Source organism: Streptomyces pseudovenezuelae (genome assembly GCF_001513955.1).
Taxonomy (GTDB): domain Bacteria; phylum Actinomycetota; class Actinomycetes; order Streptomycetales; family Streptomycetaceae; genus Streptomyces; species Streptomyces pseudovenezuelae.
In genome coordinates, this window is sequence record NZ_KQ948152.1 from 480,041 (window position 1) to 528,450 (window position 48,410).

38 protein-coding genes are annotated in these 48,410 nt (G+C 72.6%); 18 read left to right on the forward strand and 20 right to left on the reverse strand.

All coding sequences use genetic code 11. From position 1 onward, the window contains the following. The 3 genes from AQI94_RS36535 to yczE all read right to left on the reverse strand — a co-directional run. Positions 1 to 1,136, reverse strand: a 1,136-nt coding sequence (locus AQI94_RS36535; protein WP_062230154.1) for an MFS transporter, incomplete at its 3' end; no start/stop codon positions are given. 64 nt (positions 1,137 to 1,200) lie between these two features. Continuing rightward, positions 1,201 to 1,968, reverse strand: coding sequence for a glycerophosphodiester phosphodiesterase (locus tag AQI94_RS36540; RefSeq protein ID WP_031057764.1), 768 nt, complete (start codon positions 1,966 to 1,968; stop codon positions 1,201 to 1,203). Continuing rightward, the gene (yczE, locus tag AQI94_RS36545) at positions 1,965 to 2,654 is read right to left on the reverse strand and encodes a membrane protein YczE (protein ID WP_225890382.1); all 690 of its coding nucleotides are present in this window, start codon (positions 2,652 to 2,654) and stop codon (positions 1,965 to 1,967) included. The genes AQI94_RS36540 and yczE overlap by 4 nt, the downstream gene beginning before the upstream one ends. Positions 2,655 to 2,718: 64 nt before the next feature. Here yczE and AQI94_RS36550 point away from each other — a divergent pair, with 64 nt between their 5' ends. After that, positions 2,719 to 4,218, forward strand: coding sequence for an SCO1417 family PLP biosynthesis transcription factor (locus AQI94_RS36550; RefSeq protein ID WP_031057760.1), 1,500 nt, complete (start codon positions 2,719 to 2,721; stop codon positions 4,216 to 4,218). A gap of 281 nt (positions 4,219 to 4,499) precedes the next feature. On the opposite strand, the gene AQI94_RS36555 is transcribed toward AQI94_RS36550, so the two are convergent. Further along, positions 4,500 to 6,092: an ATP-binding cassette domain-containing protein gene (locus AQI94_RS36555; protein ID WP_031057759.1), complete on the reverse strand. Its 1,593-nt coding sequence runs from the start codon at positions 6,090 to 6,092 to the stop codon at positions 4,500 to 4,502. 40 nt (positions 6,093 to 6,132) lie between these two features. Next, positions 6,133 to 6,327, reverse strand: coding sequence for a hypothetical protein (locus AQI94_RS36560; RefSeq protein ID WP_007380617.1), 195 nt, complete (start codon positions 6,325 to 6,327; stop codon positions 6,133 to 6,135). 230 nt (positions 6,328 to 6,557) lie between these two features. Between AQI94_RS36560 and AQI94_RS36565 the strand changes: the two genes are divergently transcribed. From AQI94_RS36565 to AQI94_RS36585, 5 genes are all read left to right on the forward strand, one after another. Then, complete coding sequence (locus AQI94_RS36565; protein WP_031057757.1) at positions 6,558 to 6,950, forward strand: ankyrin repeat domain-containing protein; 393 nt, start codon at positions 6,558 to 6,560, stop codon at positions 6,948 to 6,950. Positions 6,951 to 7,250: 300 nt separating this feature from the next. Beyond that, on the forward strand, positions 7,251 to 8,669 hold the full coding sequence (locus tag AQI94_RS36570; protein WP_031057756.1) for a HEAT repeat domain-containing protein: 1,419 nt from the start codon (positions 7,251 to 7,253) through the stop codon (positions 8,667 to 8,669). Positions 8,670 to 8,857: 188 nt separating this feature from the next. Then, the gene (locus tag AQI94_RS36575) at positions 8,858 to 9,991 is read left to right on the forward strand and encodes a glycosyltransferase family 4 protein (RefSeq protein ID WP_031057754.1); all 1,134 of its coding nucleotides are present in this window, start codon (positions 8,858 to 8,860) and stop codon (positions 9,989 to 9,991) included. After that, a complete protein-coding gene (locus tag AQI94_RS36580; protein ID WP_031057752.1) occupies positions 9,988 to 11,151 on the forward strand; it encodes a glycosyltransferase in 1,164 nt (387 codons plus the stop codon). The genes AQI94_RS36575 and AQI94_RS36580 overlap by 4 nt, the downstream gene beginning before the upstream one ends. A gap of 13 nt (positions 11,152 to 11,164) precedes the next feature. Beyond that, positions 11,165 to 12,013: an SGNH/GDSL hydrolase family protein gene (locus AQI94_RS36585; protein ID WP_031057749.1), complete on the forward strand. Its 849-nt coding sequence runs from the start codon at positions 11,165 to 11,167 to the stop codon at positions 12,011 to 12,013. 57 nt (positions 12,014 to 12,070) lie between these two features. On the opposite strand, the gene AQI94_RS36590 is transcribed toward AQI94_RS36585, so the two are convergent. From AQI94_RS36590 to AQI94_RS36610, 5 genes are read right to left on the reverse strand one after another with little or no spacing between them, the layout of a single operon-like run. Continuing rightward, positions 12,071 to 12,940: a 5-oxoprolinase subunit C family protein gene (locus AQI94_RS36590; protein ID WP_031057746.1), complete on the reverse strand. Its 870-nt coding sequence runs from the start codon at positions 12,938 to 12,940 to the stop codon at positions 12,071 to 12,073. After that, on the reverse strand, positions 12,937 to 13,548 hold the full coding sequence (locus tag AQI94_RS36595; RefSeq protein WP_031057743.1) for a 5-oxoprolinase subunit B family protein: 612 nt from the start codon (positions 13,546 to 13,548) through the stop codon (positions 12,937 to 12,939). Before AQI94_RS36595 ends, AQI94_RS36590 begins: the two co-directional genes overlap by 4 nt. Beyond that, entirely contained in the window at positions 13,545 to 14,303 is a 759-nt protein-coding gene (locus AQI94_RS36600; protein ID WP_031057741.1) for a LamB/YcsF family protein, read from the reverse strand. The genes AQI94_RS36595 and AQI94_RS36600 overlap by 4 nt, the downstream gene beginning before the upstream one ends. Before the next feature lie 48 nt (positions 14,304 to 14,351). Beyond that, on the reverse strand, positions 14,352 to 15,176 hold the full coding sequence (locus tag AQI94_RS36605; protein WP_031057738.1) for a putative hydro-lyase: 825 nt from the start codon (positions 15,174 to 15,176) through the stop codon (positions 14,352 to 14,354). A gap of 20 nt (positions 15,177 to 15,196) precedes the next feature. Further along, complete coding sequence (locus AQI94_RS36610; protein ID WP_031057735.1) at positions 15,197 to 16,492, reverse strand: MFS transporter; 1,296 nt, start codon at positions 16,490 to 16,492, stop codon at positions 15,197 to 15,199. Positions 16,493 to 16,622: 130 nt separating this feature from the next. On the opposite strand from AQI94_RS36610, the gene AQI94_RS36615 reads away from it, so the two are divergent. The 4 genes from AQI94_RS36615 to AQI94_RS36630 all read left to right on the forward strand — a co-directional run bounded on the left by AQI94_RS36615 (position 16,623) and on the right by AQI94_RS36630 (position 24,741). Then, complete coding sequence (locus tag AQI94_RS36615; protein WP_031057732.1) at positions 16,623 to 17,318, forward strand: GntR family transcriptional regulator; 696 nt, start codon at positions 16,623 to 16,625, stop codon at positions 17,316 to 17,318. 203 nt (positions 17,319 to 17,521) lie between these two features. Further along, positions 17,522 to 19,051 carry a hypothetical protein gene (locus AQI94_RS36620; RefSeq protein ID WP_031057728.1) on the forward strand — a complete coding sequence of 510 codons (1,530 nt, stop codon included), beginning with the start codon at positions 17,522 to 17,524 and terminating at the stop codon, positions 19,049 to 19,051. A 91-nt stretch (positions 19,052 to 19,142) separates the two neighbouring features. Beyond that, positions 19,143 to 20,030 (forward strand): hypothetical protein, encoded by an 888-nt coding sequence (locus AQI94_RS36625; RefSeq protein ID WP_031057727.1) that lies wholly within the window; start codon positions 19,143 to 19,145, stop codon positions 20,028 to 20,030. 37 nt (positions 20,031 to 20,067) lie between these two features. Beyond that, positions 20,068 to 24,741, forward strand: coding sequence for a hypothetical protein (locus tag AQI94_RS36630; protein ID WP_062230147.1), 4,674 nt, complete (start codon positions 20,068 to 20,070; stop codon positions 24,739 to 24,741). 135 nt (positions 24,742 to 24,876) lie between these two features. Here the strand turns inward: AQI94_RS36630 and AQI94_RS36635 are convergent, their stop codons facing one another. Then, positions 24,877 to 25,416: a hypothetical protein gene (locus AQI94_RS36635; RefSeq protein WP_031052119.1), complete on the reverse strand. Its 540-nt coding sequence runs from the start codon at positions 25,414 to 25,416 to the stop codon at positions 24,877 to 24,879. Positions 25,417 to 25,848: 432 nt separating this feature from the next. Between AQI94_RS36635 and AQI94_RS36640 the strand changes: the two genes are divergently transcribed. The 4 genes from AQI94_RS36640 (at position 25,849) to AQI94_RS36655 (ending at position 30,701) form a co-directional block, all read left to right on the forward strand. After that, a complete protein-coding gene (locus AQI94_RS36640; protein ID WP_062230155.1) occupies positions 25,849 to 28,872 on the forward strand; it encodes a sensor histidine kinase in 3,024 nt (1,007 codons plus the stop codon). Continuing rightward, on the forward strand, positions 28,869 to 29,291 hold the full coding sequence (locus AQI94_RS36645) for a roadblock/LC7 domain-containing protein (RefSeq protein ID WP_031059231.1): 423 nt from the start codon (positions 28,869 to 28,871) through the stop codon (positions 29,289 to 29,291). The genes AQI94_RS36640 and AQI94_RS36645 overlap by 4 nt, the downstream gene beginning before the upstream one ends. Before the next feature lie 9 nt (positions 29,292 to 29,300). Beyond that, on the forward strand, positions 29,301 to 29,696 hold the full coding sequence (locus AQI94_RS36650) for a DUF742 domain-containing protein (protein ID WP_031059234.1): 396 nt from the start codon (positions 29,301 to 29,303) through the stop codon (positions 29,694 to 29,696). Between the two features lie 399 nt (positions 29,697 to 30,095). Further along, positions 30,096 to 30,701: a GTP-binding protein gene (locus AQI94_RS36655; RefSeq protein ID WP_031059236.1), complete on the forward strand. Its 606-nt coding sequence runs from the start codon at positions 30,096 to 30,098 to the stop codon at positions 30,699 to 30,701. Between the two features lie 72 nt (positions 30,702 to 30,773). On the opposite strand, the gene glpK is transcribed toward AQI94_RS36655, so the two are convergent. From glpK to AQI94_RS36680, 5 genes are all read right to left on the reverse strand, one after another. After that, entirely contained in the window at positions 30,774 to 32,285 is a 1,512-nt protein-coding gene (gene glpK, locus AQI94_RS36660; protein ID WP_031059238.1) for a glycerol kinase GlpK, read from the reverse strand. A 144-nt stretch (positions 32,286 to 32,429) separates the two neighbouring features. Beyond that, the gene (locus tag AQI94_RS36665; RefSeq protein WP_031059239.1) at positions 32,430 to 33,155 is read right to left on the reverse strand and encodes an MIP/aquaporin family protein; all 726 of its coding nucleotides are present in this window, start codon (positions 33,153 to 33,155) and stop codon (positions 32,430 to 32,432) included. A gap of 369 nt (positions 33,156 to 33,524) precedes the next feature. Beyond that, positions 33,525 to 35,177, reverse strand: a complete 1,653-nt coding sequence (locus AQI94_RS36670) for a GGDEF domain-containing protein (protein WP_031059241.1) — start codon at positions 35,175 to 35,177, stop codon at positions 33,525 to 33,527. A 118-nt stretch (positions 35,178 to 35,295) separates the two neighbouring features. Further along, positions 35,296 to 36,486, reverse strand: coding sequence for a lipid-transfer protein (locus AQI94_RS36675; RefSeq protein WP_031059243.1), 1,191 nt, complete (start codon positions 36,484 to 36,486; stop codon positions 35,296 to 35,298). Further along, the gene (locus AQI94_RS36680) at positions 36,483 to 36,908 is read right to left on the reverse strand and encodes a Zn-ribbon domain-containing OB-fold protein (RefSeq protein ID WP_031059245.1); all 426 of its coding nucleotides are present in this window, start codon (positions 36,906 to 36,908) and stop codon (positions 36,483 to 36,485) included. Before AQI94_RS36680 ends, AQI94_RS36675 begins: the two co-directional genes overlap by 4 nt. A 135-nt stretch (positions 36,909 to 37,043) precedes the next feature. Here AQI94_RS36680 and AQI94_RS36685 point away from each other — a divergent pair, with 135 nt between their 5' ends. Then, positions 37,044 to 37,580: an NUDIX domain-containing protein gene (locus AQI94_RS36685; RefSeq protein WP_031059247.1), complete on the forward strand. Its 537-nt coding sequence runs from the start codon at positions 37,044 to 37,046 to the stop codon at positions 37,578 to 37,580. A 3-nt stretch (positions 37,581 to 37,583) separates the two neighbouring features. On the opposite strand, the gene AQI94_RS36690 is transcribed toward AQI94_RS36685, so the two are convergent. Beyond that, positions 37,584 to 39,950: a glycoside hydrolase family 31 protein gene (locus AQI94_RS36690; protein ID WP_031059249.1), complete on the reverse strand. Its 2,367-nt coding sequence runs from the start codon at positions 39,948 to 39,950 to the stop codon at positions 37,584 to 37,586. Between the two features lie 212 nt (positions 39,951 to 40,162). Between AQI94_RS36690 and AQI94_RS36695 the strand changes: the two genes are divergently transcribed. Continuing rightward, a complete protein-coding gene (locus AQI94_RS36695) occupies positions 40,163 to 42,130 on the forward strand; it encodes an acetoacetate--CoA ligase (RefSeq protein ID WP_031059252.1) in 1,968 nt (655 codons plus the stop codon). Between the two features lie 9 nt (positions 42,131 to 42,139). Here AQI94_RS36695 and AQI94_RS36700 read toward each other — a convergent pair whose 3' ends face one another. Continuing rightward, positions 42,140 to 43,459 (reverse strand): aminotransferase class I/II-fold pyridoxal phosphate-dependent enzyme, encoded by a 1,320-nt coding sequence (locus AQI94_RS36700; protein ID WP_037945308.1) that lies wholly within the window; start codon positions 43,457 to 43,459, stop codon positions 42,140 to 42,142. Between the two features lie 120 nt (positions 43,460 to 43,579). Here AQI94_RS36700 and AQI94_RS36705 point away from each other — a divergent pair, with 120 nt between their 5' ends. Further along, positions 43,580 to 44,788, forward strand: a complete 1,209-nt coding sequence (locus tag AQI94_RS36705; RefSeq protein ID WP_031059256.1) for an MFS transporter — start codon at positions 43,580 to 43,582, stop codon at positions 44,786 to 44,788. 23 nt (positions 44,789 to 44,811) lie between these two features. Further along, positions 44,812 to 45,705, forward strand: coding sequence for a hypothetical protein (locus AQI94_RS36710; RefSeq protein WP_031059258.1), 894 nt, complete (start codon positions 44,812 to 44,814; stop codon positions 45,703 to 45,705). 72 nt (positions 45,706 to 45,777) lie between these two features. Here AQI94_RS36710 and ptsP read toward each other — a convergent pair whose 3' ends face one another. Further along, complete coding sequence (gene ptsP, locus AQI94_RS36715) at positions 45,778 to 47,448, reverse strand: phosphoenolpyruvate--protein phosphotransferase (RefSeq protein ID WP_031059259.1); 1,671 nt, start codon at positions 47,446 to 47,448, stop codon at positions 45,778 to 45,780. Positions 47,449 to 47,530: 82 nt separating this feature from the next. Further along, the gene (locus AQI94_RS36720) at positions 47,531 to 47,980 is read right to left on the reverse strand and encodes a PTS sugar transporter subunit IIA (protein WP_031059261.1); all 450 of its coding nucleotides are present in this window, start codon (positions 47,978 to 47,980) and stop codon (positions 47,531 to 47,533) included. Positions 47,981 to 48,410 lie beyond the last annotated feature (430 nt).

A 48,410-nucleotide genomic window follows, 5' to 3' on the forward strand; every position in this document is an offset into this window, starting at 1 on the left:
CCGGGCGGGACGAGGTGGGAGAACAGGGAGCGGGACAGGGCCTGACTGCCGCCGAGGACGAGTCCGATGCCGGACGCGAGGACGAAGAACCACCCGGGCGCGCCGGCGGGCAGGAAGTACCCGGCGCCCAGGATCACCGCCCAGGCGACCAGCGAGCCGAGAATCGTCCGCTTGGCCCCGTAGGTCCGGGCGAGCCGGCCGAGCGCCAGCGCTCCCGCCACCGCGAGCACCTGGACCAGCAGGACGGCCGCGATGAGCGTCGACTGCCCGAGCCCCAGTTCCTCCGAGCCGTAGACCGACGCCTGGGAGATCACGGTCTGGATGCCGTCGTTGTAGATCAGGTACGCCAGCAGGAAGGCCAGCGTGAGCGGATGGCGGCGCATGTCGCGGACGGTCGCGGCGAGCTGCCGGAAGCCGGGGGCCGTGGACTCCTCGGCCGCGGGCGAGGAGGACCGGCGGTCGCGCAGCCGGCGCAGCGGGATCAGCGTGAAGGCGCCCCACCACAGCCCGGCCGAGGCCAGGCAGATGCGGACCGCGGCGCTCTCGGAGAGGCCGAAGGAATCGTGGCCCATGTAGAGAACCAGGTTCGCGACCAGCACCAGGGCGCCCGCCGCGTAGCCGAAGGCCCAGCCCCTGGAGGAGACGGCGTCGCGTTCCTGGGGCGGGGCGATCTGCGGGAGGTAGGAGTTGTACAGCATCGTCCCCACGGACTGCGCCGCGTTCGCGACGACCAGGAGGACGCCGCCGAGGAGATAGCGCTCGCCGCCGAGGAAGAACATGCCGGTCGTCGCGGCGGCCCCGGTGTAGGCGGCGGCCGCCAGGAGGGGCTTCTTGCGGCCGCTGCGGTCGGCGGCGGCGCCCACCAGGGGCATCACCAGCACGGCCACGATCACGGACAGGGACACGGAGTACGCGAAGAAGGAACCGGCGCGCACCGGGATGCCGAGCGGATGGACATAGCCGTCGGCGTCCGCCGCGTTCTTGGCGACCGACGTCAGATAGGGGCCGAGGAACACGGTGAGCACGCTCGTCGAGTAGACGGAGCACGCCCAGTCGTAGAAGTACCAGCCGCGTTGTTCGCGCCGCCGGTCGGCGGCCTCGTCCGCCGCGCCCACCCGCACGGTGTCGGTGCCCACCCGTGCCCTCGCTTCCCCGTGAAGGTGCCGTGCGCGTGCCGGGGGCGGGCGGGCCGGACATGGGTCAGACCCAGACGCCCCGGTCCTCCATGACCTTGCGCAGTGTGTCGATGTGATCGGTCATGATGCCATCGACTCCCAGGTCCAGGAGCCGGTGGATGCGATCGGGCTCGTTGACGGTCCACACGTGGACATGGAGCCCGTGCGCGTGGGCGGTGCGCACGAAGCGGCGGTCGACCACCTGGATGCCGGACTGGGCCTCGGGCACCTGGGCGGCGACGGCCGAGCGGCGCAGTGCCGCCGGCACCCCCCAGGAGCGCAGCCGGAGGTTGAGCACGCCCCGGGTGCCGTACGACGTCGCCAGGCGCGGCCCGGCCAGCCGCTGGGCGCGCATCACCCGCGCCTCGGAGAAGGAGCCGACGCAGACGCGGTCCCAGGCGCCGGTGCGCTCGACGAGGTCCAGGAGCGGCTGCAGGGCGGGCCCGGCCTTGACGTCGACGTTCCAGCGCGCCTCGGGGAAGGTCTCCAGGAGCTCCTCGAAGAGCGGCACCGGCTCCGTGCCCGCCACACGCGCGTGCCGTACGTCGGCCCAGGGCAGGTCCGCTATCCGGCCCGCGCCGTCGGTCACCCGGTCCAGGGTCGCGTCGTGGAAGGCGACCAGCTTGCCGTCCGCGGTGGCGTGGACGTCGGTCTCCAGGTACCGGTACCCCGCCTCGACGGCCCGCCGGAACTGGAACGCGGTGTTCTCCAGGCCGTCCGCCGCCCCGCCCCGGTGGGCGAAGGGTATGGGGCCGGGATGGTCGAGGTAGGGGTGGCGTATCCGCGGGGTCACGGACGCAGTATCGCTCCCCGCGGTTGCCCGCCGGCAACGACCGTGCTGCCGTCGGATGCCCGGGGAACGGCGAACACGCGCAGGAAAACCTGGGCGAGCGGGCCGATGGACACCGCGTAGAGGACGGTGCCGACGCCGATCGTGCCGCCGAGCGCGAATCCCGTGACCACGACGGCCACCTCGATCGCGGTCCGCATCAGCCGGATCGAGTGTCCCGTGCGCCGGTGCAGCCCGGTCATCAGACCGTCCCTGGGGCCCGGACCGAAGCGGGCGGCGATGTACAGGCCGGTGGCCGCCCCGTTGAGCACGACGCCGGCCAGCACGAGGGGGATCCGTACGGCGAGACCGTGGGCGTCGGGGACCGCGGCGAGGGTGGCGTCCATGGCGAGGCCGACCACGAAGACGTTGGAGACCGTGCCGAGGCCCGGCCGCTGGCGCAGCGGGATCCACAGGAGCAGCACCGCCGCGCCCACGACGATCGACACGACTCCGATCGACAGCCCCGTCAGCTCGGCGAGCCCCTGGTGCAGTACGCCCCAGGGCTCCAGACCCAGGCCCGCCTCGACGAGCAGCGCGGAGCTGGCTCCGTACAGCGCGAGTCCGGCGTACAGCTGGATCAACCGTCGTCCCAGACGGCTTTGCGTGGACAAGGTGGGTCCCCCTGTGGTGGTAGTGGCCTGATGCATGACACCCTGTGGCTTGGGATGACATGCCATCCATGGCCAATTCGGTGAAGGTGGACTGATTTCAGTGGCGCAGTGGACCTCGGCGATGGGGGCGGCGCAGCTCGCCCGGTTGCTCAACTCCCAGCAGGACCGTCCGGCGGGCCCCGGCACCCGGCGTCCGCCCGCCTACCGCGCGCTCGCCGACGGCATCCGCCTCCTGGTCCTGGAGGGGCGGGTGCCGGTGGCCGCCCGGCTGCCCGCGGAACGGGAGCTGGCCCTGTCCCTGTCGGTCAGCCGGACGACCGTCGCGGCGGCCTACGAGGCGCTGCGGGCCGAGGGATTCCTGGAGTCCCGGCGCGGCGCCGGAAGCTGGACTGCCGTACCGGCCGGGAACCCGCTGCCCGCCCGCGGACTGGAACCGCTCCCGCCCGAGGCCCTCGGCTCGATGATCGACCTGGGCTGCGCGGCACTGCCCGCACCGGAGCCGTGGCTGACGCGGGCGGTGCAGGGGGCCCTGGAGGAACTGCCGCCGTACGCGCACACGCACGGCGACTACCCGGCCGGTCTTCCCGCCCTGCGGACGATGATCGCCGAGCGGTACACCGCGCGCGGGATCCCGACGATGCCCGAGCAGATCATGGTCACGACCGGGGCGATGGGCGCGATCGACGCGATCTGCCATCTGTTCGGGGGACGCGGCGAGCGCATCGCGGTGGAGTCACCGTCCTACGCGAACATCCTGCAGCTGATGCGGGAGGCGGGTGCCCGGCTCGTGCCCGTCGCGATGGCGGAGGGGCTGACCGGCTGGGACATCGACCGCTGGCGTCAGGTGCTGCGGGACGCGGCGCCGCGGATCGCCTATGTCGTCGCCGACTTCCACAACCCCACGGGCGCGCTGGCCGACGAGGACCAGCGGCGGCAGCTGGTGGAGGCGGCGCGGTCCGCGGGGACCGTGCTGGTGGCGGACGAGACGATGAGCGAGCTGTGGCTGGACGAGGACGTCTCGATGCCGCGGCCGGTGTGCGCCTTCGACCCGGCCGGATCCACCGTGGTCACCGTCGGCTCCGCCAGCAAGGCGTTCTGGGCGGGGATGCGGATCGGCTGGGTCCGGGGGGCACCGGACGTGATCCGCAGCCTGGTCGCCGCGCGGGCCTACGCCGACCTGGGCACGCCCGTCCTGGAGCAACTGGCCGTGAACTGGCTGTTCAGTACCGGGGGCTGGGAGCAGGCGGTCGAGCTCCGGCGTGATCAGGCCCGGGAGAACCGGGACGCCCTCGTGACGGCGATGCGCAGGGAGCTGCCGTCCTGGGAGTTCGAGGTGCCGCAGGGCGGCCTGACGCTGTGGGTGCGGGCCGGGGGCCTGTCCGGGTCGCGGCTGGCCGAGGTCGGGGAGCGGGTGGGGGTGAGGGTGCCGTCCGGGCCGCGGTTCGGGGTGGACGGCGCTTTCGAGGGGTATGTGCGCCTGCCGTTCACCGTCGGGGGAGCGGTGGCCGACGAGGCGGCGGCACGCCTGGCCGCGGCGGCGCGGGTGGTGGAGAGCGGTGGGTCGGGGGGCGGGGAGTCCCCACGCACCTTCGTCGCCTGAGGCGCCCCCTTCAGGGGCGCGGGGAACTGCGCGAGAAGCCCCGCGCACCGGTAGCCGCCGGACGGCTCCCGGAGTCACGGCGCTTCCGCGACCACCGCTTCCGAGGGGAGTGTCTCTGCGTCGGCCGGAGTCGTCCGCCCCGGCAGCAGGCCAGCGGGAGAGCGGTCGGTCGGGGGGCGGGGAGTCCCCACGCACCTTCGTCGCCTGAGGCGCCCCGTTCAGGGACGCGGGGAACTGCGCGAGAAGCCCCGCGCACCGGTAGCCGCCCGACGGCCCCGGAGTCACGGCGCTTCCGCGACCACCGCTTCCGCGACCGCGGCTTCCGAGGGCGCCGCTTCCGAGGGGACCGTCTCCGCGTCGGCCGGAGTCGTCCGTTCCGGCAGCAGGGCCAGCACCGCCTGCCGGTCCGCCTCGCTCGTCGCGTCGTCGTACGGGTCCGGGGTCGCCGGCACCTGGAGGCGATGCACCGGGCCCGTCCCGAGGCGGGCGTACCCGCGGCCCGGCGGCACCTCGGCCACCGGGGTCGTGTGCGGGGGCGCTCCCAGGAACGCCTCCAGCTGGTCGGCCGTCGCCGGGCCCAGCACGACACGCGCGCGCGTGTGCTGGCGTACCGGATCGCTCAGCGCCTCCGCGCTGTCGAACTGATCGGCCACCACCACCGTGACATTCGCCGCACGCCCGTGCCGCAGGGGGACCTGGAGCAGGGACTGCGGATCCTTGCGGCCGTCCGCGGCGGCCAGGTGGGTGAAGGCACTCGGACGGTCCAGGAGGATCCACAGCGGACGCTTGGTGTCCTCGGGCGGCGGATGGCCCGCCTGCCGGGCGCGGTTCGTCGCGATCAGGCGGCGCTCGGTCTCGGTCGCCGCCCACTCCAGGCTCGCCACCGCCCCCGAGAGCCCGCACTCGACCGCGAGGACACCGTCCCGCCCGGTCAGGCACGCGTACTCACCGGTGCCGCCGCCCTCGACGATGACGACATCGCCGTACTGAAGGGCCTGGAGCGCGATCGAACGCAGCAGGGTCGAGGTGCCGCTGCCCGGCTGGCCCATGACCAGCAGGTGCGGCTCGGTGGAGCGGATGCCGGTGCGCCAGACGACCGGCGGGACGTCGCGCTGCCCGTCGCCGTAGCCGAGCGGAAGGGTGCGCTGGACCTGGGTGGGGTCGGTGAAACCGAGGACCGTCTCGCCCGGGGCGGTGACGAAGCGCTGCGCGGCGATGTCGGTGGGCAGCGGGGCGAGGACGGTGACGGTGAGTTCGTTGCCCTCCTCGTCCCAGGCGAAGTGGTACTCCCGGCCGCGGCCCGACTTGGCGTGCAGCAGCTGCTCGATGCGGGCCCGGGACTCGGCCTCGCCGTCGGTGAAGTACGCCGGGTAGCGGATCAGCAGGTGGGTGATGCGGCCGGTGGCGTCGAAGTCGTACGCGGGGAAGGCGTTCCCCCACTCGCCGCCGTGCGTGTACAGCGGGGCCGGGTCCTCGGCCGCCGAGAAGTACGGGACGAGTGCTTCGTACAGCGACTGCAGGCGCTGTGTCTGCGACTCGTCGGGTCCGTCCGGCTCGGTCGGCTTGCGGTCCCGGCCCTGCCAGGCTGCCGCCGCCATCAGGCTGATGACGGCGACCAGCGGGCCGTACGGAACGAGTGCCACGACCAGGACCACCGAGGCCACCAGGAACAGCAGCGGCCCGCGCCGGTCCTTGGGGGTGTCGGCCCACTTGCGCCGCCCGGCCGAGGCCAGCCGGCGCAGACCCCGGGTGACCGTGATCAGCGGGTGGAGGACGTCGGTGGCGCTGTCGGCCGCCGTCCGGGCCAGCTCCCGGCTCCGGGCGATCTGCGCGCTGCCTGTGCTCAGGATGCGGGGGAGGGGGCGGCGGGCCACTGCTGTCTCCTGGAGGTGCGTACGGACGGGACGGGCGGCGTCAGAACTTGATGCCGCCGAGGAGGCTCGCCAGGCTCTCGCCGCCGGCCTTGATGCTCGGTGCGATGGCCGTGCTGGCCAGGTAGAAGCCGAACAGCGCCGAGATCAGGGCGTGCGAGGCCTTGAGCCCGTCCTTGCGGAAGAAGATGAAGACGACGATGCCGAGCAGTACGACACCCGAGATGGAGAGGATCATTTTTGGTGCTCCTGGTTCGTGGGGACAGTCACCATGAGTACTTCCAGCATCACAGCATGTATCCATACGACAAAAGGTGCAAATGAATGAATTTCCTGCGATTTCACCTAGTCGGTGGAGCCGTGCTGGCAGCCGTGGCGATCCCCGCCCCCGGCACTTCGGGTCATCGGCCCGGTGAGCCAGTACCCTTGCGAATCACCTGAACGGTTGTATGAGAGGCGGTCCGGCCGATGACTGAAGCCCCCGACCCGGAGGTCGTGGAGCTGGCGACCAAGATCTTCGATCTGGCCCGGCAGGGGCAGACCGAGGCACTGGTGGCGTACGTCGACGCGGGTGTCCCGGCAGGCCTGACCAACGACCGCGGGGACTCGCTCGTGATGCTCGCCGCCTATCACGGCCATGCGGACGCCGTGCGCGAGCTCGTCGCCCGCGGGGCCGCGGCCGGCGGAGTCAACGACCGGGGGCAGACGCCCCTCGCGGGGGCTGTCTTCAAGGGCTTCGCCGACGTCATCGAGGCCCTGCTGCACGCTGGCGCCGATCCGGCCGAGGGCACCCCCTCGGCCCTCGACACGGCCCGGATGTTCGGCAGGACGGAACTGCTCGAACTGTTCGCCGCACACTGATCCGCACATTCTGACCAGCGAAAACACGGACAACGGGGGAGGCGGTACCAGGCCGCCGAAATTTCGGTCGCGGCAGATGTGAGTGCCGGGTCATCATGACGTCGTGGTTCACGGACGTGATGGCCGGGCAGGTGATGCCGCACCGCGCGGACCGTGACACGGTCCGCATGGGCCACCGACGAGAGGCAGAGGAAGATGGCTTACAGCAAGCAGGAAACGGCGGGCGCCCCGACGTGTTGTCACGCGGCCAGGTAATGCACGTCCCCGGTTGCGTCGACGCTTGATGTGAGGCTGTTTCCCATGTTCGATCCGGTCATAGCGCCCAGCGGCACGCTGCTCGGCCTGCTCCAGCGGGGCCGCGGCGACGGCACACTGCACGCGCTCACCGCGCCGCGAGCCGAGGCGCTCGCGGCCCTCAACCACTGTGTGCTGCGCGATCCCCGCCACGACTGGCAGGTGGAGAACCGCTCCCTGTACTACGCCCGCCTCTTCCTCGACCTCAACGGCGAGCTGGACGAGATCGAGGCACACCTGTTCGAGGTGGACGACGTCTTCGACACCGAGGAGTCACGCACGGGCCTCGCCCTGGCCGTCCTCGGCCACCTCGCCTCCTACGGCAGGCGCGACGCGCTCGAACTGCTGCGCAGGTACGCCGCGTCGGGCTCCAACTGGGCCTGGGCGCTGGACGAACTGGCGCTGCGCGACGACGACGCGGGGCTGCGTGCCCTCGCCGCGCCCGTGCTGGCCCGCTTCGCGACCGATCCCGAGGGTGAGGCCGAGCTGGCCGCCGCCGTCCGCGACGCCTTCGAACCGCGGCCGTGGCGGCTGTGGGCTGACGATCCGCGCGAATCCGTGTCCACCCGCGTGCGTGCCGCTCACGAGACCGGCTGTTTCGACCGCTGGCAACGCCAGATGCGACCCGCCGGGCCCCGCCCGGGATGGAGCGTGCAGGCCGTCTTCGAGTGGGCCCAGCAGGGCATCGAGCGGGGTGCCGCCCTCCATGTGCCCGCCGCCCGCTGTCTGACCGCCGTCGCGGGGCCCGAGGACCGGCCCGAGATCCTGGCGGCCGCCAAGGACGGCACCGACGGGGCGCGGTCCACCGCGCTGCGCTATCTCGCCGACAGCAATGATCCCGACGCCTTCGACCTGATCGAGCTGGCCGTCGCCACCGGCTCACCGCTCGTCGTGGAGGCCGCCCTCGACTCATTCGAACGCATGCGCAGTATCGCGGCCGTCGACCGCGCGCGTGGCTGGGCCCGCCGGCCCGATCCGCTGGGCGCCGCCGCCGGACGCATGCTCGCCTGCCTGGGCGGGACCAAGGACCGCGACCTCGTGCTCGCGGCCCTCCGGGAGGCCGTACGGGGCGAGGGCCCGGACGCGCCCACCCTGTGGACCCTTGTCGACGGCACCGGACGGCTCGGCATCGTCTGCGCCGCGCCCGTACTGCGCCACATCTACCGGGAGACGGCCTCCTCCCATCTGCGGGGCCGCGCCGCCCGTGCGCTCGCCGCCACCGACCCCTCCTTCGCCACCGGCTTCGCCGTCGAATGCCTCTGGGACTGCGAGGAGACCACCCGCGAGATCGCCGCCCGGCACGCCGAGACCGGTGACGCCCGGGTCGTGGAGCGCCTGCGCCGGCTGGCCGCCGACCCGGCCGAGGAGGCCGAGGTCCAGACGGCCGTCCGCAGCCGTATCGGACCGGACACCGCGGCCATGTGAGACCACCCTCGGGTGTGGACCTCCGGGGCCTGTCACACCCGCCGGGTGAACTCGGGACGACCCGCGGGTCAGGCGCGGATGGACGCGGCCTGACCTGCTCGGGTGTGCAGCGCAACGCTCATGGGACGTTCATCGTTCGCAAAGATCCACGTTGACGTGGCCACGTCCGGCGCGGCGAGAACACCCTTATGCGTGTCGTCATAGTGACCGAATCCTTTCCCCCCGATGTGAACGGCGTGGCCCACTGCGCGCTCCAGACCGCCCGGCACCTCGTAGATCGCGGTCACCTCCCGCTCGTCGTCGCGCCGGCCACCGCGTCCGGCCCCGGACCCGGCGTGGACGCCCTCGCGCCGTGCCCCGTCGTCCGTGTCCCCTCCCTCCCCCTCCCGGGCTACCCCCAGGTCCGCGTCGCCCTCCCCAGCAGGCGCGTGGCCGCGGCGATCGCCGCGCACCGGCCCGACATCGTCCACCTGGCCAGCCCCTTCGTCCTCGGCGTCCGCGGCATGGCCGGCGCCGCCCGGCTCGGCATCCCCGCCGTGGCCGTCTACCAGACCGACCTCGCCGGATACGCCCGCACCTACGTGCACGCGGGAGAGGCCGCCGCCTGGCGCCGCATCCGCTCCGTCCACGCCGCCGCCGACCTCACCCTCGCCCCGTCCAGCGCCTCCCTGCGCGATCTGGAGGCGCACGGCGTCCCCCGGGTCAAGCTGTGGCCGCGGGGCGTGGACACCGTCCGTTTCCGCCCCGATCTGCGCGACGAGGAGCTGCGCCGCCGGCTCGCCCCGAACGGCGAGATGATCGTCGGCTACGTCGGGCGCCTCGCAGCCGAGAAGCACATCGAACTGCTGGCCGACGTGTGCCGGCTGGACGGCGTCAAGGTCGTGGTGGTCGGGGACGGGCCGAGCCTGTCCCCGCTCGAACAGGCGCTGCCCGGCGCGGTCTTCCTGGGCCGCCGGATGGGCGACGAACTGGCCCGGATCTTCGCCTCCTTCGACGTCTTCGCGCACACCGGCCCCTTCGAGACCTTCTGCCAGACCGTGCAGGAGGCCATGGCGAGCGGCGTGCCCGTCGTCGCGCCCGCCGTCGGCGGTCCGCTCGACCTGGTCGCCCACGGGCGCACCGGGTTCCTCGTGCCGCCGCGCGACCCGGCCGCCCTGCGGGACGCGGTGCGGTCCCTGGCCGCCGACCCCGGGACGCGTGCCTCGTTCGGCGCCGCCGCGCGGGCCATGGTCGAGGGGCGCACCTGGGCGGCCGTCGGCGACCAGCTGATCGGCCACTACGCCGCCGTGCTCAGCGGCCGCAAGACGGCGGTGGCGGCATGAACGGCCAGTCGCTGCGGATCGTCCGGCTCGCCAACTTCGTCGCGCCCGCCTCCGGCGGCCTGCGCACCGCCCTGCGCGAGCTCGGCAAGGGCTACCGGGCGGCCGGACACGAGCCCGTCCTCATCGTGCCCGGCGACCGCGCGAGCGACCGCCGCACCGAGCAGGGACGGATCATCACCCTGCCCGGCCCGCTGCTGCCCGGCACCGGCGGTTACCGCGTCCTGGCCGACAAGCAGCGCGTGGCCCGGCTCCTGGAGGAGCTCGCCCCCGACCGCCTGGAGGTCTCCGACCGTACGACCCTCAGGTGGACCGGCAAATGGGCCCGGCGGGCCCGCGTCCCCGCCGTGATGGTCTCCCACGAGACCGCCGACGGCGTCCTGCGCACCTGGGGCCTGCCGGAGGGCGCGGCCCGGCGGACCGCCGACGCCCTCAACGTCCGTACGGCGCACACGTACGCGCGCGTGGTGTGCACCACCGAGTTCGCCGAGCGGGAGTTCGTCCGGATCGGCGCGCGCAACGTCGTACGGGCCCCGCTCGGCGTCGACCTCGTCGAACGGCGCCCGGCGCTGCGCGACACGGGGCTGCGGGCCCGCTACGCGCGCGAGGACGAGACCCTTCTCGTGACGTGCACCCGGCTGTCCGTGGAGAAACGGCCGAGCACGGCCCTGGACGCCGTGGAGTCCCTGGTGCGCCGGGGCCGGCGGGCGGTGCTCGTGGTCGCGGGGGACGGGCCGCTGCGGTCGCGCCTGGAACAGCGGGCCCGGGAACGGCGGCTGCCGGTCACCTTCCTCGGACACGTCTCCGACCGCGGACTGCTCGGCGCGCTCCAGGCCTCCGCCGACGTGTGCCTGGCCCCCGGGCCCGCCGAGACCTTCGGGCTCGCCGCGCTGGAGGCCATGGCGTGCGGCACGCCGGTGGTGGTGAGCGCCTCCTCCGCGCTGCCGGAGGTCGTCGGACCGGCCGGGGCCGTCGCCGCCGACCGCGGGGACGCCTTCGCGGACGCCGTCGACCTGTTGCTGGAACGCTCCGAGACCGAGCGTCGCGAGGTGGCACGCGCGCGTGCGGAGTGCTTCGGGTGGGACGCGGCGGTCCGGGCGTTCCTCGCCGCGCACGACGCGGAGGTCTTCGTACCGGGTTCCTTGCCGGGAGCCGTGGCATGAGCAGGGGTGCGTCATGAGAACCGTGCGCTTCGCCGCCCTCGGTGACTCCCTGTCCGAGGGCGTGGGCGATCCCGTCGGCGACGGATGGCGCGGCTGGGCCGCGCTGCTCGCCGGCGGGCTCGCGGAGTCCGTGGAGTTCACCAAGCTCGCGGTGAGCGGGGCGCAGACGCGGGACGTGCTGGAGCGGCAGCTGCCGGTGGGGCTGGCGGCGAGGCCGGACGTCGTCTCGGTCGTCGTCGGCGTCAACGACACCCTGCGCTGCACGTTCGACATCCGGGCCGTGGCCGCGCGGCTCGACGAGGTGTACGCGGCGTTCACCGGGCAGGGCGCCGTCCTGCTCACGGCGTGCCTGCCCGACCCGGGCACGATGCTCGGGCTGCCCGGCGCCCTGGCGCGCCCGCTGGCCCGGCGGCAGCGGGCGGTGAACGCGGTGGTCCACGCGCTGTCCGAGCGGTACGGGGCGGTGCATCTGCACGCGGCCGAGGGGGCTTGGACCACCGAGCCCGCGATGTGGAGCGCGGACCGGTTGCACCCCGGCGAGCGGGGGCACCGGCAGCTGGCCGCGCGGTTCCACGCGGTGCTGGCGGAGCGCGGTCTCGCGACCGGGGTCGCGCCCTCGGCCGAGCCGGAGTTTCCCGTGCCGACGAAGTCGGCGAGTCTGCGGTGGCTGGCCACGGCGGGCACCGGGTGGGTGATGCGGCGGTGCACCGATCTGCTGCCGCAGTTGATGACGCTGGCGGTGGACGAGATGCGGCACCGCGCGCGGGGGACCAGCGCGCGACTCGATCTGCGGGCCGCGCACGCGGTGTCCGTGGCGTTGGCCGCACTGTCCGTGCAGGAGCAGGGGGCCGAGGCGGCTTGAGTGCCGGTTGCGGGTGCCCGGGGGCCGGCCGCGCAGTTCCACGGCGCCCCTGGGTGGTCAGCGGCGCCGTACCTCCACGAAGCGCACCGGGGTTCCGGGCACCGCCTGAGCCGCTGGCGGGAGGTCCGTCTCGCGGACCACGCCGATCACCGGGTACCCGCCGGTCGTCGGGTGGTCCGCCAGGAAGACCACCGGCCTGCCGTCGGGGGGAACCTGGACGGCGCCCAGAACCATGCCTTCGCTGGGGAGTTCACCTTCGAACGCCCTCTCCAGGGTGGGTCCCTCCGTGCGCAGGCCGATGCGGTTGCTCGCCGAGGACACCTGGAAGGCGCGGGAGGTGAACACCCGTACCGCTTCCGGGGTGAACCAGTCGGCTCGTGGGCCCAGCGTGACGCGCAGGACGAGTTCGGCGGGGGGTGCCGGCTGCGGCGCGGTGTCCACGCGCGTGCGGAGCGGCGTCGGTGTGCCCAGGGGGAGTACCGCGCCGTCCGTGAGGGGGACCGGGCCCAGGCCCGACAGGAGGTCCGTGGAGCGGCTGCCGAGCACCGGCTCCACGGCGATCCCGCCGGAGACGGCCACATAACTGCGCAGCCCCGACACGGCCGTTCCGACGGTGAGCAGGGCTCCGGCCGGTACGCGCACCGGAGCGCCCCAGGCCGCCGCGCGGCCGTCGACCGTGATCCGGCAGGGGGCGCCCGTGACCGCCACGGTGACCGTCGAACGGGGGCGTACCGCACAGCCGTTGAGCGTGGTCTCCAGAACGGCCGCCTCGGGGCGGTTGCCGACCAGGCGGTTGGCGAGCTCGGCCGCCGGACGGTCCAGGGCGCCCGAGCGGGGGACGCCGAGGTGGGCGTGGCCCGGGCGGCCCCGGTCCTGGACGGTGGTCAGTGCTCCGGCCCGAACGACGGAGAGGGCGCGGTCGGTCACGGTGCCCCCACGAACCTCACGCGCGTACCCGGCGACAGCAGTGCGGCCGGTACGCGCGCGTGGTCCCACAGAACGGCGTCCGTGGTCCCGATGAGCTGCCAGCCGCCCGGCGACGAGCGCGGGTAGACGCCGGTGTAAGGGCCCGCGAGCGCCACCGAACCCGGCGGGACCGCCGTGCGCGGGGTGGCCCGGCGCGGCACGTCGTAGTGGGCGGGCAGGCCGGTGAGGTAGCCGAAGCCGGGCGCGAATCCGCAGAAGGCCACCGTGAACTCGGTGCCGGCGTGGACGCGGGCCACCTCCTCGGGGGAGACACCCCAGTGCGCGGCCACGTCGGCCAGGTCCGGTCCGTCGTAGCGCACCGGGAGTTCGACGACCTCACGCGGGCGCGGGGGAGCGGGCGGTACCTCGGAGGCGGTCAGCTGGGCGGCCAGGCGGACCGGGTCGGCGAGGCCGTCGAGGAGGACCGTGCGGGCCGCGGGGACGATCTCGCGGACCGACAGCGAGCCCTCCGTGCGGCGGCGCACCAGCTCGGCGTGCAGGGCCTGGGCCTCCTCGTCCGAGGACACCTCGACGAGGAGGGCGCCGTTCCCGACGGGCAGTGCTCTCATACGAAGGCCTCCACCCGGACGCCCGAGTCCACGAGGTGCCTTCTCACCCTCCGGGCCAGTTCGACCGCGCCCGGTGTGTCGCCGTGCAGGCACAGGGAGCGGGCCTCGACCTCGACGAGGACACCGGAGTGGGCGGTGACCGCGCGATGCCGGGCCAGGCTCAGCGAGCGTTCCATGACCGCCTCGGGATCGGTGACCACGGCACCGTCCAGGCCGCGTGGCACCAGGGTGCCCTCCTCCGTGTAGGCGCGGTCCGCGAAGGCCTCCGTGACGGCCTCCAGACCCGCCTTCACGGTGGCCTCCAGGAGGCGAGAGCCGGGCAGACCCAGCACGGGCAGCGTGGCGTCGGCGAGGAGCACGCCGTCGACCACCGCCGCGGCCTGCTCCTCGTCGTGGACGACCCGGTTGTACAGCGCGCCGTGCGGTTTGACGTACGACACGCGCGTGCCCGCCGCCCGGGCGAAGACCTCCAGGGCGCCGATCTGGTAGGCGACCTCGGCCGTCAGCTCGGCGGCGGGCACCTCCATCGCGCGTCGCCCGAACCCCGCGAGGTCCTGGTAGGAGACCTGGGCGCCGATGCGGACCCCGCGCGCGGCCGCGAGCTCGCAGACGCGTCGCATGGTGACCGCGTCCCCGGCGTGGAACCCACAGGCCACGTTGGCGCTGGTGACGACGGACAGCAGTTGTTCGTCGTCGGTGAGCTCCCAGCGGCCGAAGCCCTCACCCAGGTCGGCGTTGAGATCGATCGAGATCATGTCGGTCCTGTGTCCCCTTTCAGGATGCTCCATGCGGTTCGGCATGGCTCAGGCCATCCGGTACTGCTCGTCCCGGGCGTCCGTGAGGAACATCTGCCCCGGTGCGTGCGTGATGGCGAACGGTGGGCGCGAGGCCATCACCGCGGCCTGCGGGGTCACTCCGCAGGCCCAGAACACCGGGATGTCGTCCGGCTCGGCATCCACCGGCTCACCGAAGTCGGGGCGGCCGAGGTCCTCGATGCCAAGGCCGGAGGGATCGCCGCAGTGCACGGGGCTGCCGTGCACCGCCGGGAGCAGGCTGCTCTCACGCAGGGCCGCGGCCAGGTGCTGCGGCGGCACCGGGCGCATGGAGACCACCATGGGTCCGTGCAGCCGCCCCGCGGGACGACACTGTCGACTGGTCACATACATCGGAACGTTCCGGCCCTGCTCGATGTGCCGGATCGGGACGCCCGCCTCCGAAAGTGCCCACTCGAAGGTGAAACTGCACCCGATCAGGAACGAAACGAGGTCGTCACGCCAGTGTGCGCGCACGTCCGTCGGCTCGTCCACCAGCCGGCCGTCCTCCCACACCCGGTAGCGCGGGAGATCGGTGCGCAGATCCGCGCCCTCCGCGAGGACGGTGGTCGGGTCGCCGGCGTCCGTGACGTCGAGGACCGGGCAGGGCTTGGGGTTGCGCTGGCAGAACAGCAGCATGTCGTACGCCCAGTCGGCGGGCACCGAGATCAGGTTGACCTGGGTGTGGCCGGCCGAGACCCCGGCGGTGGGGCCGGTCAGGCCCGCCCGGAAGCGGGTGCGTGCCTGTGCCGGGCTCCACGCGTGCGCGTGCTCGTCGACGAGGGTCAGGGGGCGGTCTTCCGTGACGAGGGTCAGAGGACGGTCTTCCGCGCGGTTCACGCGAGTTCCTTCCCACGGGTCTCCGGGAGTCCGAGCAGGGCCAGTGCGGCGATTCCGTAGCCGATGGCGCCGAAGACGAGTGCCCCGCCCACGCCCCAGCTGTCGGCCAGGAAGCCCACGGTGGTCGGGAAGACCGCGCCGACCGCGCGGCCCGCGTTGTAGGTGAAGCCCTGTCCCGAGCCGCGCACCGCCGTCGGGTACAGCTCGCTCAGATAGGACCCGAAGCCGCTGAAGATCGCCGACATGCAGAACCCGAGGGGGAACCCGAGGACCAGGAGCCAGGTGTCGGCTCCGCTCGGGATGTTGCCGTAGGCCACGATGCAGACGGCCGACAGCAGGGCGAAGAGCCAGATGTTGCGCCGCCGGCCCAGCCGGTCGGTGAGGTAGCCGCCGGTCAGATAGCCGAGGAAGGCGCCGGAGATCAGGAAGGTCAGATAGCCGCCGGTGCCGACCACCGAGAGTCCGCGGTCGCTCTTGAGGTACGTCGGCACCCAGGTGGCGAGCGTGTAGTAGCCGCCCTGGACGCCGGTGGACAGCAGCCCCGCGAAGATCGTCGTACGCAGCAGGTCCGGTTTGAAGATCGCCGCGAAGGAGCCCTTCCCGGCGCTCTTCTCGCGCACCGCGATCGCCTCGGGGGCGTCCTGGACCTGGCGCCGCATCCAGACGACCAGCAGCGCCGGCAGCGCGCCGGTCCAGAACATCACGCGCCAGGCCATGTCGGCGTCGAACACCGAGAAGACCAGGGTGTACACGATCGCGGCCAGGGCCCAGCCCACGGCCCAGGAGCTCTGGATCGCGCCCAGGGTGCGGCCCCGGTGCCTGGCGCTCGCGTACTCGGCGACCAGGATCGCGCCGACCGCCCACTCGCCGCCGAAGCCGAGGCCCTGGAGGGCGCGGAAGACCAGCAGCGACTCGAAGTTCGGGGCGAAACCGCAGGCCACGGTGAAGATCGCGTACGTGACCACCGTGATCATCAGCGCCCGGACCCGGCCGGCCCGGTCGGCCAGGACCCCCGCCAGGGCTCCGCCGATGCCGGAGGCCAGCAGCGTGACCGTGGTGAAGAGACCGGTCTGGCCGCTGTCCAGGCCGAAGTAGGCGGCCAGCGCGACCATGCTCAGCGGGAGCGTGAAGTAGTCGTAGGAGTCGAGGGCGTAGCCGCCGAACGCGCCGGCGAAGGCGCGGCGGCCGCGCGGACCGAGGGCGCGGAACCAGCCCAACGCCCCGTCTTCGGCGGGCACTTCGGTGGCTGGTTGCTGATCGGTCAGGGCCTGAGGGGGCGGGGTCGTGCTCATGAGCACCTCGCAGTGGGAGGACGGAGGTCGCGGAGCTGAACCGTGCGGTGATGAGTAACGTAGAGGATCGTTCAACGATCCTTCAATACCCCTGTTGTTTCGTTCTCGTGTCTGCGGTTGAATTCCGGGCATGGCAGAGCAGTTGAGCGGACTGGCCGACGATCGCGCCCTCCTGGGCCGCACCAGCACGGCCGAGCGGGTCTCGGACATCCTCAGGAGCCGCATCGCCGAGGGCTACTTCCCGCCGGGGACACGCTTGTCGGAGGACAGCATCGGAGGGGCGCTGGGGGTCTCCCGCAACACCTTGCGCGAGGCGTTCCGGCTGCTCACTCATGAGCGACTGCTCGTCCACGAGCTGAACCGCGGTGTGTTCGTTCGGGTCCTGGCGGTCGAGGACGTGGAGGACATCTACCGCACCCGCGCGCTCGTGGAGTGCGCGGTCGTCCGCGGGCTGGGCGAGCCGCCGTACGCCCTGGACGCGCTCGCCGAGGCGGTCGAGGAGGGGCAGCGGGCGGTGCGCGAAGGTGACTGGAAAGCGCTGGGCACGGCCAATATCCACTTCCACCGCGAACTCGTCGCCCTCGCGGGCAGCGACCGCACCGACGAACTGATGCGCAGCGTTTTCGCCGAACTCCGCCTGGCCTTCCACGTCGCGGACGACCCCAAGGCCCTGCACGAGCCGTATCTGGCCCGCAACCAGCAGATCCTCGGCGCGCTCCAGGCGGGCGACAGGGAAGAGGCGGAACGCCTGCTCGCCGTCTACCTCGCCGACTCTCTGGGGCGAGTGGTCGAGGTGTACAGGCGAAGGGTGGGTGAGGACACCTAGTCAGGGGCGCGGGGCTGTCGAAGGGTGGGCGAGGACACCTAGTCAGGGGCGCGGGGCTGTTTCGATCTGCGGCTCCGCCGCGTGGGCGCGACCAGCCCCCACCGGCCCGCAGGCGACGAACAACAGGTGGTCGCCCGTCCCACCGCCGGAGGCGATCCGCGCCGTTTGGGGAGTTGTCAGACCTAGGACCTAGTCTGTGCACCGTGACTTCGCCTGCGACGACGGACAGCGTTCCGCCCCAGTTCAGCGCGGGGCCGCGCCCCGCACCGGGCCCGGCCGCCGACGAGGGACTGGCGCGCCGGCTGCGCGCGCTCGCCTGCACCGCGCCGCTGCACGACCTGGACACGCGCAAGGCCAATCTCGCGGGCGAGTACTCGGTGTACGGCATGGCCGAGGTGGCCCTCGCCGCCATCGACCTGGTCACCCTGAACATGGACTTCGACACCGGCGCCGACCACGACCAGGTCGTCGCCCGGCTCATCCCGCGCATCGCCGCCCAGGCCCCGCAGCGGCCCGTCGCCGAGCACGAGCGCGTGGCCCGCTGGGTCCTGGAGAACCTGATCAACGTCGGCAGCGTCGACCGCGGATTCCGCGCGGTCTACGGCACGTTCGCGCCGGACGGCACCTATGTCCGGCGTGACTACGACTTCAAGCTGATCGAGGAGGTGCCGGGCCCCGGCGGCTCGGTGTACCTCCGGACGACCGACGAGGCGGTCAACGTCCTTGTCGGCGCCCTCGACACCGACGTCACCAGCGCCCAGATCGCCGCCGAGGTCAAGCTGGAGGTGCTGATCAGCCGCGGCCGCCTCGCCGACGCCCAGCTCGCCGCCGAACAGGCCCGCTACCGGACCGTGCAGTACTCCGAGACCCTGCGCAGGGCCCTGGACGCCACCCGCCGCAATGTCCGGGCCGTGGACTGGCTCAACTCCGTGCCCGACATGATCGCCGAGGCGCTCGACCACGTCGCCGACCGGTACCGCCACGAGAACGCGATCCTGACCAACATCCGCAAGGCGCGGGACGAGTCCGAGGACCCCGAGCAGAAGCGGCGGGCCGCCGAGCTCGTGGACATCGTCAAGGACTGCATCCGGCGCCACACCCAGCTCCAGTCCCGCCTCCTGGAGGCGGGCCCGCTGTTCCGCGCCGAGCAGGACCGGCAGGCCTTCGCCACCCCCATGACGACATCGGGGACCGACCTGTACGGTCAGCTCTTCGCGCCGCTGCTGCCCTTGCCGCTGGAGCAGGCCACCCGGATCACCGACGCGTTCTTCGCGCGCGGGACCGGCCTGCGCACGCCGGTGTCGGTCCGGGTGGGCGATCTCGTCGACATACTGCTGACGCCCCCCATGGAGCGGGAACACCTGGGCGCGGAGATGCCGGAGCCGGACCTCATCGCCACGCCCGACGACAGCCGGTTCAGCGAGGAACAGCTGGCGGCCGCGAAGCGGTTGCTGGACCTGCCGGCGGACGCGCCGCGGCGGCTCTCGGGGCTGCTCGCGGAGGCCCGCGGGACCGGCGGATTCGATCTGGCCTATCTGGTGGCCCTGATGTCGATCCACGCGGCCAGCCCCTCCGTGGGCACCGCCTACCGCCAGGGCGAGGAGAAGCTGCTCTTCGCCGTGGACGACGGGACGGAACTGGACGATCCGGACTTCGGTGGCGCCGACCTCATCGTCGGCACAGCCCTGCTGGACGCCGCGGGGATGGCGGCGGACCGGACGGAAGCGGCATGAGTGAGGTCAGGCCGGGTGAAGGCGGCATCAGTGCCGTCGGGCCCGACGCAAGCAGCATGAGCCAGCGAGAGCGTGACAAGGAGCCCCAGCCGTGAGTGAGCAGGTCGAGTGGAGCGACCCGGAGGCCCCGACCCCGTCGGTGCCCGCCGCCGTCACCCCCGTCACCCCCGCCGACGCCGCCGACGCCGCTCGGCTCGTCGCCTTCGGGCTGCAGCCCAAACTGCAGCCCGCGCGGGACCAGGAGTACGCCGAGCTGCTGCGGCGCTACCGCGAGGACCCGCCCTTCGCGCGGCTCGCCGACGCCGTCGCCGCCGGGCTCGGACTGGTCGTGCTGGAAGTGTCCCCGCGCGCGGGGATGGCCGTGACCGCCGCCGAGGACTCCGTGTTCGCCGTCCGGATGGGGGACTACGCGCGTCGTACGTCCGCCGACGGCGGCGACCGGTTCCTGCACGGCCTCGCCCATCTCGCCGTCGCCGCCATGGCGTTCCCGCGGCCCGAGGACCTCGCCGACGACGGATACATCGGGCGGGTCTCGGTCAACGGCGTCGACGCCTTCGTACGCCAGGCCTGCCGGCGGCTGGAGGAGCGGGCCGAGGAGGTCGGCGAGAACACCGACCCGGCGACCGACGCTCCGGGCCTGGAGGCGGCCTGGCGGATCTGGGCGAGACGCAGCGCGGCCGGCGCGACCAAGGACGCCCGCCGGCTCGCGGGGTCCACGACCGGCATCGTCGGCAAGGCCGCCGCCTTCCTCACCGACTCCGGCTTCCTGCAGCGCACCGGGGACGACAACGGCGGTACCTACCGGACCACCGCTCGTTACCAGCTCCAGGTGCGCGACATGGCCGGAAGCGCCGCCATGGCCGAGCTCCTGGAACTGGGGGTCGTCCCGGTCACCGACGGCACGCCGACCCTGCTGCCCGCCGAGGCCGGCGACGACCTGGAGCTGGCGGCCGATGCCGGGCTGCCGTTCCACTCCTGAACCTCCCTGACCTGCCGAAGACTTACGAGAGTCCGCCATGTACGAGCTGTCCCGGGTCCGCCTCTACTCCATCGGTCCCGCCGGTGCGCGCTACGCCGACACCGTGCTTGACCTGCGCGGCGTCGGCGCGGAAGTACCCGACCCCGCGCCCACCCAGGCGGAGTTCTTCGAGGAGGAGCCCGTCGGCCCGCCGCGCCGGCCCGCGCCCGCCGGAGTGCTCTTCCTGGAGAACGGCGGCGGCAAGTCCGTCCTGCTCAAGCTGATCTTCTCGGTGATGCTGCCGGGCCACCGGAACACGCTCGGCGGCGCCAGCTCCGGTGTGCTGCGCAAGTTCCTGCTGGCGGACGACTGCGGGCACGTGGCCCTGGAGTGGCAGCACACCCTGACCGGCGAGTGCGTCGTCGTCGGCAAGGTCAGCGAGTGGCGGGGGCGCCAGGTCTCCAACGACCCGCGGAAGTTCGCCGAGGCCTGGTACTCCTTCCGGCCCGGACCCGGGCTCAGCCTCGACAACCTGCCCGTCGCCGAGTCCACCGCCGTACGGCCGCCCGCCGAGGGCCAGTCGGCCGCACAGGGCCGCCGCCGCACCATGAAGGGCTTCCGGGACGCCCTCACCGAGGCGGGCAAGGCGTATCCGCATCTGGAGGTGCACTGGGAGGAGATCCACGACCGCTGGATCGAGCACCTCGGCGACCTCGGTCTGGACCCCGAACTCTTCCGCTACCAGCGGGAGATGAACGCCGACGAGGGCGAGGCCGCCGGCCTGTTCGCGGTGAAGAAGGACTCCGACTTCACCGACCTGCTGCTGCGCGCCGTGACCGACACCCGCGACACCGACGGCCTCGCCGACTTGGTCAGCGGGTTCGGCAACAAGCTGGGGCGCCGCGCCGAACTCATCGCCGAACGGGACTTCACCGCGGGCTCCGTGGACCTGCTGGGCCGGATCGTCGAGGCCGCCGAGGCACGCTCACGCGCGCGTGACATCCACGCGGGCGCCGAGCGCCGTACCCGGACACTGGCCCGACGGCTGTCCGCGCGGGGCGTCCAGGAGCGGGTACGGGCGGCGGACCTGGCCCAGCGGGTCACCGCGGCCGCCTACGCCGTCACGCACGCCGAGGCGGGCCGCGAACGCAGTGCGCTGATCGCCGCCGAACTCGCCTACCGGCACGCCTCCCTGGCGCTCGCCGCCGCCGAGAAGTCGGCCGCGGCCCAGAAGCGCGAACTCGCCGAGGCGCGCACGCTGCACTCCGCGTGGCAGGCCGCCGAGGCCGTACTGCGCCACCGCGCCGCCGCCGACCGGGTCGCGCGCGTGGCCGTCGCCATCCAGGAGGCCGAACGGGACGCGGCCCCCGCGCTAGCCGCCCGTGCCAAGGCCGCCGTCGATCTCGTACGGGCCCTGCACACGGCAGCCGAGGGCGCCGAGACACTCGCCAACGAGGAGGAGGAGCGGTCCGCCGCGCTCCAGGACGTCAGCGAGTCGGCCCACCGGGACTCCACGTCGGCCGCCACCGAGGCGCAGCGCGCCCGCAGCGAGATCGGCCATCTGCGTCAGCGGCTGAGCGAGGTCGAGCAGGAGACCGCCGAGGCGGTGCGCGCGGGCTGGCTCGACGACAGTGCCCCCGACGCGGACCCGGCCCGCGCGGCCCTCGCCGCGAGCGATGCCGAGAAGACGGCGGTCGCCGCCTGGGACACCGCCCGCGAGGCCGCCAACCGGACCGCCGAGCACGCACGCGAGGCGGCCGCCGCCGAATCCCGGGCGGAGCTCACGGCCGCCCGCGCCGAGGACGCGGCCACGGCGGCCGCGCGGTCCTACGAGGCCGAGCGGCGGCTGGCCGAGGGACTGGCGGGGGAGGAGCGGCTGGCGGAGCTGCTGAGCCTGACCGGGACCTCCACGGCCCTACCGGGACCGCGCGCGGGGGCCGAGGGCGCGAGGAAGGGCGGCGCGGCCGGGCACGAGCATGCCGACCCGCACCCCGGCTCCACGGGTGCCACCGACGCCGGTCTCACCCCCGAGGACCTCGACCGGTTCGCCGACGAACTGCGCGAACTGCTCGACGACTCCGTCTCCGCGGCCGAGCGCCAGCTCTTCGAACTGCGTACGGCCGCCGCCGACGACTCCCGGATCCTCAGCGCCCTCGGTGACGGCGGGCTCCTGCCACCCGGGCCGGACGTGCTGGCCACGGTCGAGTTCCTCGGCGAGAACGGCATCCCCGCGCTGCCCGGCTGGCGCTACCTCGCCCAGGCAGTCGACCCCACCGACCACGCGCGCGTGCTGGCCGCCCGGCCGGAACTGGTCGACGGCGTGATCATCACCGACCCCGACACCCACGCGCGCGCCCGTGAGGCGCTGAACGACGCGGCACTCCTCCCGCGCTCCGCCGTCGCCGTCGGCACGGCCGCCGCGCTGCTCGCGCCGACCCCGGCGACCGATTCCCAGGGCGCCGACGTCTTCCTCGTGCCGCCGAACCCGGCCATGCACGACGAACACGCCGCCGACGAGGAGCGCCAGGCGCTGCGCGCGCGGGCCGGCGAGCGGGACGAGGAGATCCGGTCGCTCGCGGCCCGCCTCGGCAAGGACCGCGAACTGGCCGCCCGGCTCGCCTCCTGGCGCACCGGCTGCCCGGCCGGCCGGCTCGTCGAACTGGCGCAGGCCGCCCGGGACACGCGCGTGTTCGCCGAGGAGTCGGAGGCCGAGCTGGCCGAGGCACGCACGGTACGGGTCGAAGCCGACGAAGCCGCCGCCGAGGCCGCACAGACCCGTGACGAGCGGCAGGAAGCCGCCCAGAAGGCCAGGCGCGCCGCCGACGCCCTCGCCGGGCTGGCCTACCGCCTGCGCGAGCGGGCCGGCTGGCAGGCCAAGCTGCGCGAACTGGCCGACGAGGCCACCGAGTCGGAAGCCCGCGCCCAGACCTGTCTGGAGCGTGCCCGGGCCGCCGACGAGGACCGGCGCGGGGCCCAGCGGGCCGCCGACGACGCCCGCCGCACCGCGCGTGCGCTGCGCGCCGAGCGCGCCGAGATCGCCGGCGCCCCCGACGACGTACCGGACAGCGACCCGGACGCCTCCAAGTCGTCGCTGCCCGCGCTCCGCGAGGCCTACCGGGCCGCCTCCCAGCTGTACGAGAAGGTGGGGGTCGGGGCCGACCTGCGGGCCGAGCAGGCTCGGGCGGAGAGCGACGAGAGCGCGGCTCTCGCCGAACTGGACCGGCTGAGCAACAAGGTCCGCACCCGCGCGGGGCAGTTGCTCCAGTCGCCCGACGGCTCCGACGGGCCCTCCCGGCAGGCCGCCGCCGCCCGTGCGGAGGAACTGGTGCAGCTCCTGGAGACCCGGGTGTCGACCGCGAGCGAGCAGCTCGGGCGGTTGCGCGGTGAGGCCGAGCGGCACGCGCCCGAGGACGGCGAGGCGCACACCGGGTTGACGCCCGAGCTGGAGCCGCGCGACGCCGAGCACGCACAGGCCCTGCTGCGCACCGCCACCGGCGAACTGGCCTCCCGCACCGAGGCGTTGGCGCAGGCCAGGGAGGCGCACGCGGAACTGCTCGGCGCCCACCGGGCCGCCGAGGACGCGGCGGGCGGCTTCGACGAGATCGCCGCGATGCTGCGCGACCTGCTGCGCGAGCACGCCATGGACGACGAGCAGGACGAGCAGGAAGCGTACCCCGGCAGCCCCGAGGAGGCGCGACAGGCCGCCGCCGAGGCCCGCCGGTCGCTGCGCGGCTGTGCCGCCGACCTCTCCGCCGCCGAGTCCGCCGTGCGCGAGGCCAGTGACGTACTCGTGCGGCACGCCAACTCCACGCGCTACGAGCAGGTCCGCACCCCCGCGCGGCAGCAGATCCGTGAGCTGCCCGCTTCCGCCCTGCCCGAGCACGCCCAGAAGTGGGCGGACGCCTTCGCCCCCCGACTGCGGGTGCTGACCGACGAGTTGGCGCAGCTGGAGCGGAACCGGGACTCGATCGTGGACCGGCTGCGGGGGCTCGTGGAGTCCGCTCTCGCCACGCTCAGGTCCGCCCAGCGGCTGTCCCGGCTGCCGGAAGGGCTCGGCGAGTGGTCCGGGCAGGAGTTCCTGCGGATCCGCTTCGACGAGCCCGACCAGGCGACGCTGACCGAGCGGCTCGGCGAGGTGATCGACGAGGCGACCAGGGCCGCGGTGAAGAAGAACTCCGACCTGCGGCGGGACGGGATGTCCCTGCTGCTGAGGGGAGTCGGGGCGGCGCTCCAGCCCAGGGGAGTGGCCGTGGAGATCCTCAAGCCGGACGCCGTGCTGCGGGCCGAGCGGGTGCCCGTGGGACAGATGGGTGACGTGTTCTCCGGCGGTCAGCTGCTGACCGCGGCCATCGCGCTGTACTGCACGATGGCGGCCCTGCGGTCCAACGACCGGGGCCGGGACAAGCACCGGCACGCGGGGACGCTGTTCCTGGACAACCCCATCGGCCGCGCCAACGCCACGTATCTGCTGGAGCTCCAGCGGGCCGTGTCCGACGCGCTGGGTGTCCAGCTCCTCTACACCACAGGCCTGTTCGACACGACCGCACTCGCCGAGTTCCCCCTGGTCATCCGCCTGCGCAACGACGCGGACCTCAGGGCCGGTCTGAAGTACATCAGCGTGGAGGAGCACCTCCGCCCCGGTCTGCCGCAGCAGCCGCAGGCGGGGGAGGCGGGGCACAGCGAGATCACGGCCACCCGGATGTTCAAGCGTCCGGCGCCCGTGACTCCGTAAGGGGCGCGGGGCCGCGTCCGAGCCCCACCATCACGGAGCCTTCGGCCCGGTCGCGCTCGCCGGTGCCGAAGGCACGAGTGATCAGGCCGTCAGGGCCGGGCCCTCAAGGGGTCAGGCCTTCTCGGGGTCAGGCCTTCAGGGGTGGGACAGCTGCCCCGTGCCGCCGCCCTGACGCCGTATCCGCTCCTGGGCGCGCTCCGTGATCCGCGCCTGCCGCCGGGCCTTGCGCCGCTCACGCCGCAGCGCACGCGCGGTGCTGCTCGGGGTCGACACCACGCCGTGGCGCTGGTTCCACACCTGACGGGTCACCCAGACGTCCACGGCGGCCCAGGTGGCCACCACGGTGCTGACCACACTGCTCAGCACCATCGGGAACGCCAGCCAGGACCCGGCCAGGGTGCACAGGAAGGCCACCATCGCCTGCAGCAGGGTCACCGCGATGATGAGCACCGCCCGCACCGCGGAGGTCCGCACCGGATCCGGCAGCCGACGCCTGCGCGCGGGCTCCTCGACCCACAATGGCCGGTACGCCTCCTCCCGGGCCGCGGCGCGCCTGCGGGGCCCGTCGGGCTCCGCCGATATGCCGGGAACCCGAGGCCCGGTGCGCCGGGGCGCCGCCGGACTCGCTGTACCCGCGCCGATTCCCGGCGCCTCCTGCCGTTCCGCCGTGCCCATCACCGTGTCACTCCCCACCGCCGGCAGACCCTTCGTCCCGGTGTTCGTGAAACCGGGCCTCAAGGGTGGCTGCCCGGCTTGCGCTGCTTTACGCCGCCCAGTTGCAGATGCGGCTCCTGTGGCCGAATCCACCGCCATTTCCCGAAGAGAAGGACGAACAAAACCCCTTCAAGATTCCCCCGCGACGTCAAAGAAACGAAAAAATCCAGCCAACCCCCCACCCTGGCCGATCGGTTCCGGTCCGATACGCCCCACCTGGGAGCAGGAGGCAATCTCCCGCAATGGGAGGACAAGCACCCATCTCTCGATACCGCGGCAGAAGTTCGGGTTCCGGACGCAACTTCGAGTTACGCGTGCGTCGGTAGTAGGCTCGCGCCGTTTGTTGACGTACATGTGTACCCCCGGCCGGCGGGGGTCGAGCTGGGGGAGGCCATGCGCTTTCGCGGGAAGTCCATCCGCCGGAAGATCGTGGCGCTGCTTCTCGTGCCGCTGGTGTCCCTGGTCGCGGTGTGGGGCTTCGCCACGGTGCTGACGGGACGTGAGGTCGCCCGGCTCTTCCAGGTGTCCACGGTCACGGAGAAGCTCGGTTATCCCATCGAGGACACCGTGCGCGTGCTCCAGCAGGAACGCCGCCAGACGCTCGTCTACCTGGCCGATCCGCGCGCGTCGGACGCCCTGTCCGCGCTGCGCGGCACGAGGAGCGCCTCGGACGACGCCATCGCCAAGTTCCGCCGGAACGCGCACGATCCCGACGTTCGCGACGGTCTGGATCAGGACGACGACGACCGCCTCACCGCCGTCCTGGACGCGTTCGACGGCATCGACTCGCTGCGCCGCAGTGTCGAGGACGGCACCGTCACCAGGTTCCAGGCCCTCGACCAGTACAACCGCCTCGTCGACCCCGCCTACGCCCTCCTGGCCACCCTCGACGGCATCGACAACGTGGAACTGGACAAGCAGTCCCGCGCGCTGGTCAACATCACCCGTGCCCGCGAACTGCTCTCCCGCGAGGACGCCCTCCTCGGTTCCGGTCTCGTGGTGGGCAAGCTCACCCGCGACGAGATCCGCGACGTCTCCGACCTCGTCTCCCAGCGGACCCTGATGTACGACGTCAGCCTGGGCGTCCTGCCGGCCTCCGAGCGCGAGCGCTACGAGCGTTTCTGGAAGAACGCCGGCACCGCTCCGCTGCGCTCCGCCGAGCAGTCCGTCTCCACCGCCGAGCCCGGCACGACCGGCGGCGTCAGCGCCAAGAGCTGGGACGCCGCGGCGGGCAGCGTGCTCGACGAACTCGCCAAGCTCGACGACCAGGCGGGCGACCGCCTCCAGGACCGCGTCCGGCCCGACGCGATGGGCGTCATCATCAAGGCGGCCGCGGTCGGCGTCCTCGGTCTCATCGCCCTGCTCTTCTCGCTTGTGCTGTCCGTCCGCGTCGGCCGTGGCCTCATCCGCGACCTGCGGCAACTGCGTCTGGAGGCCCACGAGGCCTCCGGCGTGCGGCTGCCCAGCGTGATGCGCCGCCTGTCCGTGGGCGAACAGGTCGACATCGAGACCGAGGTCCCGCGCCTGGAGTACGACAAGAACGAGATGGGCGAGGTCGGCCAGGCCCTCAACACCCTCCAGCGCGCCGCCGTCGAAGCCGCCGTGAAGCAGGCCGAGTTGCGCGCCGGGGTCTCCGAGGTCTTCGTCAACCTCGCCCGGCGCAGCCAGGTCCTGCTGCACAAGCAGCTCACCCTGCTCGACACGATGGAGCGCCGCACCGAGGACACCGACGAACTCGCCGACCTGTTCCGGCTCGACCACCTGACGACCCGTATGCGCCGGCACGCCGAGGGGCTGGTGATCCTCTCCGGCGCGGCCCCCTCCCGGCAGTGGCGCAAACCCGTCCAGCTCATGGACGTCGTCCGCGCCGCCGTCGCCGAGGTCGAGGACTACGAGCGCATCGAGGTGCGCCGGCTGCCCAGGGTGGCCGTGACCGGCCCGGCCGTCGCGGACCTCACCCACCTCGTGGCCGAACTCCTGGAGAACGCCACGGTGTTCTCCCCGCCGCACACCGCCGTCCAGGTCCTGGGCGAGCGCGTCGCCAACGGCTTCACCCTGGAGATCCACGACCGCGGACTCGGCATGGCCGCCGACGCGCTGCTGGACGCCAACCTGCGGCTCGCCGAGACACCGGAGTTCGAGCTGTCCGACACCGACCGGCTGGGGCTGTTCGTGGTCAGCCGGCTCGCCCAGCGGCAGAACGTCAGGGTCTCGCTGCAGCCTTCGCCGTACGGCGGCACGACGGCGGTCGTCTTCATCCCCGACGCGCTGCTGACCGACGACGTCCCCGACACCAACGGCATCGGCTTCCGCCTCGACCGGCCCCGGCCGTCGAAGGAGGCCGAACTGGAGCAGGCCCAGCGCGTCTCGCTCACCCGGGGACCGGCCCAGCTGTCGGGCATGCCGCCCGCGATCCTGGACGGGCCGGTCGAACTGGAGGCTCCCGTCGACCTGGACACCCTGAGCGACCTGCCGGGCGTCCTGGAATCCGAGGACAGCGAGCGCGGCGGACTGTTCCGGCCGCGCCGCTCCCTGGCCCAGGTCGACGACGAACCCCCCGGAACCGACGGGGCGGACCTGGACGGAGGAGCGGACGCCCCGGTGTCCTTGTCCCGGCGCCGCGCTCCCAAGCTGGTCAGCTCCCACGGCCGCCCGGTCACCGACGAGCGGCCGGGGCGCGAGGAGACGGACCAGCGGCCGGCGATCGGCCCGGGCGTCTCCCGGTCCCAGCCCACCCCCGCGCCGGGGTCCGCGCGCTCCGAACCCCCGACGCTGCCGAGCCGGCGCCGTGCCGCGGCCCTGCGCCGGAGCACCGGCGTGGCCGACCGCCACGACGGACTGACGGACACACCGGGCCCCTCGGCATCCCCGAGCCGTGAACTCGGCGGAGGCCCCGCGGCCCCCGGCCTGCCCCGGCGCACCCGGCGTGCCGAGATCGCGTCGAGCGGCCCGGCCGCGGACGACCCGGCCGGCGGCGCCGACCATGGCCCGGACTCGGGTACGTCCGCTCTCGGCGCCGTGGGTCCCGTCTCGGAAGCCCTCGGCAGGGGTGGTGCGACCGACTCCGCGCCGGGCGGGGTCGTACGGCCCGGCTGGGGCGAGGGAGGTGCCTCCGGAGCGTCCGGCTCGGGCAGGCCGCCTCTCGGCGCCGCCCGCGGGCCCGTGGAGGCCGGCTCGGGCACCGCTCCGCTGCCCCGCCGGGTACGCCAGGCCAACCTGGCCCCGCAGCTCAAGCAGGCCCCGGAGCGCCGCCCCCAGAACCAGGCGGAGCCCGCGGAGCGCGACGCCGACGAGGTACGCAGCCGCATGGCCTCGCTCCAACGGGGCTGGCAGCGTGGCCGTGAGGAGAACGCCGAGGGCGACGACCCGTCCGGCGGCACAGCACCACAACGAACGACTAAGGGGGACGGTCGATGACCGCACCGAAGGCGACCGACAAGTCCGGCGAGCTCAACTGGCTCCTCGACGACCTGGTGGAGCGCGTCGCGAGCATCCGCAAGGCCCTCGTGCTCTCCAGCGACGGCCTCCCGACCGGCGTGTCCATGGACCTCACGCGCGAGGACAGCGAGCACCTCGCCGCCGTGGCGTCCGGGTTCCACAGCCTGGCCAAGGGCGTGGGCCGGCACTTCGAGGCGGGCAGCGTCCGGCAGACGGTGGTGGAACTGGACGACGCCTTCCTGTTCGTGACGGCCGCGGGTGACGGCAGCTGCCTCGCCGTCCTCTCGGACGCCGACTCGGACGTGGGTCTCGTCGCGTACGAGATGACGCTCCTGGTCAAGCGGGTCGGTGTGCATCTCAGTGCCGCCCCGCGCACCGATCTGCCTCAGGGCGGGTAGTGAGATGACATGAGCACAGACGGTCAGGGAAGAAGCCACTGGTTCGACGACGACGCCGGACCGGTGGTCCGTCCGTACGCCATGACGCGTGGTCGCACCACAAGTGCAGGCCAGCACCGCCTCGACCTGATCGCGGTCGTCGTGGCCGAATCCCACGCGGACGATCCGGAAGGGGACCACTCGCTGTCCCCGGAGCACGTGGACATCGTCGACCTCTGCCGGGACACCCCCCAGTCGGTCGCCGAGCTGTCCTCCGAACTCGACCTGCCCATCGGGGTCGTACGGGTCCTCATCGGAGACCTCGTCGCCTCGGAGTGGGTCCATGTGAACCGTCCGGTGCCGCCCGCGGAGCTGCCGGACGAGAGCATCCTGCGCGACGTGATCAACGGCCTCAGGGCCCTGTGACCGGCCGGCCTCGGGGCGCGCATGCCCCGGCCGGTCCGCGGCCGGGACCGGCAGACCCTGCCGATATGATCTGACTGATCGTCGACGACCACCCGCGGACGGCAGACCACTGGCCCGCGGCCACGGTCGCGAGCAGTGCGATCGGAGAGACGGACGTGACGACAGGCCGGCAGTTCCGGGTCGACCGAAGCGGCAGCCGCAGCGAGCTCGTCCCGCTACGCCCTGCCGTCCGCCGTCGCCCTCGCATCGTGCCCCCGCCTCCACCGACGTCCCCGAAGTCCTGGAGCGGCAACTGCCCGTACGGCTCGACGCGTTCGCGACCCGGCCGCGTCGGCCCGGCGCGGAGGCCATGGCTCGTCGGCGCCCCAACACCCCCCCAGCAAGCAGGAGACGAGACCAATGATCTTCGGGCGTTCTGAGCGCGGCAAGCCGCCGGTCGAGCCCGTCACGCTCAAGATCCTGGTGGCCGGCGGCTTCGGCGTGGGCAAGACCACGTTCGTGGGCGCGGTCAGCGAGATCAGGCCGCTGCGCACCGAGGAACTGCTGACCGAGGCGGGCCGCCCCGTCGACGACACCAGAGGCGTGGAGAGCAAGCGCACCACCACCGTCGCCATGGACTTCGGGCGGATCACCCTGCGCGAGGACCTGGTGCTGTACCTGTTCGGCACGCCCGGGCAGGAGCGGTTCTGGTTCATGTGGGACGAGCTCTCCGAGGGTGCCCTCGGAGCCGTCGTGCTCGTCGACACCCGCCGCCTGGAGGACTGCTTCGCCGCCGTCGACTACTTCGAGCGGCGCTCCATCCCCTTCCTCGTGGGCGTCAACTGCTTCGAGGGAGCGGCCCGTTACCCCGAGGAGGCCGTACGGCAGGCCCTCGACCTCGACGAGGACGTCCCCGTCGTGCTGTGCGACGCCCGGGACAAGCAGTCCGTCAAGGACGTACTCGTGGGCGTCGTCCAGCACGCGATGGCGTACTCGGCGCGGCACCGCCAGAGCGTCACGACCTGAGACGACGGGTGCGGCCCGTACCCCCGCCGACAGGGGTACGGGCCGCGGCTCGACGGCACTGCGCGCGCGTGCCTAGTTCTCGCCCTCCTCCTCCCAGCCGAAGCTCTTCTCCACGGCCTTGCGCCAGTTGTGGTACTGGCGGTCCCGGACGGACGCCTCCATGTCCGGCGTCCACTCGACGTCCTTCTGCCAGTGGGCCTTCAGCTCGTCGAGGTCGTTCCACACTCCTGTGGCGAGCCCGGCCGCGTACGCGGCGCCGAGGCATGTGGTCTCGGAGACCTTCGGCCGCACCACCGGCACGTCGAGCACATCCGACTGGTGCTGCATGAGCAGGTTGTTCTTGGTCATGCCGCCGTCCACCTTCAGGGTGGTGATCCGCACCCCGGAGTCCTGGTACATGGCGTCCACGACCTCACGCGTCTGCCAGCTCGTCGCCTCCAGCACGGCCCGCGCGAGGTGCGCCTTGGTGACGTACCGCGTCAGGCCGGTGACGACCCCGCGCGCGTCCGAACGCCAATAGGGCGCGAACAGGCCGGAGAAGGCGGGCACGATGTACGCGCCGCCGTTGTCCTCGACACTGGCCGCGAGCGGCTCGATCTCGTCGGCGGTACGGATGATGCCGAGCTGGTCGCGGAACCACTGGACCAGGGCGCCCGTGATGGCGATGGACCCCTCCAGGCAGTAGACGGGCGCCTCACCGCCGATCTTGTAGCCCATCGTCGTGAGCAGGCCGTTTTTCGACGGGACCGGCCGGTTGCCCGTGTTGAGCAGCAGGAACGAGCCCGTGCCGTACGTGTTCTTGGCCGTGCCCACGTCGTAGCAGGCCTGCCCGAACACCGCGGCCTGCTGGTCGCCCAGCGCCGACGCCACGGGCACACCCGAGAGCTGGCCGACCGCGGTGCCGTAGACCTCGGCGGACGACCGGATCTCGGGCAGCACGGCCTCGGGCACGTTCATCGCGGACAGGATGGACTGGTCCCACTGGAGCGTCTCCAGGTTCATCAGCATGGTCCGCCCGGCGTTGGTCACGTCCGTGACGTGCCGGCCGCCGTCCGTACCGCCGGTGAGGTTCCAGATCAGCCAGGAGTCCATGGTGCCGAAGGCGATCTCGCCGTTCTCGGCACGCGCGCGCAGTCCCGGCACGTTGTCGAGCAGCCAGGCCGCCTTCGGCCCCGAGAAGTAGGTGGCCAGCGGCAGTCCGGTCTGCTCGCGGAAGCGGTCCTGGCCGTCCGCGCCGCCGAGCCGGCGGGTCAGGGCCGCGGTCCGGGTGTCCTGCCAGACGATCGCGTTGTGCACCGGCTTGCCCGTGGCGCGGTCCCACAGGACCGTCGTCTCGCGCTGGTTGGTGATACCGAGCGCGCTGAGCTGGTCGGCGCGCAGCCCGGCCTTCGCGATCGCGCCGGCGACCACGGCCTGCACCTTGGACCAGATCTCGGTGGCGTCGTGCTCCACCCAGCCGGGCTTGGGGAAGATCTGGCGGTGCTCGCGCTGGTCGACGGCCACGATCGCGCCGTCCTGGTTGAAGATGATGCAGCGGCTGGAGGTGGTGCCCTGGTCGATGGCGGCAACGAACTTGTCCGTCATGACGTCCCCTTCGTCGGTTCCTGCACGAGCTTCGTTTCACGAGGGCTGCGTTTGCCGGAGGGCTGCGTTTCCAAAAGACGTGTTTCACACGGGCGGGTCTCAGAAGGCCTTGTCCCAGCGGGTCTTGACTCAGGCGGCCGTGTCTCAGAAGGCCGCGTTGAAGATCACCCCGGACAGGGCCCCGCCGATCAGCGGTCCCACCACCGGGATCCACGCGTAACCCCAGTCCGAGGTGCCCTTGTTGGGGATCGGCAGCAGGGTGTGGACGATGCGCGGGCCCAGGTCACGGGCCGGGTTGATGGCGTATCCGGTGGGCCCGCCGAGCGACAGGCCGATGCCGACCACCAGGAAGGCGACGACGAGGACCGCGGTCCCGGACTCGCCCAGGCCCTTGGTGAGTCCGAAGGCCAGGATCGGCAGGACCAGGCCGACGGTCGCGATGATCTCCGTGACCAGGTTCGCCACCGGATTGCGGATCGCCGGGGCGGTGGAGAAGATCCCGAGCGTGGGCTGGGCGAGCTCCTCCTCGGCGTTGGCCCGGAACTGCGCGTAGTAGGTCAGCCAGCACAGGACCGCCCCGAGCATGGCGCCGACCATCTGCCCGGCGATGTAGACCGGCACCTGGTCCCAGTCCCCGGTGTCGACGGCGATCCCGATCGTGACGGCGGGGTTGAGATGCCCGCCGGACAGCGGCGCGGCCGTGTACGCCCCCGCCAGCACGCCGAAGCCCCAGCCGAACGCGATGACGACCCAGCCGGCGTCCTTCGCCTTGGAGTAGTTGAGTACGACGGCGGCGACCACGCCGGCGCCGAAGAGGATCAGGATCGCCGTACCGATGACCTCACCGAGGAATACGTCTCCGTTGCTCATGGCGGCTCCTAGGCCCTGGCCCGGGACGTTCCCGCCCCGGTCCCGTGCAGGGTTGCGGTTCCCTTGGCGAACTGCCGAGGCCAGGGAGGATCCCGCGCCCCGCCCGGCGTCCGCGACGAGCGTGCCGTCGCAGCCGAATCGCCTGTGGGGGTATGGGCCGTGGCTCGTGAGGGGCCCGCGCGGCGTGGTGCCTGGAACGCCGAGAATGTACGGCGATGTCGACCGACACCCGAAGTGTTCACCGGGCCCCGGGGAGCGTCAAGGTCGCCGACGGCAACGGTTGGGGCGGTCGCCCGAACCGACTTGCTCGACCGGCTCGGGACCGGCCGAGCCCCTTTCGAGCCGGGCGCCGCCTCGCCGGACGCTCCGTCAGCCCCTCCCCGGCTCCGCCACCGCATACCCCGCCGAAGGCGCCTGGGGCCCCGTCCCGCGCCGGATCTCGTGCCCCGGCAGTCCTGCCCGCCCCACGACCCAGCTCGGGCCGCTGAGCGCCTTGGCGGCCTTCTTCAACGGCGCCAGACAGGCGGCCGCCTCCCGATGGTCCGCCACACTGCCCGGCAGGCACACCACGGTGGCCAGGGACAGCGTCACCTGCAGCCCGCCCGCGGCCCAGGGCGCGTCCAGCACGGCGGCGGCCTGCGGAGGCAGTTCCTCCGGATCTGACAGCACCAGGAAGTCGTCCCCGCCGATGTGCCCCACGCGCGCGGTGCCGACCGCCGAGCGCAGCAGCGTCCGTCCCACCTCACGGATCAGCTCGTCGCCCGCCGCGAAGCCCGCCCCGTCGTTGACCTGCTTGAAGTGGTCGATGTCCAGCCAGCTCAGCGCGAACGTCCGGCCGACGGCGATACGCCGGTCCACCTCGTCCGTGATCGCGTCCGAACCGGGCAGCCGCGTCAGCGGGTTGAGGCCGGCCGCCTCCTCCACCCGGGTCTCGCTCAGCGCCCGTACCAGATCCGCGAGCCGCACGACTCCCACGCAGCGGCCGAACCGGTCGACCACGGCGACGTCGTCCGACGTACGGTCCCGGTCCCCGACGGCGACCACGTCCAGGACCTCCCAGGCGGTCGCGTCGACGCCCACCGTCCGCGGCGGATCGCCGAGTTTGGCCGCGGGGCGGTCGGCGTACAGGGCGTGTCCGTAGCGCCCCGACATCGACAGCAGGAAGCGGGACCGGTGCACCGAGCGGAACGGCACCCCCTGCCGGTCCACGAGCAGCACCCCGGACACGTCGGGCGACCCGGTCAGCAGGGCCCGCACCTGCCCCGCGGACGCGGTGGCCGGCAACAGGGCGGCGGGGCGCACGAACTCCCGTACCGAGGGACCGGACCGCGGGGGCGCCGCATCGGCGGGGGAGCGGGGCGGAACGTACACCTCCGCCGCGGGCAGCCGGGACGGCGGCGCGAACAGCGCGCCCTGCGCCAGCTGCGCACCGGCCGACAGCGCGGCCTCGTACTGCAGTTCCGTCTCCACGGCCTCCACGCACAGGAGCGCTCCCAGCTCGTCGCACAGGGTCCGCATCGCCCGCACCGCCGAGGGCCGGACCAGCAGCGACGCGTCCAGCTTCACGAGGTCGGGAGACATGTCGACAAGGAGTCTCAGGGGTACGTCCCCGTCGCCCACGCCGTCCGCGCTGATCCGGAAACCCTGCTCCCGCAGTTCGGCGAGCGCCTCCAGCAGTGCCTGGTGCGGCACATGCGTGTACGGCGGCCCCACGTCGAGCGTGACCTCCCACGGCAGCCGCCCCACGTCCCGCACCGCGTGGTGCAGCGGGGTGAGGCCGCCGAGGTCGGCGAGCGTGCCCGCGAACACGTTGACGTGCAGCGGCAGCAGGGTTTCCCTGCGCGCCGCCGCCCTCAGCGCCAACACGGCGAGCTGTCCGTCCAGTTCGGGGTCGCGGCGGGCCTCCGCGAGGATGTCGCCGCTCTCCGGGCGCGCGAGTATCTCCAGCCCGGCGACTCCGCCGGTGGCCAGATTGACCACAGGTTGGAACGCGAAGCGGAGAGTGTCCATCCAGGAGCGCACGGGAGCATGATGGCGCCCGGCGACCACGCCCAAGCCCAGTTCACGAGACGTTCACGCAGGATTCCCGGGTGCTCACACAGCGTAGGGGAAACCCTTTCTCCGGACCCGGCCCGGCCGGTCATCTCACCGCGATCACCGCCGACCCGTGCCCGAACAGCCCCTGGTTCGCGGTGATTCCCGCCCGTGCGTGCTCCACCTGGCGGTCGCCCGCGGCACCTCGCAGCTGCCAGGTGAGCTCACACACCTGGGCGATCGCCTGGGCCGGCACCGCCTCGCCGAAGGAGGCGAGCCCACCACTCATGTTGACGGGTATGCGCCCGCCGGGCGCTGTCGCTCCCTCGCGCAGGAGCTTGGCGCCCTCGCCCTGCCCGCACAGCCCGAGGTCCTCGTACCACTGCAACTCCAGGGCGGTGGACAGGTCGTAGACCTCCGCGAGGGAGAGATCCTCCGGCCCGAGCCCCGCCTCCTCGTAGGCCGCGCGCGCGATCGACGCCCGGAACGTCTCGGCGGCGGGCTCCACCCCGGCGGCGGAGTCCGTCGCGATGTCCGGCAGATCCAGCACCGTGTTCGGATACGTCGGTGTGACCGTCGACACCGCCCTGATGCGCACGGGCTCGGTCACGCCCCGGCGACGCGCGAACTCCAGGCTGGAGAGCACCAGCGCCGCCGCGCCGTCGGAGGTGGCGCAGATGTCGAGCAGCCGCAGCGGATCGGCGACCACGGCGGAGGCCGCGACCTCTTCCGCGGTCACCCGCTTGCGGTAGCGCGCGTTCGGATTCAGCGCGCCCAGAGCCGAGTTCTTCACCTTGACCTGCGCGAAGTCCTCCACCGTGTCGCCGTGCACCGCCATGCGCCGGCGCGCGTACAGCCCGAAGTAGGTCGGATTGGTCGCGCCGAGAATCCGGAACCGCAGCCAGTCCGGGTCGTCGGGGCGGTCGCCGCCCGCGGGCCGGAAGAACCCCTTGGGAGCGGCGTCGGCACCCACCACGAGCACCACGTCGGCCAGTCCCGCCAGGATCTGCGCCCGCGCGGCGGCCACCGCCTGCGCCCCGGACGCGCAGGCCGCGTACACGCTGGCGACCCGGGCCCCCTGCCAGCCCAGCGCCCTGGCGAAGGTCGCCCCCGCCACATGGCCCGGATAGCCGCCCCGCACGGTGTCCGCGCCGACGACCGAACCGACGTCCCGCCACTCCAGGCCGGCGTCGGCCAGGGCCGCGCGAGCCGCCGCCACGCCGTACTCGACGAAGCCGCGCCCCCACTTGCCCCATGGGTGCATGCCCGCGCCGAGCACCGCCACCTCTCCCGTCATGCCGTCACCCCCGTCGGCCGCCACCGCCACGTCGTCCAGACCGTCTCCCCGTCCTCATGGAGCACCCCGGGGACGACCTCCACCTCCGCGCCCACGGCCAGATCGGCGACGGTGACCCCGGGAACCGCCTGCCCCAGCACCACGATCCGCTCGGCGGCCAGCTCCACAGCGATCAACGTGCACGGCTCCCACGGAAGTTCCGGATCGGTCACATACGGTGACGGAGGCCGGTACCGGCTGTCCGTGTACGACCAGACCCGGCCGCGCCGCGAAAGGGGAATCTCCGCCAGATCGCCACCGGCGCATCCGGGGTTGCGGCACCAGTTGTCCTCACGCGGGAAGAAGACCGAGACGCAGGCGGAGCAGCGGGTTCCGAGCAGTGTGAAGTCGTCTGCGTCACCGGCGAACCACCCGGCGACCACAGGTGTGTGCGTGCGCGGCACAGGCCCTCCCCTGCCGAGATCTGACGGGTCGTCAGAAGTGTGGCACGGGCGGCCGCAAAGCGGCAGAGGGCCCGGCGGAACCGGAACAGCTGATGATCGGATACAGTCCGCGGCGTGTCCGAAACTCAGCACTCCACCCCCAACTCCACGCCCGGCTCCCACTGTTCGAGCTGCGGAGCGCCCTACGGAGAGGGTGTCGCGGGCTGGCCCCGCACCTGTCCCGTGTGCCACACCGTCGCGTACCGCAACCCCCTGCCGGTCGCCGTCGCACTCCAGCCCGTGTACGACACCCAGGGCACCGCCCTGGTCGTCATCACCCGAACCGTGGCACCCGCGCGCGGAGGCATCGCGCTGCCCGGCGGCTTCATCGACGACCGCGAGGACTGGCGGCACGCCCTGGTCCGCGAGCTCAAGGAAGAGACCGGCATCGAGTCGGCCGCCCGCGACGTACGGCTCGTCGACGCACTGAGCTCGCCCGACGGCCACCTTCTGCTGTTCGGGGCGCTGCCGGAGCGTCCCGCCGAGGGTCTCCCGCAGTCCGCGGCCACGGACGAGACGGAGGGCTGGCACCTCCTGCGCCGGGCGGAGGAACTCGCCTTCCCGCTGCACACGCTGGCCGTCCGGGCCTGGTTCGAGGGCCGCTACCTCTGACTCTCAGCGCGCTCCCGGTCCGCGCAGCCGCACCGGGTGGGACGGCTCGCTCAAGCCGTCCTCGCCCTCCCGCTGGACGACCAGCTTCCGACCCTCCCAGCGGGCGACGTAGCGTTCGATCTCCGGTTCGTCCCAACCGTCGCCCGCATCCCGGACGACCAGCCCGCCCCCGCTCCGTCCCCGGGCGGGAGCCCACACCTCCAGCTCGATCCCGCCGTCGTCCCCCCGCACCGGAATGACGGCGCCCGCGCGCGCGAGCACCGGGATCCGCGACAGCGGGGCGTCGACCAGGACCTGTCCCGGCCCCTCGTACACCTGCTCCGTGGCCGTGTCGTACCAGCGCCCCCGCGGCAGCTGCACCGCACGCTGGTCGCTGCCCGGATCGAGCACCGGGGCCACGAGCAGGCTGTCACCGAGCAGGAAGGCGTCCTCGCAGTCCCGCAGGGCGCGGTCCTCGGGCACGGACCACCACAGGGGCCGTACATAAGGCGCTCCGGTACGCCGGGCCAGTTGCGCGAGCGTCATGAAGTACGGCAGCAGCCGCCGGCGTTCCACGAGCGCCACGCGTGCGTGCTCCAGCACCTCGGCCCCGAACTCCCACGGCTCCCTGCGCCCGGCCCGCAGGCCCGCGTGGGTACGGAACAGCGGCAGATAGGCGCCGAGCTGGAACCAGCGCAGATACAGCTCGGGCGAGGGGTGCCCGTCGTAGCCCCCCACATCCGGACCCGAGTACGGCACCCCGCACAGCCCGAGCCCCATCACGAGCGACAGCGAGGCCCGCAGGCCCGGCCAGCCGGTGGCCACGTCACCGGACCAGGCGCCCCCGTACCGTTGTATGCCGGCCCAGCCGGAGCGCGAGAACAGGAACGGCCGCTCGCCGGGCACCAGCTCGCGCAGACCCTCGTAACCCGCCCGGGCCATGCACAGCGCGTAGACGTTGTGCGCCTCCTGATGGTCGCCGCCGCGGCCCTCCAGGGCGTGTCTGGCCGACCGCGGCAGGGTGGACTCACCGAACGCGTTGAAGGACGTGGGCTCGTTCATGTCGTGCCAGAAGCCCGCGAACCCCGCCGCGAGCCGCTCCTGGTAGAGGCGACCCCACCACGCACGCACACGCGCGTGCGTGAAGTCCGGATAGAGCGCCTCCCCGGGCCACACGACCCCCTTCACGAGCCGACCCGCCGCGTCCCGCACGAAGGCGTCCTCGGCCGTCCCGCTGTCGTGGACGGCGTTGCCGGGCGCCGCCTTGACCGCCGGGTCGACGATCGACACCAGCCGGATCCCGTCCCGCAGCAGCTCCCCGGCCAGTTGGGGCAGCTTGGGAAAGCGCTCCTGGTCGACCGTGAACACCTGGTGCTCGTCGTAGTGGTCGATGTCCAGGTGGACGGCGTCGAGCGGCAGACCCCGCTCCTGGTAGCCGGCGACGATCCGCCGGACCTCCTGCTCGCTGCCGAAGCCCCAGCGGGCGTGATGATGGCCGAGCGCCCAGGACGGCGGCAGCGCGGGCGCACCGGTCAGCGAGGCCCAGGCGAGCAGCACGCGCGCGGGAGTGCCCACCATCACCCAGCAGCGCAGCGGACCGCCGGTCATCCGCAGCTCGGACATCCCCACCCGGTCGTGCCCGGAGCCGGCCCCCTCCTCGCCCTCCCGCAGGGTCACGGTGCCGTCCCACGAGGTGTCGTGGAACACGAGATGGGTGGCGGCGTCGGCCACCACCAGCTGCACCGGCATCGTGACGTACAGGGGATCATCGCCCGGCCCGAAGGCCCGGCCGGGGTCGGTGTTCCACAGCCGATACGTTCCGTCCCGCAACCGGGGCCCCGAGGCCCGTCCCCCCAGCCCGAAGAACCGGGCGTCGGCGGCCACCTCCGACCGTTGCATCCAGCGCGCCTCGCCCCCGGCCACCGGTTCCCACCAGCGGGGCGGCAGATCCCGGCGCAGGGTCACCCCGCCGGGCGTACGCACCTCGACCGCTCCGTGCCGCGACACCATGACCGTGGCCCGCTCGGCGACGACCCGCCAGCCGCCGTCCTTGTCCGGCTCCAGGACCGCCCGGGGATCCGGCTCCGGGCAGCGGCCCGCGAGCGCGTACGACGGCTCCGGCCCGGCGCCGTCCCACCCCCAGAAGACCGCCCCGTTCACCGCGACGACGATCCGCAGCTCGGAGCGGCTGAACCGGACGACACCCCCGCCGGGAGCCGGCTCCGCGTCCTGCACCTGCCCCGGCACCCGGGCCCGCTCGGCCCCCCGCGCCGGCAGCCCGATCGCGTCGGTACGCCTCCTGCGCCACGCGGCCCGCACGGTACGCAACCCCTGGGGCGCCCCCGCCGAACCGAACGCCTTCACCGAACGCACCAGGTCACGACCGTTCATGCTGCTCACCCTGCCACTCACCGCCCCACCCGTGGGTGCCGTTCAACTTCCGTTCACCCGTGCCGGGGCCACATCTTCACGACACGGACTATGTGGGGCGCACCCTGGCGTTGAAGTTGATCACATGGCATCGTCCCTGTCAGCCGCGTCACGCGCACACCCCTGGCCCGTGCGCGGGAGACGCACACGACGCGCACAGTCCGGGAGCCCTCATGTCGACCGTGAATCCCCAGCCGCTCTGGCAGCCAGATCCGCAGCGCCTCGCCCGGTCCCAGGTGACCAGGTTCCAGGCATGGGCGGCCGAGCACCACGGCGCCCCGGCCGAGGGAGGCTACCCGGCGCTCCACCGCTGGTCCGTGGACGAGCTGGAGCCGTTCTGGGAAGCCCTCACCCAGTGGTTCGACGTACGGTTCTCGACGCCCTACGCGCGCGTGCTCGGCGACCGCTCGATGCCCGGCGCCCAGTGGTTCCCCGGCGCCACCCTCAACTACGCGGAGCACGCGCTGCGCGCGGCCGAGAGCCGCCCGGACGAACCCGCCCTCCTGCACGTCGACGAGACCCATGAGCCGGTCCCGGTGACCTGGTCCGAACTGCGTCGCCAGGTGGGCTCCCTGACCGCCGAGCTGCGCGCCCTGGGTGTCCGGCCCGGAGACCGCGTCAGCGGCTACCTCCCGAACATCCCGCAGGCCGTCGTCGCCCTCCTGGCCACGGCCGCCGTGGGCGCCGTCTGGACTTCCTGCGCCCCCGACTTCGGCGCCCGCAGCGTCCTGGACCGCTTCCAGCAGGTCGAACCGGTCGTCCTGTTCACCGTCGACGGCTACCGCTACGGCGGCAAGGAGCACGACCGCCGCGAGACGGTCGCCGAACTCCGCCGCGAACTGCCCTCCCTGCGTGCCGTCGTCCACATCCCGCTCCTCGGCACCGAGGCTCCTGAAGGCGCCCTGGAGTGGGACGCCCTCACGCGCGCGGACACGGAACCGGTCTTCGAGCAGGTGCCGTTCGCGCATCCCCTGTGGGTCCTCTACTCCTCCGGCACGACGGGCCTGCCCAAGGCGATCGTCCAGTCGCAGGGCGGCATCCTCGTCGAGCACCTCAAGCAGCTCGGCCTGCACTGCGACCTCGGCCCCGAGGACCGTTTCTTCTGGTACACCTCCACGGGCTGGATGATGTGGAACTTCCTCGTCTCCGGCCTCCTCACGGGCACCACTGTCGTCCTGTACGACGGCAGCCCCGGCCATCCCGACACGGGCGCCCAGTGGCGGATCGCCGAACGCACAGGCGCCACCCTGTACGGCACCTCGGCCGCGTACGTCATGGCCTGCCGCAAGGCCGACGTGCACCCAGGACGCGACTTCGACCTCTCCAAGGTGCAGTGCGTGGCCACCACCGGCTCCCCGCTGCCCCCCGACGGCTTCCGCTGGTTGCACGACGAGGTCCGCGAGGACCTGTGGATCGCCTCCGTCAGCGGCGGCACGGACGTGTGCTCCTGCTTCGCGGGCGCCGTACCGACCCTGCCCGTGTACATCGGCGAACTCCAGGCGCCGAGCCTGGGCACCGACCTCCAGTCCTGGGACCAGAGCGGCAACCCCCTGATCGACGAGGTCGGTGAGCTCGTTGTGACCAACCCCATGCCGTCCATGCCGATCCACTTCTGGAACGACCCCGACGGCAGCCGCTATCACGACAGTTACTTCGACACCTATCCCGGAGTGTGGCGGCACGGCGACTGGATCACGCTCACCTCGCGCGGTTCGGTCGTCATCCACGGCCGGTCCGACTCGACGCTCAACCGCCAGGGCGTCCGCATGGGTTCGGCCGACATCTACGAGGCCGTGGAGCGGCTCCCCGAGATCAAGGAATCCCTGGTCATCGGCATCGAACAGCCCGACGGCGGCTACTGGATGCCGCTGTTCGTGCACCTGGCTCCCGGTGCCGTCCTCAACCAGGCCCTCCTCGACCGCATCAAGCGGACCATCCGCGAGAACCTCTCACCCCGCCACATCCCGGACGAGGTCATCGAGGTCCCCGGCATCCCGCACACCCTCACCGGAAAGCGCATCGAGGTTCCCGTCAAGCGCCTCCTGCAGGGCGCCCCGCTGGAGAAGGCGGTCAACCCGGGCTCCATCGACAACCTCGACCTGCTCCACTTCTACGAGGACCTGGCCCGCAAGCGCGCCTGACCGAGCCGGTCACCCCCCGTAGGTGGCCTCGGACTCACCGAGCACGCCGGCGAAGTCCGAGGCCAGCCGGGCCGCGTCGGCCGGCTCCAGCTCGGCGGCAGTGATCCGCACGCCCGGCCCGGCCGACAGCCGGAACCGGGCCCCGGCAGCGACCCACCAGCCGTACGACCGCAGCCCGTTCACCACGGCCGACTCGTCCCGGACGGGCACCCATACGTTCATCCCGCTCACCCCGTGCGCCTCGATGCCCCGGTCGCCGAGCTCCCGTACCAGCGCGTTGCGGCGCACGGTGTAGGTCTCCCCGGCACGAGCGACCAACGCGCGCGTGTGCTCGTCGGCGAGAAGGCCGTACACCGTCTCCTGGAGCAGATGACTGACCCAGCCGGACGTCAGCAGCAGCCGCCCGTCGTGCCGGCCCAGCGTGATCGGATCACACGCGGCGGCCGCCCACCGCAGGTCCGTCCCCAGGAACTTGCTCACCGTCCGCACATGCACCCAGCGCGACAGCCCCGCGCCCGTCAGGGTCCGCAACGGGGCGTCGGCGACGGCGGAAGCGTGGTCGTTCTCCACGACCAGCACCTCGGGGTGTTCCCGGAGCACGGCCAACAGCGCCTCCTGACGCTCGGCGGTGAAGCGCCCGCCGTACGGATTCTGCGCCCGCGGACTGCACACCAGCGCCCGCGCCCCCGCTCGCAGCGCCGCGCGCACGGCCTCGGGCGACACTCCCTCGTCGTCGACCGCGACGGGGATCATGCGCAGCCCCAACGCCGTGACCAGATCGAGCACATGGTGGTACCCGGGATCCTCCATCGCCACGGCGTCACCGGGCCGCAGCTCGACGGAGAGCAGCCGCCCGACCAGATCCAACGCCCCGTGCGCGAAGGTCACATGCTCCACCGGTACGCCATCGGGCCCCAGCCACGCGCGTACGGCGTCCTCGAGCCGCGCCAGCCGGGGCGTCGAACGGTGCGAACGGGCGCCGGGGGACAACCGGGAGGGCGGCACCAGCCCGGGCAGCAGCCGAGGATCGGGGTGCCCGCCCGCCAGGTCCCGCAGCCCCTCGGGCACTTTGGGCGGCCGACGCGACGCCACCGCCGGGGCCGGTGCCACCACGGTCCCGCCGCGGCCCCGGGTGACCACGATCCCGCGCTGCCGCAGTTCCTTGTACGCCGTCGCGACCGTCCCCGGGCTCACGCCGAGGTCGTCCGCGAGGCGCCGCACCGGAGGCAACGCCGTCCCCGGCGCCAAAGAACCCTCGGCCACGGCCCGTTCGACGGAGGCAGCAATTCCCTTGGCCGTCGTACCACTGATCCCATATTGTGTTGCCACGTAGCCAAGTATGTATCAGTACATAAATGAAAAGCAAGCGGACAAGGGGGAGCAGTGCATCCGACACGGCGCGCGGCAGCATGGTCGAGAAGCGTTCCGGGAGGGCGCGACGGGCGCAGAATGCTCGCGATCGCGCTCGTCGACCGCATCGGCAGCGGACTGTGGGCGTCCGTCTCCGTCCTCTACTTCACCTACGTCTCCGAACTCTCCCTGGCCCAGGTCGGCACCCTCGCCGCTGCCGCCGGCGCCATCGGTATCGCGGGCGCACCGGTCGGCGGCAAGCTCGCCGACCGGTTCCCGGTCACCCGTGTCCTGCTGACCGTCCAGCTCATGCGTGCCGTCGCCTCCTGCGCCCTGCTGACCACCGACAACTACGCTCTGCTCATTGCCTTCTCGGCGGTGGGCTGCCTCGGCGACCGCGCCGCCAGCATCCTCACCAAGCTCTGCGCCACCCGGGTCGCCGGCCCGGAGCGCGTCCGCTACCAGGCCTTCCACCGAACCGTCGCCAACGCCGGCTGGGCGCTGGGAGGCCTCGCCGCCGCAGCCGCCCTGGCGCTCGGCACCACCACCGCCTACCAGTGGCTCCTCGCCGGAGACGCCCTGTCCTTCCTAGCCTCGGCACTTCTCACCCTGCGCTGCGGCGAACCCCTGTCCCCCTCCCGCACCGTCATCACCTCGAAGCACCCGACCCCGACGACTGGACCGGCGAATCCGTGGCGCGACCGCACCTATCTCGCCTACGTCGCCACCGAGGCCGTCCTCTTCCTCGACGACGCGGTGTTCAAGGTGGGCCTGCCCCTGTGGATCGCACACGAGAGCACCGCCCCGAACGGACTCGCCCCACTCCTGATGGTCCTCAACAACGTCATGGTCGTGGCACTCCAGGTCCCCCTCGCCCGCTTCGGCACCACCACAGCCGCAGCCCGGAACCTGCTCCTCCCGCTCTCCGCCACCTTCGCCCTCGGCGGCGTCGCCATGGCACTGGCGGCCACGGGCGGAGCCGTCACCGCCACCGCGCTCCTCACCGCCGCGGCAGCCGCCTTCACCATGGCCGAGATGCTCCACGCCACCGTCTCCTGGGAACTCTCCGTGGCGCTCGCCCCCGACACCGCGCAGGGCGCCTACCTCGGCGTCCACGGCCTGGCCCAGTCCGTGCAGCGCACCTTCGGACCACTCGCGGTCACCGCCGCCATCGCCACCGGCCCGGCAGGATGGGCGACCTTCGGCACAGGCATCGCTCTGACCTGCGCAGTCCAGCACCGACTGGTCCGCAAGCGCCTCACTCAGCCCGCATTGTCAGTGCCGCCGATTACTGTGAGTGAGCATTGATCGACTGCGCACAGGGGGAAAACATGGCGCACACCGACCACCAGACGATGCGACGCGTCCTGCGCCGCGAAATCGCCGGCACCATCGGGCTGCTCACCGACGAACACGACTTCCGCGCCATGCGGCGCTACCGCACCTTCACCTTCGACGACCACGCGACCTACCTGAAGCAGGTCGACGACCTGCTGAGGACCCGCGCCGCACAGGGCAGCCACACCACGGTCGCCCTCTTCGATCCCCAGGAGTACGCCGACTTCTGCGAGGAGACGGGCCTCGACCCGGACATCCCGTCGAGCCGCACACGCTTCACGGCCGAACTCGCCGGCACCGGCCCGACACTCCCGTACGAGGGCCAGCCGCTCTCCGACCTCGTACCCGCCCTCGTGGACGAGGCCGTCCGCCAGGCCACCTGGGAGTACGCGACCACACTCCTCGCGCGCCTCGGCACCTGCGGTTCCTGCGGAGAGGACATCGGCCGCGCGGCCTTCACCCGCGCCTCGGACCTCCTCCTCCGGATCCTCGACACCGCCCTGCCGGGCGAACACCACCTCGTCTGCAGCGTCACCGGAACCCCGGAGACGCTCGTCTCCGTGCTCCACTCCGACGAGAGCGCCGACGGATCCGTACACCTCGACGAGGCCGAGGCCCTCGAATTCACCACGGTCCTCGCACTCGGCATCGCCACCCGGAGCCCCGGCGGACTGGTCATGCGCACCAGCGCCCCCGGAACCACCGACCGCATCTACGGCTGGCGCCTGCGCGGCGACGGCCTCGAACCCCTCACCGCGGGAGAGGTCTTCGACGCCTACTGCACCGACGTCGACTCCGGCGATCTGATCTCCCCGGAATCGGACGTCGACTACTGCGTGCCCCCCGACCTCGGACCGGAAGGACGGACGCCGCCCCACAGCCACTGAACACAGGCAGAGGGCGCCCCACCCGCGGGTGGAGCGCCCTCCGGACCACGTCAGCCGGCCGATCCGGTCCGACTACTCGCCCGACAGCACCGCCTGCGCCGCGGCACGCGCCTCGTCGGCACTGTCGGCGGCCCGCGCGGCCGAGGCCGCACGCTCGCACTGCGCCAGCGTGTACTTCGCCAGCGTCGCCCGGACATAAGGAAGGGACGCCGCTCCCATGGAGAGCGAGGTGACACCAAGCCCGGTCAGCACGCAGGCGAGCAGCGGGTCGGACGCCGCCTCACCACAGACACCACAGCTCTTGCCCTCGGCCTTCGCCGCCTCGGCGGACAGCGCGACCAGGTCGAGCAGCGCGGGCTGCCACGGATCCTGCAGCCGCGACACCGCACCCACCTGACGGTCGGCGGCGAAGGTGTACTGCGCGAGGTCGTTGGTCCCCAGCGACAGGAACTCGACCTCCTGCAGAATCGACCGCGCCCGCAGGGCAGCGGAGGGGATCTCCACCATCGCGCCGAACTTCGCCCGCAGCCCGGCCGCACGGCACGCGTCGGCGAACGCCTTGGCGTCGGCACGGTCCGCCACCATCGGGGCCATGACCTCAAGGTAGACCGGCAGCCCCTCGGCGGCCTTGGCGAGCGCCGTCAGCTGGGTACGCAGCACCTCGGGGTGATCCAGCAGCGTCCGCAGACCACGCACACCCAGCGCCGGGTTCGGCTCGTCGGCCGGTGTCAGGAAGTCCAGCGGCTTGTCCGCGCCCGCGTCCAGCACCCGGACCACCACACGACCCTCGGGAAACGCCTCAAGGACCTGGCGGTACGCCTCGACCTGCTTCTCCTCGGACGGAGCGTTCTTGCTGTCGTCGAGGAAGAGGAACTCGGTACGGAACAGACCCACACCCTCCGCCCCCGCCTCGACCGCTGCGGGCACGTCCGCCGGACCACCGACGTTCGCCAGCAGCGGCACCTTGTGACCGTCGGCGGTGGCCCCCGGACCCGTCGACGCGGCGAGCGCCGCCTTCCGCTCAGCGGCAGCGGCCTCCAGCTCGGCCTTCTTCTCCTCGCTCGGGTTCACGAAGATGTCGCCGGTGCTGCCGTCGACAGCGATGACCGTGCCCTCGGCCAGCTCACCCGCACCCGGCAGCGCCACGACGGCCGGCACACCGAGCGCCCGCGCCAGAATCGCGCTGTGGCTGGTCGGCCCACCCTCCTCGGTGACGAAACCCAGAACGAGTGTCGGGTCCAGCAGAGCGGTGTCGGCGGGAGCGAGGTCACGCGCCACGAGGACGTACGGCTCGTCGCTGTCGGGGATACCCGGCATCGGCACGCCGAGAAGCCGAGCGACGATACGATTCCGCACGTCGTCGAGGTCCGCTACACGTCCGGCGAGGTACTCACCGGCACCCGCCAAAAGCTCCCGGTACGCGGCGAACGCGTCGTACACGGCGCGCTCGGCCGTGCTGCCGACGGCGATACGCCGGTCCACGTCCGCGATCAATTCGGGATCCTGGGCCATCATGGCCTGCGCCTCGAGCACCGCCTGGGCTTCGCCCCCCGCCAGATTGCCGCGCGCCATCAGGTCGGCCGCCACAGCTTCCACTGCCTTGCGGGCGTTCCCCTGTTCGCGCTCCGCGTCCTGCGCCGGGATCTGCTTGGCAGGCGGCTCCAGCACCGCCGTTCCCATGTGCCGAACCTCGCCGATCGCCACACCGTGGCTCACGCCGACGCCTCGCAGCGTTGTGTCCATCTCACCCGTCTCCGATAGTGCGGCGGGTCCCGCCGCCGCGGTGGTTGTCGTCTCTAGTCGCCGTCGCACGACGGCACTGACGTCACTTCCAGCTGAAGAGACTGTCGCCGGCCTTCACATCGCCGTTGTCACGGAGTTCGGAGAGAGCCTCGACCGTGGCCTCCAGAGCCACGACCGGGCAGACGGCGGACTTGCCGGCGGCCTCGACGGCAGCCGGGTTCCAGCGCACGATCGCCTGCCCGCGCGTGACGGTGTCGCCCTTGCTCACCAGCAGCTCGAACCCCTCACCGTTGAGCTGCACGGTGTCGATACCGAGGTGGACGAGCACGCCGTGTCCCTGCTCGTCCACGACAACGAACGCGTGCGGGTGGAGAGAGACGATCACGCCGTCGACGGGCGCGACGGCCTCGGACGGTTCACGTACGGGTTCGATCGCCGTACCCGGGCCGACCATGGCCCCGGAGAAGACCGGATCCGGCACGGCGGCCAGTCCGATGGCGCGTCCTGCAAGAGGGGACGTCACGGTGGTCATGGGAAGCCTCCCAGGGGTGGAGCTGCGTATATGCGCCGTCACTGCCTGTCTCGGGCGGCGCTGTCCAGCAGCGTATGTCAGATGAAGTAAGGGCTCCGCACGGAAGATACCCGCTAGTGGTCTAGACCACCAGTCCAAGCGATTTGCACCGTCTTCGAGGCCCCGTGTACAGTCGTACTCCTGCTTGAGGCCGAGCGGCGCCACCGAGCGTCCCAGCCGGGCAGCATCCAACTTGTCAGATCCTAACTCGGGGTCACTTTCTGCATGTCTGCAGAACGGTGGTCAGGGGGCCGGAAAAACACTGATAGAGTTTGGAACAGCGAAGGGAAGCGCCCGGAGGAAAGCCCGAGAGGGTGAGTACAAAGGAAGCGTCCGTTCCTTGAGAACTCAACAGCGTGCCAAAAATCAACGCCAGATATGTTGATACCCT

Excerpts from the sequence above, each read along its gene's own strand:
- yczE (WP_225890382.1), bottom strand. The coding sequence starts at position 2,654 with ATGCATCAGGCCACTACCACCACAGGGGGACCCACCTTGTCCACGCAA.
- AQI94_RS36560 (WP_007380617.1), bottom strand. The coding sequence starts at position 6,327 with ATGATCCTCTCCATCTCGGGTGTCGTACTGCTCGGCATCGTCGTCTTC.
- AQI94_RS36565 (WP_031057757.1), top strand. The coding sequence starts at position 6,558 with ATGACTGAAGCCCCCGACCCGGAGGTCGTGGAGCTGGCGACCAAGATC.
- AQI94_RS36570 (WP_031057756.1), top strand. The coding sequence starts at position 7,251 with ATGTTCGATCCGGTCATAGCGCCCAGCGGCACGCTGCTCGGCCTGCTC.
- AQI94_RS36575 (WP_031057754.1), top strand. The coding sequence starts at position 8,858 with ATGCGTGTCGTCATAGTGACCGAATCCTTTCCCCCCGATGTGAACGGC.
- AQI94_RS36580 (WP_031057752.1), top strand. The coding sequence starts at position 9,988 with ATGAACGGCCAGTCGCTGCGGATCGTCCGGCTCGCCAACTTCGTCGCG.
- AQI94_RS36585 (WP_031057749.1), top strand. The coding sequence starts at position 11,165 with ATGAGAACCGTGCGCTTCGCCGCCCTCGGTGACTCCCTGTCCGAGGGC.
- AQI94_RS36595 (WP_031057743.1), bottom strand. The coding sequence starts at position 13,548 with ATGAGAGCACTGCCCGTCGGGAACGGCGCCCTCCTCGTCGAGGTGTCC.
- AQI94_RS36600 (WP_031057741.1), bottom strand. The coding sequence starts at position 14,303 with ATGATCTCGATCGATCTCAACGCCGACCTGGGTGAGGGCTTCGGCCGC.
- AQI94_RS36610 (WP_031057735.1), bottom strand. The coding sequence starts at position 16,492 with ATGAGCACGACCCCGCCCCCTCAGGCCCTGACCGATCAGCAACCAGCC.
- AQI94_RS36615 (WP_031057732.1), top strand. The coding sequence starts at position 16,623 with ATGGCAGAGCAGTTGAGCGGACTGGCCGACGATCGCGCCCTCCTGGGC.
- AQI94_RS36630 (WP_062230147.1), top strand. The coding sequence starts at position 20,068 with ATGTACGAGCTGTCCCGGGTCCGCCTCTACTCCATCGGTCCCGCCGGT.
- AQI94_RS36635 (WP_031052119.1), bottom strand. The coding sequence starts at position 25,416 with ATGGGCACGGCGGAACGGCAGGAGGCGCCGGGAATCGGCGCGGGTACA.
- AQI94_RS36640 (WP_062230155.1), top strand. The coding sequence starts at position 25,849 with ATGCGCTTTCGCGGGAAGTCCATCCGCCGGAAGATCGTGGCGCTGCTT.
- AQI94_RS36645 (WP_031059231.1), top strand. The coding sequence starts at position 28,869 with ATGACCGCACCGAAGGCGACCGACAAGTCCGGCGAGCTCAACTGGCTC.
- AQI94_RS36650 (WP_031059234.1), top strand. The coding sequence starts at position 29,301 with ATGAGCACAGACGGTCAGGGAAGAAGCCACTGGTTCGACGACGACGCC.
- AQI94_RS36655 (WP_031059236.1), top strand. The coding sequence starts at position 30,096 with ATGATCTTCGGGCGTTCTGAGCGCGGCAAGCCGCCGGTCGAGCCCGTC.
- glpK (WP_031059238.1), bottom strand. The coding sequence starts at position 32,285 with ATGACGGACAAGTTCGTTGCCGCCATCGACCAGGGCACCACCTCCAGC.
- AQI94_RS36665 (WP_031059239.1), bottom strand. The coding sequence starts at position 33,155 with ATGAGCAACGGAGACGTATTCCTCGGTGAGGTCATCGGTACGGCGATC.
- AQI94_RS36675 (WP_031059243.1), bottom strand. The coding sequence starts at position 36,486 with ATGACGGGAGAGGTGGCGGTGCTCGGCGCGGGCATGCACCCATGGGGC.
- AQI94_RS36690 (WP_031059249.1), bottom strand. The coding sequence starts at position 39,950 with ATGAACGGTCGTGACCTGGTGCGTTCGGTGAAGGCGTTCGGTTCGGCG.
- AQI94_RS36695 (WP_031059252.1), top strand. The coding sequence starts at position 40,163 with ATGTCGACCGTGAATCCCCAGCCGCTCTGGCAGCCAGATCCGCAGCGC.
- AQI94_RS36705 (WP_031059256.1), top strand. The coding sequence starts at position 43,580 with ATGCTCGCGATCGCGCTCGTCGACCGCATCGGCAGCGGACTGTGGGCG.
- AQI94_RS36710 (WP_031059258.1), top strand. The coding sequence starts at position 44,812 with ATGGCGCACACCGACCACCAGACGATGCGACGCGTCCTGCGCCGCGAA.
- ptsP (WP_031059259.1), bottom strand. The coding sequence starts at position 47,448 with ATGGACACAACGCTGCGAGGCGTCGGCGTGAGCCACGGTGTGGCGATC.
- AQI94_RS36720 (WP_031059261.1), bottom strand. The coding sequence starts at position 47,980 with ATGACCACCGTGACGTCCCCTCTTGCAGGACGCGCCATCGGACTGGCC.